The following is a 57671-nucleotide window of genomic DNA, read 5'->3' on the forward strand; positions in this document are numbered from 1 at the left end:
TATCCAGCGGCCAACTACGAGCACTCCGTCGGCTATCCCCATCCCAACTATGACTATTCCCATCCCAGTTATGGTCAGCCCTATCCACCCCAAGCCTACCAGCCCATTGATCCCAACATTCAGATGGCGCTGACGTATCTCCAATCCAGCTTGGCCTATCTGCTACAAGTTGAGCCAAAAAACGCCAATATCCATGCGGCCATTCGCGCTACCAGTATGGCGATTCAAAATCTCCTCACCCTTCTCAATGGTTAGCGGCTCTCGGCAAGGGGATGTAACCGAAATAGACTTTGGAGCATTGCCCAAGCGGTTTTTAACTCAGGGGCGCGTACCTCTTCCCACTGACTAGGTTGACAGTACAGGTAGGGAATCAAGCGGCGCTGCTGCACCAAAGAGAGTTCCGCAAAAAGCACTCCCACCGCTACAAATCCCCCTTTCTTCTGACCGGGCTTTTGAGACAAGGGGGCACACCAGCGAATGGTTACCGGCAGTGTTAAGCCAGCCAGCTCACTGGGAGCAGAAAAGCACAAATAACCTTCCGCTTTCTTCAAGCACTGAGCCATCTCTTGGCTGGAGAGATCCTCAGACCACAGGTGGAGGCGCGCACCGCCCTCGCTCATGTCGAGAGTATAGCCGCTGTAGGTTGAGCCACCCAGGGTTAGCTCACAGTTTTCCGAAGTCCTCAAGAAGTGGCAGCGTTCGTCGCGGTTAAATCGAGTAAAACGCCGTTGGGGCACATCAATAGCTACCATAATTGAGACCAGTAGCAACCCTAGATTATAGGTACTCCAAAAGAGATTGACTGTCAAGCTATCGGGATTGACAGTGGTGTCCTGGAGGGGGCGGCTGCGCCAGAGGATACCTAAAATTGTTAGGGCAGCAACAGCCAACAGCGGGCGAATCAGCGGCCAGTTGGGGTTAATACGGTGGGGATCAATGATTCCCTTGGGCGTGACCTTAAAAGTTTTGCCGCGAGGTTGGATTATCGTGCGCACAATGGTAATTGCCATGGGAAAAGCCAGAATTGTTTCATAGACATCAGACCAAAAGGCGGAGCGGCGCCCCTCAGTAAACCAAGCGAAACTCAAGGCATTCCCAATGTAGTAGGGTAAATAAAAGTAAAGAATCTCATTGATTGTGGCTCGCAGCGGGGCAGCTCCAAATAGCAGAAACGTCAGCGGAACTAGTAGGCAAATGACCCGCGACAGGGCCAAAAACCAATAGACAATGCTCAAGGCGTGGGAAAAACGCTGACTGAGCCGCAAATTAGGCACTGTAAAACAGTTGCCACCCACAAACAACATTTGCAGTGTGCCCTGTCCCCAGCGCAGGCGCTGGTTTACGTAAGCGCTAATGGTTTCGGGAGACATGCCAGCAGAGAGAGCTTCGTTGAGGTATTTCACCCGATAGCCTAAACTTTGGAGCTTCATGCTGGTCATGTAGTCTTCCGTGATTGTATCGGTGGGAATACCACCAATTTCGTCGAGGGCACTGCGGCGAATGACAAAACAGGTGCCACAGCAGACCACTGCATCCCACCAGTCACGACTGGGTTGGATAAAGCGGAAAAACAGGCTCTGCTCATTGTTGACAATTCCCTCCAACCCCAAATTGACGGTAATCGGATCCTCGTTAAAGAAGTGCTGAGGGGTCTGCACCATCGCGGTTTTGGGGTCTTGGAAAAAGCCAATGGTGCGGTTGAGGAAATTGCGACAGGGGGTAAAGTCGGCATCAAAGACGGCAATAAACTCGCCGCTGAGGGTGGGCAGGGCATGGTTGATATTGCCCGCTTTGGCGTGGCGGTTGTCGGGGCGATCGCGATATTCACAGCCCAATTCGGCAGCCAAGGCACGCACGTGGGGACGACGGGTATCGTCCAAAAGATAAATGCGTTTGTTGGGATAGTCCATTGCTTGGCAGGCAATGACCGAGCGGCGGAGAATGTCCACGCCCTCGTTGTATGTGGGCAGGATCACATCCACCCAAGGTTGGTACTTGCCACTAACGACATCCTGCTCGTAGCGATCGGCCTCTGGACTGCGGTTGATTGTAAAACTACAGTGAAAAAAGAACCCCAACGTGTTGAACACCATCAGGAGTTCTGCCAAAAAGAGACCGACGGAGAGCGTCCCGTTAATCGGATCATCAAGGTTGAGACTAAAGAAGACTCGCCAGAGTTCATAGCGCACCCCAAAGAAGAGTGTCCCGCCCACAACTAGGAGCCGAGCTAGGGTAGTGGGCTGCGGCCAGAGTTCTTTAATCAATAAAATTATTGCTGCCCACAGAACAGCGGGCAACAGCAGTGCCTCTAGGCTGGTGCCCTCTGTGCGAAAGAGGGCCTTGCCGGCATGCCAAGTGCCCACAAGGTTGGGGAGGAGATTTTGCCAGTTAAAAGTCCAGAGCTGAAGGGCTGCAAAGGCCAGGAGAGCCAACAGCAGCAGCGTTATTGTAGATTGTTGCTTTTTCATTAGCATGGGTTTCGGGAACTACACAATGATTGGGAACAGCTCAATTAGGAGCGAGCATCAAAAATAACTTCTACACTTTGACCCATCCCACAAAACCGCTGAGTACCTAATTCTGGTGGCAACTTGTTTAAGGCAACATCCACCGCCAGTTCATTGCGCACTAGATCTGGAGGGGGTACAGCGACAGTCTCTCCCACGACGACTTTTCCCGGACCACCGCGAATGGCGCGCACCCATCCCGACATCCGGCGATCGCTCCCATCCAGCAGGCGGACAATGGCCGGTTGACCGACTCGGAGGCGGGCATTCTCTCGTTCAGCCACAAGAGCCGTTGCCCAGACATCATCACAGTCTAGAACTTTGGCAATGGGATCACCGGCACTAATGGGAATACCTAAAGTACCGCTTTTGTGAATCACTGACCACACCACACCCCTAATTGGTGACTGAATGCGAGCTAAACGCTGCAGCGCCAACTGTTGCTTGATGTTGGCAATTTCTTTTTTTAATTCTGCAATGGTCGCCTCCACTTCGGCAATTTGCCCTTCAATGTTTACGACTTCAATTTGCAGGTCAATCACGCGAATTTGGGGAAAGCTAAACGTGCGAGCTGAATCCAGTTGTAAGCCCTTGCGAAAGGCTTCTAGGTTTGTTTGATAGCGGCGCAGCTCCGCCTGTTTGTTTTTAACCACTTGTTCTGCTTGACGAGCTTTGTAAACGGCTTCATCTGCTCGCTGCTGGGAAACAGCCCCTTGGCGCACCAACCAGCTGTAGCGCTCTGCCTCAAGGCGGGCAAGAGTAAACGCCTCTTGAGCTTCCCGCAGTTCCGCCAATGTCCGCTGGAGCGCCTCTTGGGCAAAACGAACCTCCAGACGAGTTTGCTCGCGCTGGTCATGACTCAGTTCAGCAATCAGCTGTTGGCGACTGCGGCGTTTTTGCAACAGTACCTGCCGCTGGCGTTGGGCGACGGCGAGGCGGGTCTCCAAATTCTGGCGATCAGTCTCCAGTTGAGGATTACGCTCATTTTCAATTCGACCTATTTCCTGACCTTTGCTTAGAAGCTGGCCGGGCTGCAGCGGATATAAAACAAGGGTGCCAGGAATTCGGGCATAGATGTTGAGGAGGGTGCCGTTGAGGTACCCTACGCGGCTAAAAACTCGTGTCTGTCGCTGCCAAAGGAACCAAGCTGATGCTGCCACTAAGGAAAAGATAAACAACAGGCGCAGTGCGCGGAAGAGTTGCTGTCGCTGAATGGAAATCTCCTTGAGCAAGAGTGCGGAATAGACCCTCTGGGGCAGCTTCACAGGACTTTCTGAGGCAAAAAACAACTCTAGCCTATAAAAAATATTGGGCTGCGGCAACTGTTCTCAATCTTGTGGAGGTGAGCACTAAGTAACTGAGGAACGGTACTTTGCCTCGTTTAGGTTAGAGAATGGCGATGAGAGGAAAATAATTGGCGATAGACTTCCATTAGGGCGATCGCCACCGAAGCCGAGAGATTCAAACTGCGCACCGCCGGCTGCCACATGGGAATTTTCAAAAAGGCGTCACAGGTCGCTAAGACATCGGCGGGGATGCCATCGGGTTCGCTGCCAAAGACGAGCCAATCACTCTCAGCAAAGCTAAAGTTCCAGTAAATCTGCTGGGCTGAAGGCTCAAAGGCAATCAGGCGCCCCCCGCTATGGGTGGTTTTAAGGAACGTCGGCCAGTCGGGGTGACAGTGCAAGGTGACATAGGGCCAGTAATCAAGACCGGCTCGCTTGAGGTAGCGATCGCTGAGTTCAAACCCCAAGGGTTCAATCAGGTGCAGCGGTGTGTGGGTGGCAGCACAGGTGCGGGCAATGTTGCCTGTATTGGGGGGAATTTGGGGATGGACAAGCACCACAGCAGGCATGGCATTGGGCAAGAGACTTAATCCGTTGCCCCCCGGCCACTGGGGGTTAAGCCGCGCCGTCCCTCTTCACGAGCATAGGTCAAAAACCGCTGTAGATGCTCTAAGTACTCAGAAGGGGGTAGGGTCGCCAATTGGGCGATCGCCTGAGCAAGGGGCAGCTCACGACGATAGAGAATCCGAAACGCCTCCTTGAGGTCGCGCATTTCTGTCTCTGTCACGCCCGCCCGCCGCAGTCCCACCTGATTGAGGGCACGAACCCGCGCCGGATGACCTTCCACCAGCATATAGGGGGGCACATCCCGATCTACCCGTGCCATTGCCCCCACCATTGCCAAGCGACCAATATGGACAAACTGGTGAATGCCCACCATACCCCCAATGCGTGCCTTTGATTCAATGCAAACATGGCCAGCGATCGAGGCTGCATTCGTAATTACCACCTGATCCTCAATCACACAATCATGGGCCACGTGGACATAGGCCAGCAGTAGATTATGGTTACCAATGATCGTGGCATCTCCTTCGCCATTGGCGCGGTTAATCGTCACAAACTCGCGAATCGTGTTGTAGTCACCGATGCGCAGAGCACTATTGGCACCCGTATATTTTTGATCCTGAGAAGCCGTGCCGATGATCGCTCCCGGAAAGATACGATTGCCTACCCCCACCTCCGTTGGCCCTTCTATAATTACGTGGGCCCCAATTTCAGTATGGGCACCGACGCGTACCTGTTCACCAATCACTGCATAGGGACCAACCCGAACTGTGGGATGTAGCTCGGCACTGGGATGGATGACGGCAGTGGGATGGATCAGTGTTTGCATCATTGATTGTGACTAGTCCACCAGCGAGAACATCATCTCGCCCTCACAGACCAATTGACCATTCACCTCAGCCCGTCCTTGCATTTTGCCAATGCGCTGTTGCTTGACAACAAGAAGCTCAGCCCGCAGGATTAATTGATCCCCAGGCACGACGGGACGGCGAAAGCGCACCTTATCAATACCCGCAAACACAGAAAGCTTATCCTTGGCCCAGCTCATCTGCATCAGGACAACCCCTCCCACTTGGGCAAGGGCTTCCACAATGAGCACCCCTGGCATAATTGGGCGACCGGGAAAGTGCCCTTGGAAAAAGGGTTCGTTGATCGTGACGTTTTTCAGCCCCACAGCATACTTTTCTGGCACGTAGTCAATGATCCGATCCACCAGCAAAAAGGGGTAGCGGTGGGGAAGCAACTGCTGAAGATCAGTAACCGTCAGCACAGTGGTTGGTGGGGCGTCAGTCAACGTTGGCATAGGGGTAGGTGTCGGCTGCAAATCAAAGATATAAACAAATCATAGGGGAGAATGGTTTCCTACTAAACCATCTGTTGGGCGATCGCCCGTGCCAATTGGGTATGCAGATGATGACTCGCGCGATAGGCGACATAATGCGCGATGGGGGGTGTCCCCAGTAGGGCCAAATCTCCCCAGAGATCGAGTAACTTGTGGCGAACCGGTTCATCGGCAAAGCGTAACGGCGGGTTGACCCAACCACTGGCACTGCACACCAGAGCATTCTCTAAACTGCCCCCCTGAATCAAGCCTTGGCTGCGCAGATACTCCACTTGTTCAGCAAAACCAAAGGTGCGAGCAGGTGCAACGGCTAGCGCCAGTTCTGAAGGGGTAAAGCTACACCACTGGCGACCAATCGCCGCATAGGGAAAGTCAATGCCATAGGTAAGGCGCAGCTCAGGAGCAGGAATGGCACTGACAAAGGCTTCTCCTTCGTAAATGGTGACCGGTTCCTTCAAGATCACTGCTGGTCGAGGAACCCCCTGAGGGACAACACCTACCGTTTGAATGCCTTCCAGCCAAGGTTGCGCCGAGCCATCGAGCACTGGCACCTCAGCCCCCGTCATCTCAATCATGACATTATCAATCCCAGCGATCGCCAGCGCTGCCAAGAGATGTTCAACCGTGCGCACACTGGCGCCATTGGCCACCAACTCCGTTGCCAACTGCGTGGATTTCACGGCCTCAATCTGAGCCGGAATCACGGGCTGTCCCTCCAGATCAAGGCGCACAAACTGCCGTCCTGTATTGGCGGGTGCCGGCTGAAGGGTGACCTCAACCCGTTGGCCTGAATGCAAGCCCACCCCTGACCATTGGGCAGCTCCAGCAAGGGTCTGTTGAGTCGTTGCCGCCAATGCTGTCGGTACAGAGGCCGTGATCATCCATCTGTCTCCTAGAAGCGTTCACCAATACCAAAACTAAAGGCGCTGCCCCCTTCATTATTCCAGCCAAAGTCAATGCGGATATTGCCTAGGGGCGTATTTACCCGCAGGCCGCCGCCATAGCCTAGCCCCTCTCCGGGTTTACCGCGCACAATCCCCGGCTGACCGGGTACGCTGCCTTGGGTACCGAGCAAACTGGCCCCATCCACAAAGAGGGCGCCACCAACAATATTAAAAATAGGGAACCGGTACTCTATTGTCCCTTGCACAAAGGCACGCCCGGAGCCGATCGCCCCCTCTTCCCAACCACGTACTGAGTTGGCACCCCCAATCGTAAAGGATTCATAGGGCGGCAAATCGCCAAAAATGTTGCCCGCTTGGATATTGAAGGCAACGGTTTGCGGGCCCTCAAGGCGCAGAAACTTCACTGGGATATAGAAGCTATAGCTACCCCGCACCCGGTTCATCAAGATATTCCCGGTGCCAATAGGGATGGATTGATCCACGCCTAGGCGAATCACTTGACCCCTGGTCGGCCGCAGGGGATCATTACGCAAGTCCCGCAGAATCGCCGCTTGCACCGTAAACAGGTCATTGAAACCCCGGCACACACCATTATCAGGGAAGGTCAAACAGTTGCCCAGAAAATCCGTCGGTGTTCGATTAAAGGAGCCATCCATGGACGTCACCCGCTGATATTGCAGACCAAGGGAGCCGGTCCAAGCGGTGCGAATCAAATCCCGATCTTTGGTAAATGGACGGGTAAAGAAGACAGCGGATCCCAAACGATTAATGCGGGGCAAATCGCCATTGGCTAAGGGCACATTGATCGGACCATTACTGAAGGTGAAAGGTACATTTAAGCGGTTAAAAGCACTGACGGTATAGGAGGTGCGGTAGGGATCTCCCTTAATCCAAGGATCGGTAAAGTTAATGTCAAAGAGAAACTCTCCTTCAGTCCCTCCCTGGGCTTCAACACCAAATTTCCAGTTGCGGCCAAAGAGGTTATTTTGCTGGAATGCCACCGTCCCAAACAGACCTGAGGCCGAGCTATAACCCGCCCCAGCGGAAATACTGCCGGTATTGCGCTCTTTGATATTGAGAATCAAGTTCACTTTGCGCGGGTCTCGACCCGGTTCAAGGCTAACTTGCACATCCTCAAAGAGTCCCAGTTCAAAGAGGCGGCGCAAATCTGCTTGCACGGTATTTTGGTTGAGGACAACGCCGGGTTGGGTGTCTATTTCACGGCTAATCACAAAGTCGCGGGTACGCTGTTTGGTCGGCTCCCCTTCTTTATTGAGGAAGCGATAGGTGACCTCTTCAACCACTCCTTCAGCCACCTGCAACGTCACGACGCCATCGGGATCCACTTGGGGGGTGCCGACCACTTGCCCCAAGATGTAGCCATTATCTTTATAAAACGTGTTGATTTTCTCAATGCCAGACTGTAGCTCGCGGAGGTTCAGCGTCCGACCAATTTGCGGTGCAAAGATTTCATTGACTTTTTCTTGGGTGAGCACCTGGTTACCAGCCACTTGAACGGCTCGCAGTACCGGATAGGGGCGCACGACAAAGGTAATCCGTACCCCGAGGGGGGTATCGCTAGGGACGGCATTGACATCGGCAAAAAAGCCCGTGGCAAAAATGGCATTGGTATCCTGTTGCAGTTGCGTGCGGGTGGTGGTACTGCCGGGTCGAGTGTTAATGACCTGATACACCAATTGCTCCAGCTCAGGAGTGGCTCCTTCAACCACCACTTCCGCAATCAGCACTTGGGGTTCATCGGCGGGGGGCTGACTCACAGGCGGAGGGGTGGGGGTGGCCGCTGGGGGAGTTTCAGGGGGTGCGGGGGCTTGTTGACCACGGCTGGGACTCACAGGACCGAGGGCGATCGCCACGGTTGCCATTGCCACTGCTACCGTTTTTAGGGCAGCCCCCATTGGCTGCAGTTGCACTGGCGAAAAAAGTTGGTTATTCACTGCTCACCCCTAAAAAACAAATCGCGTCAATACAGCCAAACCCATTGGCATTGATATAACAGTAGGTTAACGACTCAAAAGCGGCAATAAAAGTGCCCCTCTCGTTGCCTTTCTAACATTAGCCGTAATAGGCGGGTTCATTCCCCGGTTTCCACTTAATATTGCAGCCGAGACTCGGTTTTTGATCCTCGCTGGGGGTTTGACCAGCTAACACGGCATCAATGGCTGCACGCAAGTCTTTCCCAGTGACTGGTAAGCCATTCTGGGGGCGGCTGTCATCAAGTTGTCCGCGATACACGAGCTTGCGATCGCCATCAAAGAGGAAAAAGTCGGGTGTACAGGCTGCCGTGTAAGCCTTGGCCGTTTCTTGGCTCTCGTCGTAACAAAGCGGAAATGTAAAGCCCAGGTCGGTGGCCATCGCCTTCAGGGACTCTGGGGCATCATCGGGATAGTTGGCGGCGTCATTGGCACTAATGGCAACAATTCCTAGGCCGGTGTCTTTGTAGTCGCGCCCCAGCTTCGCTAGTTCCTCTTGGACGTGTTTCACGTAGGGGCAGTGGCGACAGATAAACATCACCAGTAGGGCTTTCTTGTCGGCAAAGGTGCTGAGGGAAATCGTTTGCCCACTCACCACATCGGGCAGTTGAAAATCGGGAGCAACAGTACCAAGGGCAAGCATCGTGGACTCTGTCCGCGCCATAAAACCTCCTGAGAACGCTGGCAAGAGTGTTACAAATGGTAATATCGTCCCTAGTGTACTCTGTTGCGATCGTTCCTCAAAGGGGTGAGAGGAGCGACTGCCCTAATGAACGCAAAAAGCAGCAAGATGACTGCTGCTGATGTATCATAGCTTTTGATGTTTGAGCACAGAGAAAAATTACTTTAGCCAATATAACTTTGACGGGAAACGTGCTTCTCGAAGTTGGCTTGGGTTTGATGGAGAAGTTGCTCGCGGCTGTCGCCCGTGTGTTTCAGGGCAGGCACTAAATTGCGCGCTTGGAGTGCCATGTGCAGTTGCAAATGGGCAACGTACTCGCTGAGGTCTTCACGGAGTAACGGATGACTTTGATGCACAGACACAATGTTCTCCTTCAACTGATGGTTCAGTAGGCGTTTCATGGCTCCTGTCAATCCCCAACAGTGGTCAGGTCAGGAATGGTACCTTCAAACTGTTTAGCAGGGCGGGTCATGCAGTGCGCCACTTGACCCTTTTAGAGGTTAACATTTCTCAGGGAGTGTGCTGCAATTTGCAATCAACTGTAATGTTTGGCCAACATTTCACGATTCAGGGGGCAGGAAATGCGGTTACTCATTGCCAATGATGATGGGGTTTTTGCCCCCGGTATTCGGGCGTTGGCAGACACGCTGGCGATCGCTGGCCATGAAGTCGTGGTTGTGTGTCCGGATCGCGAACGCTCCGCTACAGGGCATAGCCTCACTGTTTTTGATCCGATTCGCGCCGAAGTCGTTAGCGATCGCTTTCACCCCGGTATTAAGGCGTGGGCCTGCTCCGGTACCCCCTCTGACTGTGTAAAACTCGCCCTTGGTGCCCTCCTAGAGGAACCCCCAGATTTTGTGGTTTCTGGGATTAACCAAGGCTCCAACCTCGGCACGGATATTCTCTACTCCGGCACGGTGTCTGCTGCGATGGAGGGGGTGATTGAGGGAATTCCTAGTATTGCCATTAGCCTCACCAGTTTCACGGTTCATGACTTTCAACCGGCCGCTGACTTTGCCAGTCGTCTCCTTAAGGCGCTGGAAACCGCCCCCCTGCCCCCAAAGATGCTCCTCAATGTGAATGTACCTGCTCTGCCTGCCAGTGAAATTGCTGGCGTTGTCATTACACGACAGGGGATTCGGCGCTACCATGACCTGTTCCAAAAACGCATTGACCCTCGCGGCAAAACCTACTACTGGCTCGCCGGTGAAGTGGTTGAAGAATATCCCCAAGACCCCAATCAAGCACCCACGGATGTGGAAGCCATTGCCCAAAATCTGATTAGTATTACGCCGCTGACCTTTGATCTCACCTACGGCCAAGGGGTTCAGAGTTTAACCGAGTGGCTGCGCCAACCCACCGTACAGCCCCTATTCAATCTCTAGGATCACGGGTGCATGATCACTGGGCTTGGGTAAGCGCCGAGGGGCAATATCAATGTGACAGTTGCAGGCCCGGGCTTTGACAGCGGGGGTAATGTAGAGGTGATCAATACGCCAGCCATGATTGCGGCGAAAGGCACCCGCCCGATAGTCCCACCAAGAGTAGTGCCCGGGCTCCTCGGTAAAGTGGCGAAAGGCATCGTGGAAGCCAAGGTCGCGAATGGCTGCTAAAAGGTTGCGTTCAGCATCGGTGGCTCCTACTTTTGTGGCGCGATCGCTGGCATCAAAAAGGTCTTTATCTTCAGGAGCAATATTAAAATCACCACAGAGAATCACCTCTCCTTGGGCAGTGAGCTGCTCGAGATAGACATGGAGGGTTTTTAACCAGTGCAGCTTGTAGTGGTATTTCTCACTGTCGTACTCTCCGCCGTTGGGAATATAGACATTCACCAAGATCACATCAGGGGCTAATTGGGCGCGAATCAGTCGTTTTTGCGTATCCAACTCACGGTGGCTGGGTAATTGGGGGGCAAAGCCTGCTTCTACGCCCGCAAGGGGCTGACGACTGAGAATGGCCACCCCGTTGTAGGCCTTTTGGCCACTACAATAAACTTGATACCCACGATCCAGAAAGGGTTGACGCGGAAACTCAGCATCGGTGACTTTGGTCTCCTGAAGACAGAGATAATCCACCCCAGTGTGATCCAACCATTGGCACACATGGTCAAGACGGGTGCGAATTGAGTTGACGTTCCAAGTCGCAATTTTTGGCATCGGTTGATTTCAGTCAAAGTGATTTGCCCAAACCGCTATAGGGGGCAGCATCGGCACATACTGTAGAAAGTATAGTTGGGGAGTGGCAGCAGTACCCGAAATATGGCTGGGTATGTTCTGGTTTTGGCTGTGATTGTTCTTGGGGGCGCGATCGCGACAGTGGGCGATCGCCTTGGCTCAAAAGTGGGCAAAGCCCGATTGAGTTGGTTTAATTTGCGGCCTCGACAGACGGCTGTCCTGATTACCATTCTCACAGGCAGCTTAATTTCTGCCTCCACCCTTGCCATCCTCTTTGCCCTCAGCCGTGAATTGCGCGATGGCGTGCTGCGCATTGATACGATTCGCCGTCAACAAGCGGCTGCTGAACAAGAACTGGCGGAAACCCGTGCCCAAAAGGATGAAATTGAAGCGGAACTCGCACAATCCCAAATTGAACTGGCCCACATTCGCCAACGCCTCAGTCAAACCAACCAAGTCCTAGAGCAGGCCGTCAATCGCCAAACTCTCACGGAAGCAGAACTCAAGCAACTTCAAGACCGCTACACCCAAGCCCAAAAAGACCTCGAAAACTTTGAAGTCCAAGGGGCACGCCTGCGGCAAGAAATTCAGCGTTTGCAACGGGAGCGACAAGCCATCCAAGGCCGCCTCGAGGATGTGGCGGGCCAAAAAGCGGCCCTAGAAACCGCCATTCGCAGTGCTCAACAGCGCCTTGCCGAAGTCGAAGGACAAAAGGATCGTCTCCAAGCAGAGATTGATCGCATTCAGGATCAACTGGCCGTTGCCAATCAGCAGCAGCAGGTGTTACGCAATCAACAGCGCACGCTCCAGCAGGAAATTGCTGCCCTTGAGGCCAGTCGCCAACGCCTTGAGGAAAACGTGAGCATCCTATTGCTGGGACTAAGGCGGGGGACGATCGCCATTCGCACAGGGCAGGTTTTGGCCTCTGCTGTGATCCAAAATATCAAAGATCCGGGTCAAGCCACCCAAGTGATCGAAGAACTGCTCCGAGAGGCACGTCGCAATGCCATTGTTCTCAATAACCCCCAAAATGTCAAACCGACAGATCAGGTGATTCAAATTACCACCGAAGACGTGAACCGCCTACGCAGCCAAATTAGTGATGGCCAGCCCTATGTGGTGCGCATTTTAGCAGCGGCCAATTATCTACAGGGGGAAAGCAATATTCTTGTGGTGCCCCAAGTGGCACGCAATCAGGAGGTGTTCCGCGAAGGTGAGAATTTAGCTACCATTTCCCTCGATCCCAGCCAGATGACCGATGAGCAAATTTTGCAACGCTTGGATCAGTTGTTTACGGTCAGTAACCAGCGGGCGATCGCCTCTGGAGTGCTCCCAGATCCGGTCACTGGCAGTGTTGGCTCCTTTCGCCAAATTGAGCTGGTGAAATTTGTCCTTGACCTCAAAGATCACCAAGGGACAATTGATATTAGTGCAGTTACTCCCACGTCCGTTTATACCGCTGGCCCTCTCACCCTCTCCCTTGTCGCCCGCCAAAATCAGCGAGTGATCCTGCGCAGTGGTTAGGCATCAGCCTCATTTCCCACGAATGGGGATGGATTCATAAAACCGCAGGCTAGGATAGAGGAGATTTTTCTCCGTTCACTACGTAAGGGGTGCCGCCATGAAGCGACTGGTTTCGATTGTTTTTTTGGTGTTTATTCCCCTCTCCATTGCTGCTGAAACCCTGGAATGGGGCGCCCTCACCGTCTTTATTTTGGCAGCACTGGCGATCGTACCCTTGGCGATTTGGTTGAGCACAGCAACAGAGGAGGTGGCACTCGCCACAGGGCCGACAATCGGTGGCCTATTGAATGCTCTTTTTGGGAATGCCACGGAACTGATTATTTCCATTGTGGCGCTGCGAGCAGGTTTAGTGGATATTGTCAAAGCCAGTATTACGGGAACCCTGATGGCGAACCTTTTGCTGGTGATGGGATTATCCATGCTGCTGGGGGGCATTCGCTACAAGGAGCAATCCTTTGCCCCAGTGGTGGCACGGGTGAATGCTTCCTCGATGACGGTGGCGATCGCCGCGATTCTCCTACCAGCAATGGTCATTTACACCTCCAGTAGTGTGCCGCCAGCCGCAATTTCCAAAATGTCAGTCGTAGCCGCAATCATTCTGATGCTGGTCTATGGGCTAACGTTACTCTTTTCTTTGAAAACCCACAGCTATCTTTACGATGTCAGTCAAGTGGAACTGGGGCACCATGAACAGCCGAACCTACCCTTGTGGATCACTGTTCTGATTATTGCCACGATTGGGGTGGCCTTTGAGTCGGAAATTTTTGTCGGCGCCGTTGAAGCAGCAACGGCGGGTTTGGGTCTGACGCCCCTATTTACTGGAGTCATCCTCTTGCCGTTGGTGGGCGGTGCAGCGGAATATGTGACTGCTGTGGGGGTTGCCCTGAAAAACAATATGGATTTGTCCGTGTCCATTGCTCTCGGTTCCTCCCTCTTGGTAGCGCTCTTGGTGGCACCTGTGCTTGTGCTCATTGGCCAGTTCATCGGTCAGCCGATGGATTTAAACTTTAGTCTTTTTGAAGTGGTGACGGTGATTATTGCGGTCGTAATTGCCAATGTGATTAGCCTAGATGGGCGCTCCAACTGGCTAGAAGGGGCACTGCTCTTGGCCACCTATGGGATTCTCGGCACCGCCTTTTTCTTCCATACCTAGGAGAGGCGCTGAATCTGTAGTTGGTAGGTCATGGTTGAAGTGACTCCCTGTCCCCATAGGGCACCTTGAATGGGGGCAGCATCCGCTGGATCAGCCGCAGCCACAAGGGTAATGTGGCGATCGCTCACCGCTAGGCCGTGGGTGGGATCGTAGCCACGCCAGCCTGCCCCCGGCAAATACACTTCTACCCAAGCATGGAGGTGCCGTTCAGGATTATCCAAGTCTCCTTCCTGATAGCCACTGACAAACCGCGCCGCTAAGCCTACAGCCCGACAGGCATGGATAAACAAGACTGCCGTATCGCGACAGGAACCCATTTGTTTTGCCCAAGTCACACAGGGGGGCCAAGGGGCACCGGTTTCGCGAATTTGGTGCTGACAAGTGCGATAAATTTTGTTATTGAGGTCACTGAGAAATGTGAGAACGCTGCCATTGCCACTGGCTAAAATTTGCCAAGCCAATTCATAGGCAACAGGATCCACTGGCGGTGATAGATAGGGATGCAAGCTAGTTGCCAGCCGCTGCGGATAGTTAAAAGGGAGTGTGATTGCCCACGAGTCAAGCAAATAGTTAAAGGGGTTGTTGCAATAGGTTTCCACTTCAGAGGTGACCTGAATCATCAGGGAGGTGGTGGGCTGTGGTGACCACCAGTAGCGCTGAATGTGATTGCCATGGACATCAAGGACGGTACTTTGGCCTTGGGGAGCGGGTAAAATTTGGAGGGAGAGCGATCGCAGGCGTTGGTGGCCATCACTGCGGGGGATCAAGCGCAAATCATGGGGGGCAAGGGCAACAGGGGCGCTGTAGGTGTAGGTAGTTTGATGATAAAGGCGGTATTCCATTTCATATTCATATCTAAAAGGAAGCCGCCCGAACCAATAACTGTCCAGGCGGGGTGTGGTGTGAGGAGTGAACGGAAACGTGCGTCTCCGCTATTTCTATTGTAGGGGACAGTTTCCCAATTGCCATAAGTAAATGGCGCAAAAACATCAAATCTCTAGACCACACCCTAAATCCTCTCACGAGGAAAGCAAAAGGAGTCAAGAGCAGATCCTGACTCCTCAATAAAACGGGTGTTTGTAAAAAAAAACAGCCTAACGAGTAGTGGCTGCCATTTTCTCTTCTGCCAGTTCCCTCAGGCTAGGGAATAAAAAGTGGTTTTCTTCAACGTACTGCGCACCAAACAAGCCCTTTTCTGCCCAGAAGTAGCGATCAGTGGTGTGCTCATTCCGCCTAACAAGAAGTAAAGCGGGCGGGGTGATCCCCTTGGCTTGAATAAATTTTCGTGCCGCTGTCACGGGTTTATCTTCGCCACTTTCGATGCTATATTGAGGTACGCACTCAAGGATTTTGCGTCCTTCGAGACGCCGCCGGCTCTTCCGCTTCCGTCTTCTGGCCAAGTTGCCTTACCTCCTTTGCCTTCAAAGAACTGTTATTGGGTTTACAAAAGTCGCCCTTTAGTATATCTGTTGTATTCTAGAATTTCAACTTTCCTTAATTTATCGAAACACGATTTATTGATGGCACAACGATCTCCAGCCTAGGATCAACGCTTTGCTGATCCCAGTGGCCCCACCATAGCAAATTGTGCCACTTGAGAAAGTGGTTCCTTCGAGGTGCCCCACAGCCAATGGGCTACTCTAGAGAACAACTGTCTAAGCTGCTGAACCCCTATGATGATCCAACGCTTAGTGCAACGGGTGCTCGAAACCCAAGTATTAACCTCAGCCATTGAAAACCAAATTTCCCAACTGCTGTGGAAGCGGGAATATGACGGTGATGATATGGCTGCCCTTGGGGAATTGCTCGATGCCCTAGAAGCTAAGAAAATTCAAACCCAACAGTAGGTGCTGCGGTCTCTCCTTCAAGTCCTGATTCTCGCCCTCAGCTACGGTGCTTTGGCTCTAGGGGGGGTGCCGGGGCTACGCATGAATCGAGCGACGATCGCCCTTGTGAGTGCCGCTCTTTTGATTGCCCTAGGGGCGATTGATCTACCTACTGCATGGCAAGCCATTGATCCCCAAACCATCGTGTTCTTGCTCAGCATGATGATTGTCAATGCTTATCTGGGCTTGAGCGGCTTTTTTCAAATAGCGATGGTGACTGTGGTGCGCTTTAGTGGTAGTCCCTTGGGATTACTGATCTTCCTCACGGTAGCGACGGGAATGTTGTCGGCGGTCTTTCTCAACGATACCCTTGCCCTTGTAACAACGCCTTTAACTTTGCGTATTACCCATGTCTTGGGCTTAAATCCAGTGCCCTATCTGCTGGCGATCGCAGCCGCAACGAATATCGGTTCTGTGGCCACCCTCAGCGGCAACCCCCAAAATATTCTCGTGGGCTCGTTTTCCGAGTTGGGGTATCTTCCATTTGCCCAAGTGATGATCCCCGTCGCCGTACTGGGGTTAGGTCTGCAAGTGGCTTGGTTGGGGTGGCTCTACTCGGAGGTGCGATCGCGCCAACCCTGTACATTAGCTACGCTCCAACCGGTAAAGGTGCAAAAAGGGGTACTCCACAAGACACTGATTGTCTCTGGGCTGATGTTTTTGGCCTTTCTCCTCGGCTTTCCCTTGGCAGAATCCTCTCTTTTGGCGGCAGCGGCTTTACTGGTCACCCGTCGTCTCAAGCCGGAGCGCGTCCTTGCTCAGGTGGATTGGTCACTCTTGGTTCTGTTTGCAGGTCTGTTTATTCTTACCCGCTGTATTCAAAACTTTGATTTATTAGCCGTTTTGCGCCCTTGGGTGAATCAGCCCTTGCCCTTGGTGGTGATTACAGCACTGCTGTCAAATTTAATTTCTAACGTGCCCACGGTGCTGCTGCTAGCGCAGTTTATCCCCAAAGGTGCCGATCAGCTCTGGTATCTACTGGCAGCCACAAGTACCCTCGCGGGCAACCTGACGCTTTTTGGTGCTGTGGCTAATTTAATTACAGTTGAGGCCGCTGCTAGCTCAGGACAGCGGTTTTCCTTTTGGCAGCACTTGCGCTTTGGTGCGCCGCTGACGGTGTTGACGCTCGCGATCGCCTACGTTTGGATCGTGAGTCAGACCTAGGGGCTTGGGGTGGTTGCTCCAGAGGCACCCTCAAAGTAGGCCACGTCAGACATGATGACAGGAGCATCGGATTCAGGAATGGGCTGCCCTTGACTGAGATAGCCGACACAGCCATTCATCAGGCTATAGACAAGAATCACGCCTCCCGCTGAGATGGCCACAAGGCCACTGGCCAGCAGTAAGGAAAAATCCCGGAGGCGATAGGCACCGTGGAGGAGTCGCACCGACCACAGCACCAATGCCAGTACCAGTAGAAGTAAGATAGCCATATGTAAACTATCTTAACAACTCTCAGGATTTTCCTCATCAATCTTTAGATTCTCCTAATGAATTCTTGCTAGCACAGAGCCCGTGTTCGCTCTATGGTGCAGGTGAGGTTGGCGCCATACTGACCCACATGGGTAATTTCAGGCGTGTAAGCCTCTAACACCCGTCCTGTGCGATCGCACATCGTTAGGACGTAATCACAGTGGGGACACTGGGTGTGACTCACGGAGCCATAGCGTTGGCGAAGGGCTAATTTACCACAGTGAGGACAGTGAATCGTTTGCATCGTAACCATAGTTAAATAATCCTTAAATTCTTTTTGATGGACATGAACTTGTGATAGAAAGCGCTGCGCAAACTTGCGTTTCAAAATAACAAGACCAAAGAAATAGTATTGCGCAACATTAAGGAAATTTATGAGAGAGGACACTTTTTATTATGGATGAATTTCCTAGAGATGGCAATGATCCCAATGTTAAAAAATATGCTAATCAAGTGGGGATCAACGAATTCAATAAGTAGCCTAAGAGAAAACTTTTTCTTTTTTTCTGAGAAGTGATTGACTTTTATAACACTCCTTTTCACAAGGATTCAACAGGATCACAATAGGCAAAACGGCATCATGGGCACCCCGCATTTTAGAAAAGGGCTGTAATCTGAAGAAAGGATTAAGAAATGTATGAGGGTTGGGGGTGAATTGGTTGAGTTTGAGTTTCTTGGGGGCACTCATGGTGAGTTCACTCCAGCCAGCAATGGCACAGGGTTCGCTACAAGTGGTTTATCCGCCGCGAGAGCACACCACCAGTGCCCCCCAAATTTTCTTTATTGGCACAGCACCGCCACAGGTCGTGGTGACGCTCAATGGTCAAGTGATTGGCGATCGCTCGCCAGCGGGACACTTTGCCCCTAGTCTTCCCCTGCAACCTGGATTCAATCGCATCACCCTCCGAGCGGGGGAGCAACGCCTTGACTTTGCCATTATCCGCACCGTGCCCCAAATACCGACCACCCTACAACCCCTAGAGCCAACAGCCGATTTAGTGCGCCTAGCCAATGAAATTGTTTGCTTTACCGCTGCTGCCCCCAGCGATCGCGCCGTTCAAGTCCAAGTGGGTCAGCGCATTCTGCCCCTAGAACCCCTGCCGCCCCAAGTGCAACTGCCCTCTAATCTGGCCGCGCTAATTCATCAAGCGGATGTGGTCACTGCTCGCCCCTCTCTCTATCGCAATTGCCTCCAGCTAAGCCAAGTGGGCGACTATGGCCCGATTCAATGGCAATTGGCAGGCCAGCGCCAACCCGGTGCCCGCATTCGTGTGGCTGAGCCAACGCAATTACCCGTTGTTGAAGTCACCCGCTCCCTTGGCGGGGTAGCACGCACTGGCCCTAGCACCGATTATTCACGGCTGACGCCCTTGCCAGTGGGAACGCGAGCACGGGTGCGAGGACAAACCGGGGACTGGTTGCATTTGGACTATGGGGGTTGGATCCGCGTCAATGAAGTGCGCTTCCTCTCCAGTGCTCTGCCGACAACCGCCACCATCCGCAGTATTACCAGCCGCCAACTTGCCGGTTGGACAGAAATCAGCTTTCCTTTGGATGTGCCCGTACCGATTTCGATTCAGCAGGGCGATCGCCAGTTCAGGCTGACGCTCCACAACACGATTCCCCAAACCGACATCATTCGCCTCGATGCCGATCTCGTGATCCAGCGCCTTGACTGGTACCCCCTTGATCAAGACCGGGTGGAGTATCGTTTTACGCTGCATCATCGCCAACAGTGGGGCTATCATGTGGCCTATGAGGGCAATCGGCTGCTGCTGCAACTGCGTCATCCACCACAACTCCAACGGGGGACACAACCCCTGCGGGGAATTAAAATTCTCCTTGATCCCGGCCATGGTGGGCCTGAGGACTTGGGAGCACGCGGCCCAGATGGTACCCCCGAGAAGGTTGTCACATTAGCACTAGCCAAAAAACTGGCACCCGAGCTAGAACGCCTTGGGGCAACGGTCATTTTGACGCGCACAGAGGATATTGATCTGGACTTGCCCGATCGCCTTCTCGCCATTGAATCAGCCCAACCCACCCTTGCCCTGAGCTTGCACTACAATGCTCTCCCCGATGCTGGTGATGCCCGCAATACTCAGGGGATTGGCACCTTTTGGTATCACCCCCAAAGCCATGACCTTGCCGTTTTCCTAGGGGGGTATTTGAGTCAGCGACTGCGGCGGCAGCAGTACGGTGTGTTTTGGAATAACCTTGCCCTGACGCGTCCGACAATTGCCCCTGCGGTGCTGCTGGAACTGGGCTTCATGATTCACCCCGAAGAGTTTGAGTGGATTGTTAACCACCAAGCCCAAGCTGAGCTGGCCCGCGCCCTTGCCGAAGGCATTCTTGAATGGTTGCAGCAAGCCACACGGGACTAGTCTTCCAGCAAATGGTGAAGGGCTGCCGCCATCTCGGTGGTGGAGGTGGTGGCTGTACCAAACTGGCGTACGACAATACTGGCAGCCAAATTGCCTAAAACTGCCGCCTCCCAAAGAGTGGCACCCGCCACAAGGCCAAGGGTTAAAGCAGCTACAACAGTATCGCCCGCTCCAGTCACATCAAAGACATCCGTGCGGTTAAAGGCGGGTAAATGGTAGGGCGCCGCCTCGCGACTAAAGAGACTCATACCAGCATCCCCCCGTGTAATCAGCATATATTTAGCCCCCGTCAACTGCAGCAGGTCTTCCCCAGCTCGCAGTACCTCGGCCTCCGTCCGAATCGGGTAGCCCACTGCTGCCTCTGCTTCTGGCAGGTTCGGTGTAAATAGGAAAGCACCGCGATAACGGGCTAAGTCCCGTTGGGTATCAACAATTGTCCGCTCATGCTCCAGAGCAGCCGCAATCACAGGGGGCGTAAAGACACCATCGCCATAGTCGGAGCAAACCACCGCATCGGCAGTCCCCATCTGCTGACGAATGAAGGCCGCTAGCGCCTCCTGAAGGGCTGGGGCAGGCAGGTCATCGGACTTGCGATCCACGCGCACAATTTGCTGTGTCACCGACTGGCGAGCATGGCCCGAAATGCGCGTTTTTGTCACTGTGGGGCGATCGCCATCCTGAAAGATGCCCCGCGTATCAATCCCCGCCCTTCGAAAAATGCCACAGAGTGCCTCTCCCTGCGGATCTGCGCCCACTAGACCAACCGCCTGCACCTGAGCACCCAACTTGGCCAGATTGTAGATGGCATTGGCACCGCCGCCGGGCACTTGGCGGGTAAACTCATGGCGCAAAATCAGAACAGGGGCTTCCCGCGAGAGGCGCTCCACCTGACCCGTGAGGAATTCATCGAGGGTGAGATCCCCCACCACCAGCACCCGTGCTGAGGAAAAGGACTCCAAAAGGTGTAGGAGTCGCCCTTGGGACGATTGCAATTGCTGGCGCAGGTCGGGTGGTAACATTTGGCTTTGCCTCAATTCCCGCTGATCCAGAATACTCCTGTGGGGGGACGTTGATGCGGCAGCAAAGGTTCACAGAGGTGCTATAGTCCAGAGATAATGAATAAATGTTAAAAATCGTCTCCTGCATAGCCAAGGGGATCGACTAGAAAATAGTGAGTATTGGTGTGGTGTGAGGAATCAACCATGATTGGGCAGCAGCCGATTCGGTTCGGAACCGATGGCATTCGCGGACGGGCAGGGGAGTTGCTAACCCCTAACTTGGCCTTGAGCTTGGGATATTGGGTAGGAGAAGTCCTGCGGCAAACGACGGATGGACCCCAGCGCCCCTTTATCATTGGTCAAGATTCCCGCAACTCCAGTGATATGTTGGCCACGGCCTTGGCCGCAGGGTTAACCGCCGCTGGTTTTGAAGTGTGGAATGTGGGCTTGTGTCCAACCCCCTGTATTGCCTACCTAACGGCCACCACAGAAGCCATGGGTGGCGCCATGATTTCCGCCAGCCACAATCCCCCCACTGATAACGGTATTAAAATTTTTGGCAGCGATGGCAGCAAGCTCAGTCCTGATCTGCAAAAAGAAATTGAAGCACACTTAAATACTGGCCTCTCCCTGCCCTATACGAAGCAATGGGGGCATTTACATCATCGCCCAGAACTACTCCAGCGCTATCGCCATGCGGTGCAAGCCCCCCTTGAGGATCGTCAGCCCCTACAGGGACTGCGAGTGGTGTTGGATTTGGCTTGGGGATCTGCAGTGGCGGTGGCACCGACGGTGTTCCATGCCCTAGGGGCTGAGGTGATTGCTCTTCACGATCGCGCCGATGGCGATCGCATTAATGTCAACTGCGGTTCCACCCATTTAGAACCATTACAACAGGCTGTCCGTGAAACCCATGCCGCTATGGGATTTGCCTTTGATGGCGATGCCGATCGCGTGCTGGCGGTGGATAGTCAAGGACGGGTGGTTGATGGCGATCACATTCTCTACTTCTGGGGACAACGGCTTCAGTCGCAGGCACAACTGCCCAAGGATTTGATTGTCGCCACTGTGATGTCGAATCTCGGTTTTGAGCGAGCTTGGCAAGCGCGGGGTGGACAACTGGTGCGGGCAGCAGTGGGCGATCAGTACGTCCATGCAGAGATGCTGCGCCACGGTGCCATGCTGGGGGGAGAACAGTCGGGACACATCCTCTGTCGTCACTATGGTGTGGGGGGGGATGGCTTGCTCACAGCGGTTCATTTAGCGACCCTAGTTCAGGATTCCCGTCTATCCTTGGCACAACTGCGAGACCAAAGTTTTACCGCCTACCCACAAATTCTCCGCAATGTCCGTGTTGAAGATCGGCAGCGGCGGCTCCACTGGCAGGAGTGTGAACCTCTGCAACAGATGATTGCCAAAGCTCAACTGGATATGGGCGATCGCGGGCGAGTCTTGGTACGTGCCTCTGGGACAGAACCCGTCATCCGCATCATGGTGGAGGCAGAGCAGCAAAGTGTTGCTGATTATTGGACAGAAACTTTGGTGCAGGCGGTGAGTGCCCATTTGGCCGCCTAGGAAGGGGTACCCTCAGGGTATGATAGTTGCCTAGTCGCGCTCTAACCATCTCCTTGTCAGTCTCCCGTTTTCAAGCTGCCTGTGAGCAGGGTGAGTTTCTCATCACCGCAGAGGTCTGCCCCCCCAAGGGAAGGGATGCCAGTACGATGTTGCGCCAAGCAGGCCATCTGAAGGGGCGAGTTCATGCTGTCAATGTCACTGATGGCAGTCGCGCTGTGCTGCGGATGAGTTCTTGGGCAGCCGCCTATTTGTTGCAACAGCAGGGGTTTGAACCCATTTGCCAGATAGCCTGTCGGGATCGCAACCGTATTGCCCTGCAAGCGGATCTCATGGGCATTGCCGCCCTTGGTTTACGCAATATTTTGGCACTCACGGGCGACCCCGTCAAAGCAGGCGATCATCCCCAAGCCAAACCCGTCTTTGATTTGGAGTCTGTGCGTCTATTGCGCGTCATTGGCCAACTGAATCAAGGGGTGGATAGTGAGGAGCGTCCCTTAGCCGATGGAGCGACGGAATTTTTTGCTGGGGCAGCGGTTGATCCTCAGTCTGCCAGTTGGTCGGGACTGCAGCAACGGTTTGAGCGCAAATTGGCAGCGGGTGCTCAATTTTTCCAAACGCAGTTAATCACAGATTTTGAGCGGCTAGCTAAGTTTATGGATCAGATTGCCACTGGCTGTGGACGGCCCATTCTTGCTGGAATTTTTCTCCTCAAGTCGGCCAAGAATGCTCTGTTTATCAATCGCGCCGTGCCGGGGGCTTCAATTCCCCAGCACATTATCGATCGCCTTGCCGCTGCCGCTGATCCCCTCGATGAAGGGATTACAATTGCAGCAGAACAAGTCCAGCAGGCACGGACACTTTGTCAGGGAGTGCATTTAATGGCGGTACGCCGTGAGGATTTGATTCCGGAAATTCTCAACCGTGCGGGGATTCCTCCCCTTAACGCGTCACCTGCACCCCGCGCCAAAACGCCACATAGCCCTTGATATTGGCTGCCGCCGGCTTGGGATCGGGATAGTACCACGCGGCATCACGATTTACCTCACCATTGACAACAACGTGGTAGTAGCTGGCTGTGCCTTTCCAACCACAAACGGTGTGGGTATCGCTGGGCTGAAAATAGGCCTGATTTAGGGCCTCTGGGGGAAAATAAACATTGCCTTCGACCACCTCATAGCGATCGCTCTCGGCCAAGGTCGCGCCTTTCCAAACTGCTTTTGCCATTGCTTTTTCTCAGTTGTTCCCCTTCTTAAGATAAAACAGGTGCTGTCAGCGGGGTAGGCAGGTTGGGGCGATCGGAAAGAATTTGACCGTCACGAAATTGAATAATGCGGTGCGTTACAGCCGCTACATCGGGTTCATGGGTAACCATAATTACTGTCATGCCCGCCCCATTGAGTTGCCCAAAGATGGCGAGAATTTCCGCAGTGGTGTGGCTATCGAGAGCACCGGTGGGTTCATCGGCGAGCAGGAGTAGGGGCTGATTGACAATGGCGCGGGCGATCGCCACCCGTTGTTGCTGGCCTCCCGAGAGTTGATTGGGACGATTCTCAAGGCGGTGACCCAACCCCACCTGTTCCAATGCAGCGATCGCGCGATCGCGCCGTTCCTTAGGAGGAACTTGGGCATAGACCATGGGTAGCATCACATTTTCCAGTGCCGTTAGCTGCCCCAGCAAGTAAAACTGTTGAAAGACAAAACCAATCTTGGCATTGCGAATATGGGCGAGTTCATCATCACTGAGGTGTGCCACATCCTGACCATCGAGAAAGTAGCGGCCAGAGGTCGGGCGATCCAAACAGCCAATAATATTCATCATTGTGGACTTACCTGACCCCGAAGCCCCCATAATGGCACAGTATTCTCCCCGCTGAATGTTGAGATTCACCTCCCTGAGGGCCTGAACTTCAGTTTCCCCTTGGCCATACACTTTAGAAATCTGTTCTAAGCAAATGAGTGGCTGATCCAGCATTACAATTAGGTGACAAGGCCATTTGCACTCATTCTAAAGCCTTTTTTCATGACCTTGGTTGCGAATAGATGGCGTATGGTAGAACAAACAAGTGAGTGAGGAGAATGAATCATGGGGTGCAAATCATTGCCAAAGCTACACAACACCGTGATCACGCTGGCGATCGCGAGTGGATTGACCCTTGGGTCAACACTGATGGTACCCCGCTTAGCCACTGCTCAACCCATGCCCCTCAGCCCAAGCTCTTATAGTTTTACCAGCATAAACCCCCTTCAAGACTATCTCTTGGGTGCCGGGGATGTGCTTTTCATTGAAGTGGTCAACTTACCGCCAACTGTCACCACTCAAAAAGAATTTTCCGTGAATCTTGATGGCTCAGTTTCTTTGCCGCTGGCAGGGCGTGTCATCGTGGGCGGATTAACCCTACCTCAAGCGGAACAGCTGATCCTGAATGCCTATAGTAAGGTTATGCGCTTTCCAGCTGTAACGGTTACGTTGCGGACTCCGCGCCCTATGAAAATTCTGGTGGCGGGTGAGGTTAGCCGTCCAGGATCTTATGTTGTTCCTTTTACATCTGTATCAGCTTCTGCAGCTGGTGTTGGCCTTTCCGGTGGCTTAACATGGCCTCGCTTGAGCCAAGTACTCGCTCAAAGCGGTGGCATTACCCAAGAAGCCGATATTCGCAATATTGAAGTGCGCCGCCAACTGGGGAATGGCCAAACTGCCGTAACCAGAATTAATCTTTGGGAGATGATTCAATCGGGGGATGCGAACCAAGATATTACACTGCGCAGTGATGATGTGATTGTGGTGCCCAAGGCAAAGGAAGTGAATGCGGCGGAAGCCATACGGGTGGCCTCTGCGACGTTTTCGCCACAGGTGATTCGGGTACAGGTTGTGGGCGAAGTGGTGCGACCGGGCTTGGTCGAAGTACCCGCCAATGCCACCCTCACTCAGGGAATTGGGGCGGCTGGCGGATTCAATGTGCAACGTGCCAATATGTCTCGGGTGACGCTGGTGCGGCTCAACCGCGATGGCACGGTCAGTCGGCGACGCATTCCCTTTAGCTTGGCGGCTCAACCCAATGCCAAGAACAATCCTGTGTTGCAACAGGGGGATGTGATTGTGGTAGAACGGTCAGGGCTAACGCAGGTGGGAGATACGATTGGCAATGCGCTGCGTCCTGTAGGTTCGTTGGGACCCTTGGGAATTTTGATTAATCTATTCGATTAAGGAGAATAAATATACTACTAATGTCGCTCCCACAAAAAATACCTAGCTTACGGCTTGTTGATCGTGAGGCGCACCTTTCGGGCGATCGCGCGCCAAATCCATCACGGTTCAGCACCAGAAGGAGTTCTAAAAAGGATGGACTGCAAGCTTTTAGCGATCGCTGTCGGCGACGGTGGCGACTGCTTTCAGGGACTGTTTTACTCTCATTCTTAGTCATGGGCGGGTATGTTCTCTGGCAACCCGAAATGTACGAGGCCTATTTTCGCCTCCTGATGGAACCGGTGAAGGAGCCACAGCCTGCGCCAACCCTGACACCACGTGATGGCATTGCCGAGACCCTCCCCTCTCCGCCGCCAACCACAACCCCTCCAGTGGATTTGGGGTCACAGATTCTCGTTCTAGAAAGTGACAAAGTACTGGCGCCCATTGCCCAGAAGCTACAGCAGCAGTATCCGCATCTGACCACACGGGTATTGGCCGAGCATCTGGAAATTCGACCAGTGGTTAGCTCAGCAACAGAGCAACTACCGACACAAACAAAAGTGCTAGAAGTGGCCTATCGCGATCGCCAGCCAGAAATCGTGACCGCAGTGTTAAAGGCCGTCGCAGAAGCGTTTGTTGACTACAGTCAGCGCGATCGCCAAGAACAACTCAATCGCACCCTAGAGCAACTTGACAAAGACATCAATCAGCACCTTGCAGAATTAGAGCAACTCCAGCAGCAACTCCAAGCCAGCCAACCGCGAGGTACGAGCCTGCAACCCTCAGAACAACTGCGCTTTTTGACGGAACAGTATCGCCAAATCCATAGCCTGCGCCAAGCGGCTCGCCTTAAGGCCGTGGAAGCCTACGGTCGTTTTCAAGGGTTCCAAGAACAACTCAAGATGACCCCCGCCGAAGCCCTAGCAGCAGCAAATTTGAGTACCTCCCCTGCTTATCAGCAACAACTGGCACGCATTCAAGAACTGGATCAAGAAATTGCCAAGAATTTAGCCATTTTTCGGGAAGGGACACCCGTTATCCAAGCCCTAGAGGAACAGCGGCGAGTTTTGGTGGAGCAATTGCAGGCGATTGCCAGCCAAGTAATTGGTGAGCAATATCAAGTGGACAACCCCACTGCCCTAGGCTTTCAGGGAACAGTGTCACAAACGCTGATTGCCAACTACATTACGGCGTGGATTGAATACGAAAACCAGCGGCGCTATGATGCTGAACTTGCAGCCCCCCAAGCGGCGATTGCCCAACAATTACAACAACTGAGTAGCCAACTCCCCGCCATTGATCGCCTTGAAAATCGGATTCGGACAGCCAATCTCTCCCTAGAGATGCTCAATCAAGCCCGACAGGCGGTACAACTACAACTAGCGCAGAATAACTTTGCTTGGCAGGTGTTGACGGATTTAGAGAATCCCGCTGTCCAACCCACTTTCCCGCGCTTGCTGCTGTTGGTGCTAGGGGCAATCACCAGCCTTGTGTTGGGGGTTCTGGCTATTTATGTGGCAGATGCCGCCGCTAATACGTTTGTCAGTCCAGCACAGGTAGAAGAGGCCCTAGGCTTGCCCCTCCTTGGCAAAATTCCCAAGGCAAGCCCCCAAACCAATCTCCGCTTAGAGCGCGTGGTGAAGGGCAATTCAGGGCTGTGGCAGGTGACCCAAGTCCTACCCTCTGTCGGGGAATGGGTGAAGTTTCAAGAAGCCTTTCACCATGGGTTTGCCAACCTCCAGGCCGTGGGTTTGGGGCATTCGTTAGCCGTGATTTCAGCCCTACCCGCCGATGGGCGTACCACCGTTGCTCTGCATCTTGCCCTTGCTGCCGCAGGCACGGGTCAGCGAGTTCTGCTCATTGATGGGGATTTGCGGCGACCCCAGATTCACCGCTATCTCGGACTGACAAATGAACAGGGCTTGGCGGATTGGTTAATTCATCGGCGGTACTGGTATAGCGTTGCTCAGGCGCGGCGTGGTCTTGCAATTTTAACCGCCGGGGAGTTGCGGCAACAGCCGATGCGGCTCCTCAGCCAGGACACCGTCAAGCAGTTCATGGCTCACCTCAAAAATTACTTTGATCTGGTGATTGTGGATACACCGCCCTTGGCCAACTTTGCTGATGCCAAACTCTGGTCGGGACTGGTGGATCAGACCCTTGTGGTGGTGAATCTGAAGGCACCCCAGCAGCCTGTGCGACTAGCCTTGGCAGATTACAGTTTGGGGAATGTCAGTGCTTTAGGCGTTGTGGTTAATCTCGCCTAAAGTTAAGCTATTCTTCAAAGAACCAGAGTTCCTTGTTGATACTCTCATCCAGCACTTGGGGGGGGCGCAGAACCAGCAGGAGTTGGCCAAGAATTGAGACTGTAGGCGGTTCAGGAAACCAAGCGAGTTGGACAGTATCACTAGCCGCAGGGGCAATCAGCAGGTAGCGATCGCGCTCCCATTCTGGAAGCCCGCGATCCACAATTAGGAGCACCTGTTCAATGGGGAATCCCTCTGGCGTTGGCGGTAATTCTGTGGGTAACTCTGCCACCGGCCAAAGCACCGCGACTGGATCAATGGCATTCAGGAGAACTTGCCAACTGGGGAGAGCCACTAGGGTCATGGGTTGGGGGATAGAGACTAATTGAAAAGCGCCCGTAGAAGTTAACTGGGGTACTTGCTTCAAGGCTGTGGCAGTGAGGGGGGCTGTTCCTGCTACGGGAACGAGGTAGGGCAGATCTTCAGCGGAATCCAAGCGGTAAAGGGGGAGTCGGGGTTGGCTAGCAGCGGGAACCACAGTAAAGTCCGTCAGCAGTTTTTCAAGCGCTTGGCGACCTGTAGCGGATTCAACAAAGCGAAAGCCCTGAGCAATGAGGCGCGATCGCTGGGCTAAATCGCGTTGCTGCCGCGCCAGTTGCCAATAGTAGCGACCAATGCGATCGCCGACGCTCTCACTAAAGCCTTCACTATCATCCTTTTGATAGCTCACCGCTTTGAGGGCACGGCAGACCTCATGAACCGCAGTGACATCCAGTTGTTTCTCGACAATAAGTGTGGCTGCTGCAAGGCGATCGCCCGCCGATAAGACCCGCAGTTCATAGAGCAGATCGCTGCCCCGCGTTTGAAAATAGGCACGCACAGATTCAGGGGCTTCCCGTAGGCTCTGACTCACTTGCAGGGCAATGATCAGTTGATTTTGGTGAATGGGTTCAATGCCCGTGGCCTCAAAAATTGCTTGGGGAGAGAGCCCCTGTTTTTGCAGTTGCTGGCATCCTGCCCCCCAATCCTGCCAAGTTCCCTCTTTGCGGCGTAGGCGTTGCAGCACTTCCGTTGTCAGGGCATCCTGTTCTTGACTCATCCAATCACCTCCTAGCAGCAGGGAAGCATTCTATTGATTGCTAGCGATCGCGCACCGTTGTCCCTTGGCGTTGAATTGCCAGTATTTCCACCCGTGCCTGCACATCAAACCTTGCCCAGGTCTCCTTGAGGGCGGTGGCAATGGCAGAAGCGGTAACGGGATCTCCGAGCGCTAAAAGAGTGGGGCCTGCTCCACTGATAACCAAACCGTGGGCACCCGCCTCAAGAGCCGCCCTGTGGAGATCGGCATAACCTTTGATCAGACTTTGGCGGTAGGGTTGATGCAGGCGATCGCCCAAGGCCAGTTGCAGCCACTCCCGTTGACCCGTTTCCAAACCCCGCAGCAGAGCACCAAGGTGACTGATATTAAAAACTGCATCACTGTAGGTACAGTGGGGGGGCAGCACTTGCCGCGCTGTTTCCGTGGCTAGCTCAAAGTCTGGAATCGCCACAATCGGCACCACATCCTGATCCCAAGGAATCTCTAGCCAATGCCATCCCCCTGCACTCTCTGGGACAGCAAGACGACAGCCCCCTAGCAAGGCAGGCACCACATTATCCGGGTGGCCTTCCATTTCAATGGCCAATTCTAGAACCTCGGTATGACTGAGGGGAAAGCCCGCCAGCCGATTTGCCCCCACCAATCCACCAATAATTGCTGTCGCTGAGCTGCCTAGGCCTCGTGCGAGGGGAACCCCCAGATCAATCTCTAAGTAAACGGGTGGGGCTTCACGCCCTAGGTATTGATAGAAACGGTGGTAGGCACGATAGGCCAAATTGTCGGAGCTACTGCTGACACCGGCTGCCTCAGTGCCCCGCACACTGACATGGGGGCGATCGCTCAAGGAAAAGGTAAACGTATTGGTGAGGGTCAAAGCCGCCCCCAGACAGTCAAACCCTGGCCCCAAGTTGGCCGTTGTTGCTGGCACAGTCACCACTGTCATCATGGGTTATGGTTCCTCCCCGGTACCAAAGGCGCGATCGCCCGCATCCCCCAAGCCAGGCACAATAAAGCCCTGCTCATTCAATGTCTCATCAATCGTTGCCGCATAGACTTGCACTGCGGGAAAATGAGCACCGAGTTTCTGCAACGCTGGCGGGGCAGTGACCACGGAAATAATTCGCACCAAGGCTGGGTCAATTCCCCGCTGCACCAACTCCTGCATTGCTGTCATGATCGAACCTCCTGTTGCCAGCATCGGCTCACTAATAAGGACACGGGTTTGCGGGTCAAACTGCGGGGGCAACTTATTGAGATAGCAACTGGGCTCAAGGGTGGCCTCATCCCGCACAATCCCTAAGTGGTACGTCTTTGCTGTGGGTAAGACCCCTTGGGCACCATCCAGCAAGGCCAAACCCGCCCGCAGAATCGGTACGACCACGACGGGTACTTGGGGATTCACCACCAGCGCTGCACAGGGGGCAAGGGGCGTTTCAACCACTGTTTCCACCGTTGGTAACCATTCCCGCGCCGCCTCATAGGCCAGCCATCGCCCCAGTTCTGTCATTGCCACCCGAAATAAGGGGGTGGGCGTGTTGCGATCGCGAGCAACTGCTAGCCAATGCTGAATGAGGGGATGAGGGGGGACATAAATGCGCAATTGGGGGGTCACAGTATTGCTCCAGTACGTACCCGGCGGGCTTTCCTATTGTCCACCGAAATCGTCCCCTTTAGACACGGCCAAATCGCCGCTGTCGCTGTTGGTAATCCCGTAGCGCCTCATGGAAAGCAGCGCGGTCAAAATCTGGCCAGAGGGTCTTGGTGACGTAAATTTCTGAATAGGCCACCTGCCACAGCAAAAAGTTACTGACGCGCATCTCGCCACTGGTGCGAATCAACAAATCGGGATCCGGTAGGCCACCCGTGTACAAATGGCGTTCAAAGAGCACTTCATCAATATCCGCAGGGTCAAGGCGTCCCGCTTTTACTTGGGCTGCAATCGAACGGCAAGCGTGGATGATTTCCCGTCGCCCACCATAGTTGGTTGCCACCACAAATTTAATTTTTTGGTTATTGGCCGTAGCGGTCATCGCTCGCTCAATTTCCGCTTGTAGGGAGTTCGGCAAACACGCCAAGTCACCCACAAAGTGAATTTGCACACCCTCGGCAACCATTTCCGCTAGCTCCTGCCGCAACACCCGCTCAAAGAGGGTCATCAGAAAATCCACCTCCGGCAGGGGGCGTCCCCAGTTTTCTGTGGAGAAGGCATAGGCGGTCAGGGCTGCAATGCCCCAATCTTTGCAACAGCGCAGCAGATCCTTGAGGGTATCCACCCCCCGTTGATGCCCCATAATGCGCGGTAAATTGCGTTGCTTCGCCCAGCGGCCATTCCCATCCATAATCACCGCCACATGGCGAGGCAGGCGATCGCGATCCAAATCATCGGGTAACTCAATGAGTGAATGGGGCTGTAGCGTCATGGACACATCCTATCGGCGGAAATTAGCGCAGTGGCCATACAGTCTTCCAAAATTTTAAGCTGTGTCGACGTTGACGGGGTTGTGAAGTTCCCGTCCCTTGATCCTGCACATATTGCCGCAACAGTTCCCCTAGTTTACTGCTTGTGAGGGGACGTTGAAGCTCCCCCTTAAAGGCAAGGGAAATTGACCCCGTTTCCTCAGAGACCACTACACAGACACAGTGGCTAATCCGTTCGGTAATCCCTAGGGCAGCGCGATGGCGAGTCCCCAACTGCCAAGGCCCCGTGCGATCCGAGAGCGGTAGGATCAACTTGGCAGCAATCACTTCAGCCCCCCGCACCCAAATTGCCCCATCGTGCAGGGGGGAACTCGCCTGAAAAATTGAGGTAATGAGTTCTGGTGAAAGGCGGGCATTGAGGGCGATTCCCGCATGGGTAAAATCTTGGGGGCTGAGCTTTGTATGGGTTTCTAAGAGAATGAGTGCCCCCGTACGATCTTGAGATAATCCCTTCACTGCTGTCACAATCAGATCAACAGCATCATTGGTAAGACTCGACTCGGCCACGGGCTGCACAAAGCCCAAAAACTGTCCTCGCCCCAATTGTTCCAGAAAAATGCGAATTTCCGACTGCAGAATGACGGCTAAGGCTACTGCAGAACCAATCACTAAGTTGTGAAGTACAAAGCTCAAAAACTGTAGCTCAATGGCACGACTGAGGGAGGTCGCCAACAGGAGGAAGATAAAGCCCCGTATCATCCAGAGGGTTCGCCGCTCGGCCACAACCCGCAAAATAGCGTAGGTCAAGGCCAAGACCAAAACCACATCCACGACTGTTCGCACCTTGGCCAGTGTCTCCGAAGACAGCAGCAGCCACGACAAGTTCCCTAGGAGGCTGATCATCCCATCGTGCTCGTCACCTCCTAAGGGGTGGGGGTGCTCAATCGCAGGGGCAAGACATCATGGGCCACCAAATCAGCGTAGGTTTCCCGTTGCAGGATCAGGTTGGCTTCCCCCTCACAGACGACCACCGCCGCCGGCCGGGGCACACGATTGTAGTTGGAGGCCATGCTGTAGTTATAGGCACCTGTACTGGCCACCACTAAAATATCATTGGCTTGCAGGGGGGGTAGGGTGACTTGGGGCAGCAGAATATCGCCCGATTCGCAGTGCTGACCGGCAATACGCACGGTTTCTGTGGCGGCAGTGGTCATGCGATTGGCACACAGGGCTGTATATTGCGCCTGATAGGTAATCGGTCGTGGATTATCGGACATGCCACCGTCCACAGCGATATAGGTGCGTAGCTCAGGAATTATCTTACGGCTGCCCACCGTGTAGGCAGTCACTGCCGCAGGCCCAACGATGGAGCGACCCGGCTCGCAGATGAGTTTGGGTAAGGGAAGGTGACGTTGCTCACAGGCTTGACTCAGTTGATGGCTAATTGCCTTTGTCCAGTGGGCGATCGCCGGTGGATTATCGGAGTCTACATAGCGAATGCCAAGCCCCCCTCCCACATTCAGTTCGCGCATGGGTAGCATGGCCTCACGGGCTTGAGCCAGCCAATCCACAAGGACATCACATAGGTCTAAATGGGGTTGCTCCTCAAAAATCTGTGAGCCAATGTGGGCGTGGAGTCCGACCCAGTCCAGTTCGGGATGCGCCTTGGCAAACTGAAGCAACTCTGGAAACTGTTGCGGGTCAAAGCCAAATTTGCTGTCTAGATGCCCAGTGCGGATATATTCGTGGGTGTGGCATTCAATCCCCGGTGTCAACCGCAACATGACGCGGGGTGGAGTCGAGAGATCATGCTCCTCAACGTAGGCAGCAAGGCGCTCTAGTTCCAGCCAGTTATCGGCAACAATCGTGCAATTGACCTCAAGGGCATAGAGGAGTTCTTGGGGGGACTTGTTATTACCGTGGAAGTAAATGTGGCTGGCAGGAACCCCCGCACTCAAGGCAGTGTAGAGTTCACCCCCGGAGGCCACATCAATCCCCAAGCCTTCACTGTGGGCAAGGGCGCAGGTGGCCAAGCAGTTCCAAGCCTTTGAGGCATAGAGCACCAAAAATTCACCGCCATAGGTCTGCTGAAGGGTGTCTTGATATTGACGGCAAGCGGTGCGAAAGGTGAATTCATCAAGGATGTAGAGGGGAGAGCCAAACTGTGCCACTAACTCCACCACATCACACCCACCAATGGTGAGATGGCCTCGGGCATTGGTTTGCGCAGTCAGGGGTAAAATTTGTTGATTGGCAGCAAGGGGGACGGGGGTGGAGATCATGGGTCAATATCGCGAGAAATCAAAGAATAATAAGGACAAATCGCTATTCTCAATTCTAGGGGGATTTGGGCGATCGCTCCCTTGCCTATTTTTGGGCACTCCAGTTCAGTAAAAAAGGGGGCAGCCCTTCCTGACCATTGAGCACAATCACTTGGGGCACTTGGGCCCCTCCTTCGCGCCATGCTTCGATCGCTTCCTTTTGCAGCACTAACTGACCACCCGGAGCTTTGAGGGTTTCGGCAAGGAGGCGCTGGGCTTCCGCTTTCCCTTGGGCACGGTTAATTTCCGCTTGCGCCTGTTGAGCCGCCTCTTGGGCAATATAGACCGCCCGTTGGGCCCGCTGCTCAGCAATTTGCTTATCCTCGACGGCCTTGGAAAATTCCTCCGAAAAGTCAAGGTTAACAACACTGGTATCCAGTACGAGAATGTGGTACTTGGCTAGGCGATCGCTAAGGGCATGATCAAAATCCTCCTTGAGTTCATCCCGCTTGGTAATGGCCTCCTCCGCCGTGCGACGGGCAGCGGCAATTTTGAAGGCCTCTTGGGTCTGGGGAGCAATGATTTTGGCTACGATATTTTCCAGCGTCCCTTGGGTGCGGCGCACATCCACGATGGCCATGGGGTCTAGGCGAAAGTTGATGGCAAAACTGGCGGTAATGTCCTGTAAATCTTTGGTGGCACTTTCCGCCGGCACTTCAAACTTCTGTACGGTTACGTCATACACATTCACACTGGCAATAAACGGCGGTTTCCAGTGAATGCCCTCAAGGAGGGGGGTATCCTGAGCTTTACCCAAAATACTCAGCACTCCTGCTTGGCCGGGATTAATAATCACTACTGCATTCAAAAGGACAACCAGCAAGACAATGGCGATCGCCACCACTGAGGAGGTAAGCCGCGAACTGAGGAGTTGATTCATGGCCAAAGAATTGGATTGCTGCTTTGATTATAGGGGGAGTGCTTCCCACCGATCCTGAAGGCAATTCCTTGCTAGAGTACAGATAGTCTGTCATTTGCTGAGCGTCCTATGCGGTTGCCCATTACTGCTGTCCAAGCAGCCTACTATGGTGATGCCTACTATCGCACCCCACCTCCAGACCTCCCTTCGCTGTTGTTGAAGGAGCGGATCGTCTATCTCGGCATGCCTTTGGTGCCAGCGGTTACGGAGCTGATCATTGCGGAACTGCTCTATCTGCAATACGACGATCCCGAAAAACCGATCCGCATTTACATCAACTCGACGGGAACCTCCCGCTACGATGGCGAACCCATTGGCTTTGAAACGGAAGCCTTTGCTATCTGCGACACCATGCGCTACATTAAGCCCCCTGTGCATACGATCTGCATTGGTCAAGCAATGGGGATGGCAGCCATGTTGCTCTCTGCCGGTACCAAGGGGTGTCGCGCCAGCTTACCCCACGCCACGATTGTCCTGCACCAAACCAAGAGCTATGCCCAAGGGCAAGCCACCGATATCCAAATTCGTGCCAAGGAGGTACTGGCCACTAAGGCGATGATGGTAGAAATTTTGGCGCAAAATACCGGTCAACCCCCCGAGCGCATTACCCGCGATATGGATCGGCTGCTCTATATGACGCCGCAAATGGCCAAGGAATACGGCATTATTGACCGCATCCTCGAACCCGAAGCAGTGACCAAGAAACTACCCGCCACTCTCACCTAGTGCAAGACGGCTGCCCAGTCGCGACCAATGCGAATCGTAATATCCGAAGACAGCACCCCTGTGGAGTTGGGGGATACTCGCCCCATGCCAAGGACGGAACGAATCATTTGCGCAGCTCCAATATCCCCTTGCTGTGCCACAATCTCTGTTTCAGGGGCTTGCTGATACCACTCTTCACTAATGATTACATTGGTATAGCCGTGGTGGGCGAGAAAATCCGCCATGTCTTGGGCAGCCTCACTGCTACCGGAGGCATTTTGCAGAGCAATGCGCAGCGTACTCGTTTCACGCCACGTATGGTCAATCAGCTTCGAGGGGTGATCGCTAAAGTGCTCAGCAACCACCCGATCAATGCGGTCATAGTCAGGAAGCCAGTAGCTCTCACTAAAGCGTCCCGGCAGCAGGATCAAACGGAGGTTATCTGGCTCAATGCGCAGACTAAATTGGGCGATCGCCATCAGTTCGGCAAAGGTTAAATCCGTATCCACATATTTTCGGAGAACACCGTAGATTTTCGGCAACTGGGTCAGCATGATGGGATTGGCCAGTTTCTTTTGCAGCGCCTTAATCAGCATTTGCTGCCGCTGGGCACGACCAATATCCCCCAGTTCATCGTAACGAAAGCGAACAAAGCCCTCTGCTTGCTCCCCGTTCAGGGTTTGCAGCCCTGGTTGAAGATCAATGTAGAGTTTTTGGGTGTGATCGGTGTAAACCATCCGCTTGGGCACGTTGACTTCGACCCCCCCCACCAAATCCACCAGTTCTCGAAATGCACCTGTATCAATGCGAATGTAGCGATCAATGGGGGTATAGTTGAGAGTTTTACTCACCACCCGCACCGTTAGATCGACCTCCCCATAAACATTGGCCGCATTAATTTTGTCGATGCCATAACCGGGAATCTCAATACGGGTGTCACGGGGAATACTGAGAACGGTTATCGTGCCATTTTCAGGGTTAAACCGCGCCAGTAGGAGGGTGTCGGTGCGACCACGGAAGCGTTCCGCAGAACCTTCAGGGGCATCCAAGACCTTATCTACCCCCAGCACTAGGAGGTTCACTGGCCGACCCATGCCATACTGCAACCCCCGCGTTATCATTTCCAGCCAAGAGGGATCGCCTTGTCCCCGATGGTTAGTGCCCTGAAAGGGTGACATCAAGACAAACGTCATGCCCGCAAAGGCAGAGACCAAGGACACACCACTAAAGGCAGCAATCCAGCCTAGGGTACGCCACACTGAAGGGCGCGATCGCTGACTCCTGCTCTTTTGAGACCCTCTTTGACTTCCCCGACCACCCACAGTAGAACTCACCAGTTTACGTTGTTTGACGCCTCGTGCCACAAATTCACTCCCGAAATAAAAACGAATTGCGGGCTAGTCGGGTGGACGCAACCCCTGTCCCTAGTGTAGGGGATTGATTACTGATCCCACACTTATACCTATTGGACTGCCCAGGCTTGTTTCTATTTTTCGGCCAGTTCCTGAGATTTATGCGCTGGGCATTGGACACCGTTCCGCTGGCAGCTTAGTAGAGCCGCTCAAGGACATACTCTGTCAACTGGCTGAGGGCCTGACGCGGTTCTGACGGTGGCAGCACTTCAAGGGCCGGTAGAGCCGCCTGGGCATATTCCTTGGCTAAATTGCGAGCATCTTCGATGGCACCACTTTGGCGCACTAGGTTGAGGGCGGTTTCTAGATCCCCTTCTTCACTGAACTCGCGCTCGATGAGGGTGTGCAGATAGGGGGCTTTGGGTAGGGCAAAAAGGACGGGGGCCGTTAGGTTGCCATCCCGCAAATCTGAGCCAGCGGGTTTCCCTAGTTCTGCGGTGGAGCGAGTGAAGTCGAGGATGTCATCCACGATTTGAAAGGCCAAGCCCAAGTTTTTGCCGTAGGTGTACATGGCTTCGATGGTTTCTGGGGGCGCTTCACTGAGAACCGCTGCCGCCTTGGCACTGTTGGCAATGAGGGAAGCTGTCTTGTAGTAGGTTTTCAGTAGATAGTCCTCTAGGGTAATGCTGGTGTCAAAGCGGTTAAAGCCTTGGCGAATTTCCCCTTCAGCAAAGTCTTTGATCACTTGTGAGAGGAGTTTCACCACTTGCAGGTTATCTAAATCTGCTAAGTACCAAGAGGCTTGGGCAAACAGAAAGTCTCCCGCTTGAATGGCCACCCGATTGCCAAAGACACTGTTGACGGTGGGCACACCGCGCCGCAGTTGCGCTTGATCCACCACATCATCGTGAAAGAGACTGGCGGTGTGAATCATTTCCGTAATTTCTGCTAGGCGGCAGTGCCGGGGAGTAATCCCCTGATCGGGCAGCGTGGCTCGCGACACTAAAAAAACAATGGCGGGTCGAATGCGCTTACCACTGGCAGCAAAAAGATGTTCGGCGGCAGCAGAGAGTACGGTGTGTTGTGCTCCAATCAGTGCCTTCAGGTTCTCTGTCAGCACACAGAGATCTGCTTCGACAGGTGAAAAAAGAGAGGTTACCGAAGTCATGGACGGGCTGGCCGCATAAGTTACGAAATTTTACAGAATCCTAGTTGTATTCTAAGCGAACCCTCCAGTCTTGGGTAAGGGTTCCGATGAATTTTCAGGAAGGCTGAGAATTGAGAGCCACTCCGGTCATGGGATCAAACAGATAAAGATGGCGAGCCTGCAACTGGAGAGGGTCACCCATTTGAGGGATTTGCTGACTCGGGGCTAGCCACAGCAGTTCTTGGGAGCTATTCATCAGGCGACAGCGGACAATGGCTTCGCGGCCTAGGGGTTCAACGAGGGTGGCGATCGCCCCCAAGCCCTGCTCACTGATATACAAATGTTCTGGGCGAATGCCCACGGTGAGGGGCTGTTCACTTTCCAACGGCCAATGGGGGGTGTCCGAACAGGGCAAGGGCTGCTGCGCTATCCACAGGCGGCTACCATCCCAGCGAGCGGGCAGTAAATTCATCGGTGGGGTGCCCAAAAATCGCGCCACTATGGTATTGGCGGGTTTGTTATAGAGATCAGCAGGACTGCCAATTTGCTGAATTTGACCACGATCCAGCACCACAATGCGATCGCCAAGGGTCATGGCCTCCACCTGATCGTGGGTGACATAGAGGGTAGTAATGCCCAGTTGTTGATGCAATTGTTTCAGTTCAGCACGGGTTTGCTCCCGCAATTGGGCATCAAGGTTGGAGAGGGGTTCATCAAGGAGAAACACTTGGGGCGATCGCACCAAGGCCCTTCCCAAGGCCACCCGCTGCTGCTGACCACCGGAGAGTTGACGCGGTTTGCGCTGCAGTAGGGACTCAATCCCCAGTAGCTTAGCCACTTGAAGAATCCGTTGCTGTCGTGTGGCCGGATCAACACCGCGCATTTTCAGACCAAAGCCAAGGTTTTCGGCCACGGTCATGTGGGGATAAAGGGCATAGTTCTGAAAGACCATTGCCACATCGCGATCGCGCCCACTGCGGCCATTGACACAGGTCTCCCCAATATAAATCTCACCACTGGTGGGTTGCTCCAAGCCAGCAATGAGCCGCAATAGGGTGGATTTACCACAACCAGAAGGCCCGACAATTACCCAAAGCTCCCCTGCGGGTACCGTCAAAGACAGGGGGCCAATCCCCACTCCCGGTGCAAATCGTCGTGTGACGCCCTCTAGGCGCAGTGCTGCCGTCACAACCTATCGCCAGCCCACCCACGTAAAGAAATCTTGGCCAGTCACCCACTCGAGCACCAGCAGGGCAATAAAGCCAATCATGGCAAAGCGGCCGTTGATCAGCTCCGCATAGCGGGACCAACCAAATTGAGGGGTCAAATCATCGGACGTCGGTTCACCCATGGCGTTAGGAATGCAAAACAACTTCTTTAGCTTGGCATAGGACCTTTAGCATTTCATGCCCTTTTTGTATCTCATATTTTAGAAGAGGGCTGTTTCTGCTGTAGGGCTGTAATCACTGCCTTAATTTGGGCTTGACCGGCAGACTTTTCAAATCGCAGGGGAAACTTGCCGCGCCGCAATAACCGCCAGCCTAAGGGAGCCAGGCTCACAACCCCGCCAACGTCTCGAAAGCGATTGCCCACCACCCGTAGGCCAAATTGCCGCTCATCCACCCAGCCACCTTCTTTCACTAGTTCCAAGAGCACTTGCCGATGGCGCAAAGGACGGTCTTGATTGCGGGTTGCTGTTGTTGAGCGTGCTAGGATCGCCTGCTTGATCTCACTAATGCGATCGAGGGGTTGCACGCCCACAGGACACACCGTATTGCAATTAAAACAACGGGTACAGCCCCACACGCCACTGGTGGCAGTGTTGTATTGGGCTAGGCGTTGGTCAGTTTCGCTATCGCGGCTATCGGCCACAAGGCGAGCCGCTTTGGCAAGGGCATGAGGACCGACAAAGTTGGGATTCACGTCCACGGCATTGCAGGCACCGTAGCAGGCACCACAGAGAATACAGTTACCCGAAGCATTGAGTTTGGCGCGATCGCTGGGGGATTGGAGAAACTCCCGCTCCGGCACTTGCCGTGCCGCTGTACTCACATAAGGATTGACAGCTGAAAGTTTTTGCCAAAAATCACTCATGTCCACGACAAGGTCTTTGAGGACAGGCAAATTCCCCAAGGGGGCGATCGCAATTTGGTTGGGCACAGGACTATTGGCTAACTCGGTGCGAATACTTTGCTGACAGGCAAGCGCAGAACGACCATTGATCGTCATCGCGCAACTGCCGCAAATGGTGTTTCGACAATTTTTGCGAAAGCTAAGACTACCGTCTTGGTATCCCTTGATTTGAATGAGGGCATCAAGGATCGTCAGGGAAGGATCAATCTCTAGTTCAAAGGTTTGCCAATAGGCGCTCTTGTTGGGTGCTTGGCGGCGAATCGTCAACTGAATTGTCATATGCTGGCGTCAGCCCAATGTAGTTTCCAGTGTATAGCAAGCACTGCGGCGATGATGAAAGTTGCAACATCCCTACTTTACTTCCTCATCACAGCCCTCCTAGGGCTTGGGGGAGGCTATCTTGTCTGACTACGGGGGCATAACAGCATTTGGTATGTCTTAGCGGGGGCGATCGTCCTTATTTATGTATGGCATGGTACCGACCGCATTTCGGTCGTGTTCAGGCTGCCTATAGTCGCATTTTCCTGCTGGTGGTTGGGGATACACCCCAATAAGTTTGATCTGCTCGGTGCCGGAGCGCTGATTATCATGTACGCGCCAAGAAGCCATTGACAGCGGGGCGATCGCCCCAAGGTCATTTTATAAGCTGGGCTTATCTAATCTATTTGAAAGTAATGTTTATTAAATGTGTGTTTTGCTGAAGAATTTGCTATAGACTAAGGCAAGCAAATCAAAAAGCTTGCATAGATAAAAGACTATATTTGTGCTGTTGACCGACGGATGCAACGCCGGCGATTGCCCAATAGTCTTCTATCAACTTCAACGTCTACAGCCCCATGGATAGCCCCTGATAATTAAGGAGGAGTAGTACTGTGGATTTTCTCGGTCAGTTTTTGCAGGATTTTGTCAAGCAATTACAGTCGCCCACCCTTGGTTTCTTGCTGGGGGGCATGGTCATTGCGGCTCTGGGCAGTCAACTTCAGATTCCCGATGCCATCTATAAGTTCATTACTTTTATGTTGCTAATGAAAGTGGGCCTCAGCGGTGGTATTGCGATTCGCAGTTCCAACCTACAGGAGATGCTCTTGCCGGCACTCTTTGCTGTGGCGATGGGAATTCTCATTGTATTTATTGGCCGTTATACCTTAGCAAAGCTTCCGAAGGTCAGAACCGTTGACGCGATCGCCACCGCAGGCTTATTTGGGGCTGTGAGTGGTTCGACTATGGCAGCGGCACTGACGGCTCTGGAGACGCAGAAAATTAGCTATGAACCTTGGGCAGCCGCACTGTATCCCTTCATGGATATTCCTGCTCTGGTGACAGCCATTGTCGTGGCCAGCATTTACCTCAAGAAAAAACAGGAGAAAAAGGCGCCAGCTTCCCTCAGTGCCGTTGGTGCCTATGCAGGTTCAGGGAGTGCCACAGGTTATGCTGGTAGCACGAGTGAGTACCGCAGTCAACACAGCAAACGAGTCAGAATCTGGCCGATTGTCAAAGAAAGTCTGCAAGGGGCAGCTCTTTCCGCACTGCTGCTGGGTGTTGCCTTAGGCATCTTTACCCGTCCCGACGGTGTCTATGAGAGTTTTTACAACCCTCTGTTTCGTGGTTTACTCTCGGTGTTGATGCTCGTCATGGGGATGGAGGCTTGGTCACGCTTGGGTGAATTGCGCAAAGTGGCTCAGTGGTATGTGGTTTATGCCGTCGTGGCACCGCTGGTGCATGGCCTGATTGCCTTTGGTTTGGGAATGATTGCCCACTATGTTACTGGCTTTAGCCTTGGGGGTGTGGTGATTCTAGCCGTAATTGCCTGCTCTAGTTCCGATATTTCTGGGCCGCCAACACTGCGGGCAGGTATTCCCTCCGCCAACCCTTCCGCCTATATTGGTGCTTCCACCGCGATCGGGACTCCCATTGCCATTGGTCTCGGAATTCCGCTTTACCTTGGCCTTGCCCAAGCAATCATGGGCGGCAGCTAGTGACCCAAACGCGCCAATTTCACTCAAGGAGGTACTTAGAATGGCCAAGCCAGCCAAGAAGCTCGTGATTGTGACCGAGAAGATTCTCTTGAAAAAAATTGCCCAAATCATTGATGAGGCGGGGGCAACGGGCTACACTGTGATGGAAACCGGCGGCAAAGGGAGTCGCAATGTGCGCTCCTCTGGTCAACCCAGCGTTTCCGATACCCAAGCCAACATCAAGTTTGAGGTACTCACCCAAACACGGGAAATGGCGGAAAAAATTGTGGATCGGGTTGCAGTTGAGTTTTTCAACGATTATGCGGGCATTGCTTATATCTACGATGCCGAAGTGCTGTACGCCCACAGTTTTTGTGGCCCAGGGGGCTGCTGAAATTTCTGGGGCTTGACAGTGCACTCCCTGATTTTCTAAACTAGAGTTCTGTCGCGGGTATAGCTCAGTGGTAGAGCGCAACCTTGCCAAGGTTGATGTCGCGCGTTCGAATCGCGTTACCCGCTTTTGAAGGAGTGAGCGATCGCCCGCCTTTTTCGAAAAACGCCTAGATCGGTCCTAATCGGTATCAGCATGAAAATAGCGGTAAATTTTTTCCGCTAGGCGGGGGCCAACCCCATGCACCTGCGCTAACTGTTCGGGCGTAGCCATGCGAATGTAGTCGATGGAGCGAAAGGTGGCAAGGAGTTCCTTTTGGCGTTGATAGCCCAAGCCGGGAATTTGGTCGAGGTGCGATCGCCGTTGGCGTTGGGCACGTTTTTGACGGTGGAAGTTCAGGGCAAAGCGGTGAGCCTCATCGCGGACGCGGCGTAGCAATTGCACCCCCGGTTGCTCTGGATCGGTCAGGAGAGGCTGGCGGTGGTGGGGTAGGAAAATCTCCTCCCGCTGTTTGGCTAAGCTGAGAAGGGTGAGATCGCCCAGGAGTGGCTCCAAGACCTGAACCACGGCGGACAGTTGCCCCTTGCCGCCATCGATGAGGATCACATCGGGCCAATCATCAGCCTCTAGGGGGTCACCCTTGCCCTCAAGGTAGGGTGCAAAGCGGCGGCGGAGAATCTCGGCAAGACTGGCAAAGTCGTCGGAGTGGCCAAGTTTAACCTCGGGGTTGTGGATGTTGTAGTGGCGATAGTGCTGCTTGGCGGGTAAGCCATCAATAAAGACAACTCGTGAGGCCACCGCGTCAGACCCTTGAATGTGAGAAATGTCGTAGCCTTCAATGCGGTGGGGAAGGGTGTCAAGGCCAAGGAGTTGGGCTAAATCTTCAAGAGCCGTTTGGGTGCGATCGCTGGCCTGTTGAATACGTGCGAGTTCCAGTTCGGCATTTCGCTGCACCATGGCAATCAGTTCGGCCTTTGCCTGCCGCTGGGGGACGGTGAGGGTAACGGCGCGACCTTTCTTTTCGCTCAGGTATGTGCGCAGCAGAGCTGCCTCGGGTAGGGGATGTTGCAGCAAAATTTCACTGGGAATTTCTACATCGTCCACTTGGGCATAGTGTTCTTCAAGCACCCGTTGTAAAATCGTGCCCACACTGCCACTTTGGGCATCGGCGACAAAGGCCAAACGTCCCACTAAGCGACCAGCGCGAATTTGAAAGAGTTGAATGGCTGCATGGCGATCGCCGAGGGCAAGGGCAATGGCATCCCGTGACACTGTATCATCCGGCAAGGACACCTTTTGATCCACCCCTAAATGCTCAAGGCCGCGAATTTGATCCCGCAGTCGTGCCGCCAGTTCAAAATTGAGATCCGCCGCCGCTTGCGCCATTTGTGCCTGCAACTGCGCTACCAGTTCCCCCGTGCGCCCCTGAAAGATCATCGCCACCCTATGGAGCGTTTGCCGATATTCCTGCGGTGAAATCAGGGCTTGGCAGACCCCCGGACAACGACCCATATCGTAGTTGAGGCAAGGGCGATCCTTGAAGAGGGGGCGGGGACGTTGCCGCAGCGGAAAAAGCCGCTTCACAAGGGCAAGGGTTTGGCGCAGGCGAAAGCTATCCACATAGGGGCCATAGTAGCGATCCTTGGGGGAATCACTGCGAGTATCGCCGATATTACCCAATTGGCGTTTGCGGGTAATGAAAATACGAGGGTAGGGTTCTGACCACGTAATACAGACGTAGGGATATTTCTTGTCATCCTTGAGAAGAACGTTGAAGTGGGGCTGATGCTGCTTGATTAGATTGGCTTCGAGGGCGAGGGCCTCGGCTTCCGTATCGGTGACGATGAATTCAATGTCCGCCACCTGATAGACCATTAATTCAAGGCGCGGCCCCAGTTGGGCTGGCTCACGAAAATAGGAGCGCACCCGCGATCGCAGGCGTTTGGACTTGCCAATGTAGAGAATTTGATCGGTCTTGTCCTTGAGGAAATAGACCCCCGGTGCCAAGGGCAGTTGGCGCAGAACCTGTTCCAAGCGATCGCGATCCTGAATCAAGGGCTGCAGCATTCTGCCACCTCCCCTAAAGCTGCGCCGCTGTGGCTCCCAACCAGGCTTCCAAATGTGCCCGCTGGCGCGGTGTGGCATCAGCTCGACACTGCAACCGATAGTGGGGTTGCGGTTGTCCTAAAATCAACGCCCCAGTGTGCACTTGCTGATCATGGAACCATGTCAGGTGAATCGTCTCTCCCACTGGGTATTCCCGCAATCGCTCTGACCAGTCCTCTGCCTTGACGCGCCAACCATTGAGGGCAATGATTTCATCCCCAGCCACCAAGCCTGCCTGTTCAGCAGGGGAGTCCCGCAGCACTGCCTTGATTTGAAGAGAACCATGTTCCTGCTTGAACTCAAGTCCCGTATAGGGCAGCGCGTCTTGAGGCACGAGTTCCAAACCGATTTTGGCCAGCCATTCTTGGAGAGGCAGTTCCACCGTTCCTTCAATGAATTGCTCGCGCCATGTGCCAAGGTTTTCATCGGCAACGGTTTCAATCGTTTCCCACAGCTCATCGGGGGTATAGCCCTGACCCGTCTCACAAGACTGCTGCCACAACCGCCGCAGGACATCGAGGAGCGATCGCTGGTGATTAAAATTAAGGCGAATCCGCAAATCCAGCAGCAGTGCCACCAACTCCCCCTTGAGGTAGTAGGACATCTGGGAATTAATGCTATTTTCGTCAGGGCGATAGAGCTTAATCCAAGCATCAAAACTAGCGGCACTCAGGGATTGCACCCAACGACCGGGGGTATGTAGGTAGCGATTGAGGCTTTCGCTCAGTAGTTTGAGATAGGCCTCTGCATCAAAGCATCCTGCCCATAGGGGAATCAGTTGATCGAAATAACTAGTCACCCCCTCGGCAAACCAAAGGCTGGTGGTGTAATTCTCACTGTCGTAGTCAAAGACCTCGAAAGCTTGGGGACGAATCCGCTTGACATTCCAGAGATGGAAAAACTCATGGGCCACTAAACAGAGAAAGCGGCGATACTGCTCCGGCTGCTGAAAGCCAAAGCGATGGAAGATCAACGAGCAACTATTCAGATGCTCCAAACCGCCGTAGCCCTTGTGGGTAAGGTGCACAATAAAGACATAGCGATCGTAGGGCAGGCCGCCAAAGAGACTTGCCTCGGTGGCAATAATTCGCTGCATATCAGCGATCGCCCGCTTGGGATTAAAATTCCCCTTGCCCCACACTGCCAATTCATGGGGTTTCCCCGCTACTTCAAAAGTGTAAACCGCATGGGTGCCCACCTCAAAGGGGCTATCCACCAGCAGATCGTAATTTGCCGCCCAAAAGGTACAGCCATCCTCACCCAAGGGTTCAAGGGGAGTGGTCACCCGCCAATCGGGGGGCGCTTCAATAGTTACTGTGAGAGGCTGGTCGCGATACTCTGGCACATAGAGGCATACCGCTGCGGGATTGAAATAGGCATGGCTACCATCAAAGTGGTTGGTGCGTACCGAAAGTTCATGGGCATAGATGGCATAGCGCACTTCCAGTTCTAGACCGGGCGTGCAGGCCACTTGCCACTGGTTCTTAGCACACTTCCACCACTCAAGGGGGGTGCCATCGGCGGCCGTGACCGTAAAGTCCTGAAGATGCCGCGCATATTCGCGCACGAGGTAGGAGCCGGGCGTCCACACCGGTAAGTGCAGATCAAGAACATCGGTTGGCGGTGCCGTTAGCCGCAGCGTTACCCATAAAAGATGCGTATGCCCCTGCTGGCAGTTAATCCGATAGGCCATGGCAGGGGACTGAAGCGAAGACTCAGAGGGGGAAGGATGAATGATCGTATGCGTCATACCCCTCAGTGTAGTGAACTTTGGCGACGCTTACAATTTCACTTCAATATCTACGCCCGCCGGCAAGTCCAACTTCATCAGAGCATCAATCGTTTTCGGTGAAGGTTGGTAAATGTCGAGGATGCGACGGTGGGTACGGGTTTCAAAATGCTCCCGCGAGTCCTTGTCCACGTGGGGCGATCGCAGGACGCAGTAAATTCGACGGCGAGTGGGTAGGGGAATGGGACCCACAGGGGAAGCGCCGGTTCTTTTCGCGGTATCGACAATGCGATCGCAGGAAGTATCGAGCAAGCGATGATCAAAGGCCTTAAGGCGAATACGAATTTTCTGTTGTAAAACAGCCATAGCAATCTTCCTTACTTGTCAAGGTTCAGAGACAATCCGACAAAATTTAGACAAAAAAAGGCCGCCAACACGACAAAAGGCTAGCGGCCATCAGATCAACTACTTCAGGATTTTGGAGACAACGCCCGCACCAATCGTCCGGCCGCCTTCACGGATGGCAAAGCGCATCCCCTGCTCAATAGCAATGGGCTGGATCAATTCCACAGTCATTTTGATACGGTCACCCGGCATCACCATTTCAGCAGGGCTACCATCATCAGCGGTGAAGGAAGTAATCGTACCCGTCACATCGGTGGTACGCACATAGAACTGCGGACGGTAACCCGCAAAGAAAGGGGTTTTACGGCCACCCTCTTTTTCAGTGAGCACGTACACTTCACCCTCAAATTGGATGTGAGGCGTAATGGAGCCGGGTTTGGCAATCACCATTCCCCGTTCCACATCCTCTTTTTTCAGACCCCGCAGGAGTAGACCAGCATTGTCACCGGCAATCCCCTCTTCGAGGCTCTTCTTAAACATTTCAATACCGGTAACCGTCGTTGTGCGAGTTTCCCGCAGACCCACAAGTTCAACGGTTTCGTTGAGTTTAATGCGACCCCGCTCAATCCGACCCGTGGCCACCGTACCACGACCGGTGATGGAGAACACGTCTTCTACAGCCATCAGGAAGGGCTTGTCCACATCCCGCTCAGGGGTGGGAATGTAGTTATCCACGGCATCCATTAGCTCGTAGATTTTATCTACCCACTCATTTTCACCCCGTTGGGTCTTCGGGTTGGCGGTCATGGCTTCAAGGGCTTTCAGACCCGAACCACGGATGATGGGCACTTCGTCACCGGGGAATTCATATCCACTGAGGAGTTCCCGCAGTTCCAGTTCCACCAGCTCCAGCAGTTCCTCGTCATCCACCATATCCACTTTGTTCAGGAAGACAACAATGCTGGGCACCCCCACCTGACGAGCCAAGAGAATGTGCTCTTTGGTTTGGGGCATGGCACCATCGGTAGCGGCCACCACCAGAATGGCACCGTCCATTTGAGCGGCACCGGTGATCATGTTTTTCACATAGTCAGCGTGGCCGGGGCAATCTACGTGGGCATAGTGACGTTTCTCGGTCTCATACTCCACGTGAGCCGTGTTGATGGTAATCCCACGGGCTTTTTCCTCAGGGGCAGCATCAATTTCATCGTATTTGCGAGCTTGAGCTTTCCCTTGGGCAGCCAGTGTCATGGTGATGGCTGAAGTCAGTGTGGTTTTACCGTGGTCAACGTGACCAATCGTACCAATGTTAACGTGGGGTTTGGTTCGTTCAAATTTAGCGCGTGCCATGTTGTTCCTCGTATAGACTATGCGTTCCCTTTATTTTTGGCAATGATCGCCTCAGCCACATTCCGGGGGACTTCCTCGTAATGGCTAAATTCCATCGAGAAAATTCCCCGACCTTGGGTATTCGAGCGAATGTCAGTGGCATAACCAAACATCCGTTCGAGAGGAACTTTTGCCGTCACTTTGGCAATGCCATTTTCCACGGTTTGTCCCTCAATTTGACCGCGACGGGAAATTAAGTCTCCCATCACTGTCCCAAGGAATTCTTCTGGAACCTCGACCTCGACTTTCATCATTGGCTCTAGCAGCACCGGATTGGCTTTCATCACTGCCTCTTTAATGGCCATGGAGCCAGCAATTTTGAAGGCCATCTCTGAGGAGTCAACCTCGTGGTAGGAGCCGTCCACTAATGTGACCTTGAGGTCAATCACTGGGTACCCTGCCAAAATCCCCGATTCACAGGCTTCCTTCATCCCCTGCTCAGCGGGTGGAATGTACTCTTTGGGTACGACACCACCGACAATTTTGGAGACAAATTCAAACCCCGTACCGGGTTCGGCGGGCTCTACTTCAATCACAACGTGACCATACTGGCCTTTACCGCCACTTTGACGGATAAACTTGCCTTCGGCACGGACAGGTTTGCGAATCGTTTCGCGGTAGGCCACTTGGGGTTGGCCAACATTGGCTTCCACTTTGAACTCCCGCTGCATCCGATCCACAAGGATCTCGAGGTGCAGTTCCCCCATCCCCGCAATCACAGTTTGGTTGGTTTCGGGATCAACGCTGACGCGGAACGTGGGGTCTTCCTCAGAAAGGGCTTGCAGGGCTTTGGAGAGTTTTTCCATGTCCTGCTTGGTTTTGGGTTCCACAGCCACGGAAATCACTGGCTCGGGAATGTACAGGGATTCAAGGATCACGGGCGAGCTTTCATCGCAGAGGGTATCCCCCGTGAAGGTTTCCTTCAGACCTAAGGCAGCTCCTAAATCGCCGGCCCGCAGCTCATCCACCTCAATCCGCTCATCGGCTTTGAGCACAATCAGACGAGAAATGCGCTCCTTCTTGCCCTTGGTGGCATTGAGTACATAGCTGCCTTTTTTGAGAACACCGGAATAAACGCGCACGAAGGTCAGGCGGCCATAGGGATCGGACATGATTTTGAAGGCCAGTGCTGCCAGTGGTTGATCGTCATCGGCAGCCCGCTCTACCTCTGTGCCATCCGGAAGATGACCTTTAATGGCAGGAATGTCAATGGGAGCTGGTAGATAGTCCACCACAGCATCAAGGAGCAATTGCACGCCTTTGTTTTTGAAGGCGGAGCCGCAAAGCATCGGCACAATGGTGCCAGCGATCGTCCCTTTACGTAGGGCGGCACGGATTTCCTCTTCTGTGAGTTCTTCCCCCTCAAAGTATTTTTCCATGAGGGCATCATCGGTTTCAGCAACCGCCTCGATGAGCTTGGTACGATACTCTTCCGCCAGTTCACTCATCTCGGCAGGAATTTCAGTATCTTCGATTTCCTTGCCCAGGTCGTCTTTGTAGATTTTGGCGCGCATCCGCACCAGATCAACGATGCCTTTGAACTGATCTTCAGCACCAATGGGTAACTGAATCGGCACAGCATTTGCCCGCAGGCGATCGCGAATCTGGTCATAGACTTTGTAGAAGTTTGCCCCAGTGCGATCCATTTTGTTGACAAAGACGATGCGTGGGACGCTGTAGCGATCAGCCTGCCGCCACACGGTTTCTGACTGGGGTTGCACACCACCGACGGAGCAGAATACCGCAATCACCCCATCGAGAACTCGCATGGAGCGCTCCACTTCAATCGTGAAGTCCACGTGGCCGGGGGTGTCAATAATGTTGATCTGGTGGTCTTTCCAAGAGGTGCTAATGGCGGCGGCTGTAATGGTGATGCCCCGCTCCCGCTCCTGTTCCATCCAGTCGGTAACCGTGGTACCCTCGTGCACTTCGCCAATTTTGTGCACCACACCGGAATAGAAGAGAATACGTTCAGTTGTGGTTGTTTTACCCGCATCAATGTGAGCGGCAATCCCGATATTTCGCACTCGCTCTAGCGGGGTCGTCCGTGCCACAGCTACCTCCTTGTTTGTTGCATTACGTTAGAATTCTTAAATAATTGTATCCAACTCTTGAACCGTGTGACGGTTTAGTAGCGATAGTGGGCAAAGGCTTTGTTGGCCTCTGCCATTTTGTGGGTTTCTTCCCGTTTACGGATGGTGCTCCCGGTTTCGTTGGCGGCATCCATTAATTCATTGGCCAGCTTGGCTGACATCGAACGACCGGCTCGTTTGCGGGAAAATTGCACTAACCAGCGCAAAGCCAAGGCGACTCCGCGATCGGGACGGACTTCCATGGGCACTTGGTAGGTGGCACCCCCCACACGGCGGGCTTTCACTTCCACTAGGGGCGTTGCATTTTTCACTGCACGCTCAAAAATCTGCAGAGCATCTTCGCCGGTGCGCTCCTGTACGGTTTTCATCGCATCATAGACAATGCGGCTGGCAAGGGATTTTTTGCCATTGAGCATAACCCGCTGGATCAACATATTCACCAGCACGTTGTTATAGACCGGATCAGGGGCAGTAGGCCGTTTTTGAGCGCGAGTGCGACGAGACATAGGTGTTTGCTGTTTGCTCTAGTGAAGTTTAAGCTTTCAAGGGTGGACTCAAGGAGATAAGAGAACGGAAATCATTTTTTCTTGCCGGTAGCAGCAGCCTCACCGGGTTTGGGACGCTTTGCACCGTATTTGGAGCGACCTTGCTTACGGTCTTTGACACCAGCGGTATCCAGCGTGCCACGGATAATGTGGTAGCGCACACCGGGCAAATCTTTAACCCGACCGCCGCGAATCATCACCACGGAGTGCTCCTGCAAATTGTGGCCAATTCCCGGAATATAGGCGGTGACCTCAAAGCCAGAGGTGAGACGTACCCGTGCCACTTTCCGCAGGGCTGAATTGGGCTTTTTGGGGGTTGTGGTATAGACCCGTGTGCACACCCCACGCCGTTGGGGGCAGCTTTTGAGGGCAGGAGATTTTGTTTTCTTTTTCAACAGTTCCCGCTCTTGGCGGATCAGTTGCTGGATGGTGGGCATTGCTGCTTACGTTAATTTCACCGAACTTCTAGTGTATCGAGGTAGCCGTCGCGTTGTCAATGCTGTTGTGCTGTTGCGCAGTGCCTCTCAGTGTAATGGCTCACTAAGGTCAGGCTTGCGATCGCGGCGGTGACAGCTCTCAGGGTACGCTGTCCCAAGGAAAATGCTTGCCAACCAGTGGCTAAGACCTGCTCTAGCTCCGAGGCTGTCCATCCCCCTTCTGGCCCGATCGCTAGATAAATGGGCTGCGATAAATCCATCTGGGGCAAGCAGTCCCACAGGAGTTGTGAGGCATTCAAACTGGCAATGTAGCCCTTGGGGGTGAGGCTGACCATTTCGGCAACCGAGAGGGGATCACTGAGGGTAGGGACGTAAAGACGCTCACTTTGTTCGGCGGCCTCTTGGAGAATGCGCTGCCAGCGCTGGTATTTATTGGTACTGGGTTGCAGGAGTGATCGCGCTGTTTGAATAGGAATGATACGCTTGACCCCCAATTCCGTTGCCTGTTGCAACACTTGCTCAAAGTTCGCTGCCTTGAGTAGAGCCAGACAGAGAATAATTTCTACACTTAGCTCCGTCTCTTGCTTTTCAGCTTCCAATAATTCGACAGTCTGCCCATTCACACCAAGTGTGCCTCGCCATCGCTGGCCTTGGCCATCCAAGATCGAGATGATATCGTTATCTTTTAAGCGCAGGACATGACAGAGATAGTGGACTTGCTCAGGGGTGAGCCACACCTGTCGGTCTTGAATTTGTGAGGGTGAGACGACTAACCGCTGGGGCGATCGCATTCAGTTTCTATCTAACTGAGACTGCATAACCACTCCACCAAGGTGCGCACGGGATAGCCCGTCCCACAGGGATTATTGTAGCCATCTTCTTTTTCCGTCCAGACAGGGCCAGCAATGTCAAGGTGTGCCCAAGGGGTGTGATCGACAAATTGCTGAAGGAATAGGGCGGCGGTGATTGATCCGGCCGATCGCGGACCCGTGTTTTTCATATCGGCCACTTGGGACTTCATACCCTCAAAGTATTTATTTTCAAGGGGCATTTGCCAGAATTTTTCACCGGAGCGATCGCTGGCCTGTTGCAGGGCTTGCGCCAATTCTGAATTGTTGCTCCAAAGACCGGCAATGTTATCTCCCAAGGCCACAATACAGGCTCCGGTCAGCGTGGCCAAATCCACAATGGCATCGACGCCCAGTTTTTCAGCATAGACCAGGGCATCAGCAAGGGTGAGGCGACCCTCCGCATCAGTGTTATTGACCTCAATGGTTTTACCGTTGGAGGCGGTGAGAATATCCCCCGGATGCATGGCATGGCCACTGATCATGTTTTCGGTGGCAGCAATGATAAAGTGAACTTCAATGCCAGCGGGTTTGAGTTGACCAATGACCTTGGCCGTTCCCAAAACGGCTGCGGCTCCCCCCATGTCCATTTTCATCGTTTCAATCCCCCCTTGGGTCTTGAGGTTGAGACCACCCGAATCAAACGTTAACCCCTTGCCAACGAGGGCAATTTTCTTCTGTACGTTTCCAGGGGGAGTGTACGTAAGGTGAATAAATTTCGGCGGTAGATCAGACGCCTGAGCCACCCCCAAAAAGGCACCCATACCCAAGGCGGCACACTCATCGCGCTCCAAAATTTTTGCCGTTAAGCCGTAGGTAGCCGCCAATTGCTGAGCCGTTTCCGCAAGGGTGACAGGCGTCACTTGATTGGCCGGGGCATTCACCAGTTCGCGCGCCAAAATCACCCCATCGCAAATCTGCTGGGCACGGGTCAAGGCCGCTGTTTGCTCCCCTAAACCCAACAGGCTGACGGATTCTGGATAGGGCAGGAGTTGACGAGCTTCGGGATCCGACTTAAAACGCACATCACTGTGGAGGGCAAGGAGAACCCCTTCGGCAATGGCTTGGGCAGCATCCGCTGCCTCTAAAGTCTCATGGGGCAGTGCCATGCCTAGTGTTTTTGCGCGTTCACGGCGAGCCATACGGGCAATGGTTGCGGCAGTGCGGCGCAGGGTCTCTAGGTTAAAGTCATCGCGATTGCCTAAGCCCACAAGGAGAAGCTTTTTAATGGGGAAGTTGGGCAATAGGCGCATCAGGAGGGAGGTACCGGACTTGCCTTGAAATTCCCCTTCGTTGATCAGTTCCTGCAATAGGCCGTTGAGGTGTTGGTCAAGGGTCGTGTAGGGGTCGGTGAGGGTGAGGGTGCCTTCCGTTTGAAAGACGGCGATCGCCAGTAAGTCCCCCGACCAGTCGGGAATGGTTGTAGTAACTGTTTGCAGTTGCATGCCTCTCTACGACCCAAAAATCTCTCAACCCTCTTATTTTATCGGCGTTTAGGCCTCAGCAGGAACCCAGACACTGCAAAAATTCAAGGGGCAAGCCATCGCAGTCACGTATAAAGGCGACGTGATAGAGGTGCGACCCAATCACTTGCTGGGTGGGCTTCAGCAATAGCTCAAAGGGTAAACCCTGTGCCTTCAACGTTTGCGCTACTTGATTGAGCCATGTTTCGAGGGGGTCGGGATGGTCACTGAGATCAAAGGAAAGATGGTAGTAGCCGACGTAGTGCTCATCGTGAAAAGGATCGGCAGCCGGCTGGGGGTCAGGGACTTGCAGAAGTTCGAGGCGGGTGTGCCAGCCCTTGAGCCAACAGGCGAGGGTATAACCCGTGGTAAAGCGGACCTCCATTGTAAAGCCTAGGCCTTCATAGAAGGCGATCGCCCGCTGAATATTGGCTGTGCGGATGGAAACGTGATGCAAGCCCATAACTACTCTTGTTTTGGCCGCAGCCGCTCAGGAAAGTCAATAAAGACGCGCTCACCGACACTAACACCGCTGATAATTTGGGTTTGATCTTGCCAACTACTGCCAATGGTGACAGGGCGAAATTTGGGGCGATTGTCTTCACCCACAACATAAACACCCGTTTGACCGCGTTCAACGGCAATGGCCACCGTCGGCACCAAGAGGGCATTGTGAATTTTTTGTCCCAGAAAATCTAAATCTACATTCATCCCAGAACGTAGTTTCTCTAGCCCTGTTACTAAGGAAACCCGCACCTGAAAGAAGGTGACATTTTGTTCGACAACCGCTTCGGGTGCCACTAAGCGCACTCGTCCTTCAAAGGTTTCCCCTGGATAGGCATCGGCACGGATTTCAACGGGTTGCCCCACGAGCACTTGGCCAATATCCACTTCTGGGACTTCGGCAAGAATTTCTAAGCCCTCAGCGATCGCCACAATTGAGGTGGAAGTGGCAGAGGTCGTTGCAGAGGCGGTGGTGGTCGGTGTCACAAAGGCTCCCGGATTGGCGTACTTCTGGGTAATAATCCCCGTAAAAGGAGCGCGAATCACTGTATCTTCGAGGGCAGCACGGGCAGCTTGGACTTGGGCTTGGGCAGCGGCGACGGTTGCTTCTGCTTGGCGGATTTCTTCACTGCGGGAGCCACGCTGTAATAGTTGCAGGCGCTTTTGAGCTTCATTCAGGTTGGCGATCGCGCTATCCCGATTTGCTTTTAGTTCATCAAGGGTATCGCGGGGAATCGCACCCTCAGCGGCGAGCAATTCGTTGCGTTTCAGGCGCTCTTCTGCCAATTGAGCACGAGTGGCAGCTGCTCGCACTTGGGCTTCGGCTTGGGCAATTTCCTCAGCACGGTTGCCGGCAACCACGCGATCGCGACGGGCAATGGCCTCGGCTAGATTGGCTTGGGCTTGGGCGAGTTGCGCCTGCTCATCGCGGTTGTCCATACGGGCGATGATTTGACCGGCCTTGACCTGATCTCCCTGCTCAACGTAGAGTTCGGCGAGAAGACCTGCCCGTTTCGGACTGACATTGACAGTTTGTACCGGTACCACTTTGCCCGTGGCAGCAATCCGAGCCACCAAATCGCGACTGTCTTGAACCGGTACGGTGTAGCGATCCAAATCAAGGGGCGTTTGCCGCGATCGCCACCACAACAGTCCACCGCTGCCAATCACACCGGTAGCAATCACCCCAATCACGAGCGATCGCCAAGGGGAATGAAACTTACCGACAAAAGGGATAAACGCTGCCATGAATGCTTTAGAGTTCTTGCCCTATTTTAACGTTATGTTACAGTTGCTCAGTCGAGTGACTCTATTGGCGGTGTCTATGGGTTCCATCTCTCCCTCAATCGAAGAGCAGATGCTATCCTAACCAATACTGTCTATGTCCTTTGCCTATGAATCCTGCACTCTCCCAGATTGGCCAGCAAATGTCCCAACTGACGGGAGTTCGGGCAATCATGAAGGATATTATCGAGACGTTGCGCCTGAATCGCGGTCAAGACCTGATTAACCTGAGTGCAGGTAATCCTCTCATTCTTCCTGAGGTGGAGCAACTGTGGCGCGACTGTACCCAGGAGCTAATGGCCAGCCCAGAATTTGGCCAAGTGGTCTGCCGCTACGGCACAAGCCAAGGGTATGAACCGCTAATTGCTGCTGTTGTCGATGATTTTAATCGCCGCTATGGTTTGAACCTGACGGAGCGCAATGTCCTGGTCACCCCCGGCAGTCAGGCCATCTACTTCTTTGCCGCCAATGCTTTTGGGGGCTTTAGCGCCAACGGTGAATTAAAGAAAGTTGTTCTCCCCTTGAGTCCAGAATATACCGGCTACGGTGGCGTCAGCCTCACCCCTGGTACCGTTGTTGCCTATCGTCCGCGCCTTGAGATGTTTGAAGCGGATCACACCTTTAAGTATCGTCCCGACTTTCAACAACTCCACATTGATGAGACGACTGGATGCGTCATCTTCTCCCGCCCCTGCAATCCGACGGGGAATGTGCTCACGGATGTTGAGGTGCGGCAAATTGCTGATCTCGCTGTCCCCTATGGCGTTCCAGTTTTGATTGATGCTGCCTATGGGCCACCCTATCCCAGTTTGAACTTTACGGAACTCGCACCCGTTTTTGGCGGCAATATTGTCCACTGCCTCAGCCTCTCAAAGGCAGGACTACCAGGGGAACGGGTGGGGATTGCCATTGGCGATCGCGAGATCTTGAGTGTTCTCGAAGCCTTTCAAACCAATGCCTGTATTCATGCCTCCCGCTACGGTCAGGCGATCGCGGCATTAGCCATTGCCAATGGTGCCCTAGCCGAAGTATCCGTCAATGTCATTCGTCCCTTCTATCAGCGCAAGTTTACAGTTCTCGAAGAAACCTTGCGAACTGCTTTGCCCAATGACCTTCCTTGGTTTTTGCATCGCGGTGAGGGGGCGATTTTCGCGTGGCTGTGGCTACGGGACTTACCCATGACAGACTGGGAATTATATCAACACCTGAAGCGAGCAGGGGTGATTGTGGTTCCCGGCAGTTCCTTTTTCCCCGGCTTGACCGAGCCGTGGCGCCACAAACAGGAGTGCCTGCGTATTAGCCTCACTGCCAGTGATGAGGAAATTGCCCTTGGTATGCAACGACTGGCTGCCACTATTACACAGGTCTATCAAGAATCCCCTAGCCGCTCCTATTCAGATGTCCTTGCTTAGGTGCTAACCGGTCTCCCCTTTTTCAATGCGTCGTGACTCCCTGTTTGCGCAGTTACCCGAAGCGCTCTTTGACCTATTGGGAATAGACTATCCCATGGGTTACCGCTTTGACTCTGTGGACCTCAAACAAACCGCCTTTCGCATTGATGGCGTCTTGAGACTTTGGCGGCGGCACTCCTGCGACCCTTGAAGACCTGAGGAGTTGGCTCAGGAATCTCGAGAATCCTCCTTTAGTAAAGACTTGCAAACAAGCGTGAAGGAAGCTCAAGAATCCTGATACAACAATTGATGGAGTTGCAGCCGAACGTCAACCGATTCCTATGAATATTGCTGTCATTGGCTTGAGTCACAAAACCGCCCCTGTGGATGTGCGCGAAAAATTGAGTGTGCCAGAGGATGTGCGGGAGCGGGCACTGCAACATCTGTGCGGCTACGCCCATATTCAGGAAGCGACCATCCTTAGCACCTGTAACCGCTTAGAAATTTACATTGTTACCAGTGACACTGAGGTGGGCGTGCGGGAAGTGCATCAGTTTCTCAGTGAATGGAGTCATATTCCCCTGCCCCAACTGCGTCCCTACCTCTTTATCCTGCTACATCAGGATGCGGTGATGCACCTCATGCGGGTGGCCTCGGGTCTGGATAGCTTGGTGATTGGCGAGGGGCAAATTCTCTCCCAAGTGAAACGCTGTCATCAGTTGGGACAGCAGTACAAGTCCATTGGTTCCATTCTCAATCGCCTCTTTACGGGGGCGATCGCTGCCGGTAAACGGGTACGCACAGAAACGAGTATTGGGACAGGAGCGGTCTCCATTAGCTCAGCGGCGGTGGAACTCGCCGACCTGCGGCTGCAAAATCTCCAGAACTGCCGCATTGCCATTGTCGGTGCGGGAAAAATGTCCCGCTTGGTGGTGCAACACCTGATTGCCCGCGGGGTGAAGGAGATGAGCATTATCAACCGCTCCTTAGAACGGGCACAGGAACTGGCGCAGCAGTTTCCCGAAGTACGCTTTGAACTCTTTACGATGACGGATCTACTGCCGATTGTTGCAGCAATGGATTTGGTCTTTACCGGCACAGCAGCGACACAACCCCTCTTGGATCGGGAGAATTTAGGGTCGGTGCTCACCGGCGATCGCCCCCTATCAATCATTGATATTTCCGTGCCTCGCAATGTCCATGCGAATGTGACGGAATTG

General features: G+C 53.6%; 55 protein-coding genes, 1 tRNA gene and 2 pseudogenes (1 of these 58 running past the window's edge). 18 read left to right on the forward strand and 40 right to left on the reverse strand.

Translation table 11 applies throughout. The features are described from left to right. A pseudogene (locus IGQ15_RS02550) lies at nt 1-255 on the forward strand (hypothetical protein); the annotation flags it as partial. Here the strand turns inward: IGQ15_RS02550 and IGQ15_RS02555 are convergent. The 9 genes from IGQ15_RS02555 to IGQ15_RS02595 form a co-directional block, all read right to left on the reverse strand. Beyond that, on the reverse strand, nt 252-2468 hold the full coding sequence (locus IGQ15_RS02555; protein ID WP_297048368.1) for a glycosyltransferase: 2217 nt from the start codon (nt 2466-2468) through the stop codon (nt 252-254). The pseudogene IGQ15_RS02550 and the gene IGQ15_RS02555 overlap by 4 nt on opposite strands. A gap of 44 nt (nt 2469-2512) precedes the next feature. Further along, on the reverse strand, nt 2513-3772 hold the full coding sequence (locus IGQ15_RS02560; RefSeq protein WP_297048370.1) for an HlyD family efflux transporter periplasmic adaptor subunit: 1260 nt from the start codon (nt 3770-3772) through the stop codon (nt 2513-2515). Between the two features lie 116 nt (nt 3773-3888). Continuing rightward, nucleotides 3889-4362 (reverse strand): tRNA (cytidine(34)-2'-O)-methyltransferase, encoded by a 474-nt coding sequence (locus IGQ15_RS02565; protein WP_297048491.1) that lies wholly within the window; start codon nt 4360-4362, stop codon nt 3889-3891. Nucleotides 4363-4379: 17 nt separating this feature from the next. Beyond that, nucleotides 4380-5186, reverse strand: coding sequence for an acyl-ACP--UDP-N-acetylglucosamine O-acyltransferase (gene lpxA / locus IGQ15_RS02570; protein ID WP_363315767.1), 807 nt, complete (start codon nt 5184-5186; stop codon nt 4380-4382). A gap of 12 nt (nt 5187-5198) precedes the next feature. After that, nucleotides 5199-5660: a 3-hydroxyacyl-ACP dehydratase FabZ gene (gene fabZ / locus IGQ15_RS02575; protein ID WP_297048374.1), complete on the reverse strand. Its 462-nt coding sequence runs from the start codon at nt 5658-5660 to the stop codon at nt 5199-5201. 62 nt (nt 5661-5722) lie between these two features. Beyond that, nucleotides 5723-6580, reverse strand: a complete 858-nt coding sequence (gene lpxC / locus IGQ15_RS02580; RefSeq protein WP_297048376.1) for a UDP-3-O-acyl-N-acetylglucosamine deacetylase — start codon at nt 6578-6580, stop codon at nt 5723-5725. Nucleotides 6581-6591: 11 nt separating this feature from the next. Then, nucleotides 6592-8559: a BamA/TamA family outer membrane protein gene (locus tag IGQ15_RS02585; protein WP_297048377.1), complete on the reverse strand. Its 1968-nt coding sequence runs from the start codon at nt 8557-8559 to the stop codon at nt 6592-6594. 118 nt (nt 8560-8677) lie between these two features. Beyond that, nucleotides 8678-9259 carry a thioredoxin family protein gene (locus IGQ15_RS02590; protein WP_297048379.1) on the reverse strand — a complete coding sequence of 194 codons (582 nt, stop codon included), beginning with the start codon at nt 9257-9259 and terminating at the stop codon, nt 8678-8680. A 182-nt stretch (nt 9260-9441) separates the two neighbouring features. Then, nucleotides 9442-9678, reverse strand: a complete 237-nt coding sequence (locus IGQ15_RS02595) for a hypothetical protein (protein WP_297048381.1) — start codon at nt 9676-9678, stop codon at nt 9442-9444. 180 nt (nt 9679-9858) lie between these two features. Between IGQ15_RS02595 and surE the strand changes: the two genes are divergently transcribed. After that, a complete protein-coding gene (gene surE, locus IGQ15_RS02600; protein ID WP_297048383.1) occupies nt 9859-10662 on the forward strand; it encodes a 5'/3'-nucleotidase SurE in 804 nt (267 codons plus the stop codon). Here surE and xth read toward each other — a convergent pair. Beyond that, nucleotides 10648-11433 (reverse strand): exodeoxyribonuclease III, encoded by a 786-nt coding sequence (gene xth / locus IGQ15_RS02605; protein WP_297048385.1) that lies wholly within the window; start codon nt 11431-11433, stop codon nt 10648-10650. The genes surE and xth overlap by 15 nt on opposite strands. 102 nt (nt 11434-11535) lie before the next feature. Between xth and IGQ15_RS02610 the strand changes: the two genes are divergently transcribed. Next, a complete protein-coding gene (locus tag IGQ15_RS02610; protein ID WP_297048387.1) occupies nt 11536-12975 on the forward strand; it encodes a DUF3084 domain-containing protein in 1440 nt (479 codons plus the stop codon). A gap of 97 nt (nt 12976-13072) precedes the next feature. Further along, the gene (gene cax / locus IGQ15_RS02615) at nt 13073-14128 is read left to right on the forward strand and encodes a calcium/proton exchanger (RefSeq protein ID WP_297048389.1); all 1056 of its coding nucleotides are present in this window, start codon (nt 13073-13075) and stop codon (nt 14126-14128) included. On the opposite strand, the gene IGQ15_RS02620 is transcribed toward cax, so the two are convergent. Together IGQ15_RS02620 and IGQ15_RS02625 are read right to left on the reverse strand one after the other, a co-directional pair. Then, complete coding sequence (locus IGQ15_RS02620) at nt 14125-14970, reverse strand: transglutaminase family protein (protein WP_297048391.1); 846 nt, start codon at nt 14968-14970, stop codon at nt 14125-14127. The two genes, cax and IGQ15_RS02620, sit on opposite strands and share 4 nt — an antisense overlap. 252 nt (nt 14971-15222) lie before the next feature. Then, a complete protein-coding gene (locus IGQ15_RS02625) occupies nt 15223-15528 on the reverse strand; it encodes a DUF3155 domain-containing protein (RefSeq protein ID WP_297048393.1) in 306 nt (101 codons plus the stop codon). 273 nt (nt 15529-15801) lie between these two features. Between IGQ15_RS02625 and IGQ15_RS02630 the strand changes: the two genes are divergently transcribed. Continuing rightward, on the forward strand, nt 15802-15975 hold the full coding sequence (locus IGQ15_RS02630) for a hypothetical protein (protein WP_149819585.1): 174 nt from the start codon (nt 15802-15804) through the stop codon (nt 15973-15975). Next, nucleotides 15976-17178: an anion transporter gene (locus IGQ15_RS02635; protein WP_297048396.1), complete on the forward strand. Its 1203-nt coding sequence runs from the start codon at nt 15976-15978 to the stop codon at nt 17176-17178. Here the strand turns inward: IGQ15_RS02635 and IGQ15_RS02640 are convergent. Next, a complete protein-coding gene (locus tag IGQ15_RS02640) occupies nt 17175-17447 on the reverse strand; it encodes a hypothetical protein (RefSeq protein ID WP_297048398.1) in 273 nt (90 codons plus the stop codon). The genes IGQ15_RS02635 and IGQ15_RS02640 overlap by 4 nt on opposite strands. A gap of 68 nt (nt 17448-17515) precedes the next feature. Next, the gene (locus IGQ15_RS02645; RefSeq protein ID WP_149819579.1) at nt 17516-17740 is read right to left on the reverse strand and encodes a replication restart DNA helicase PriA; all 225 of its coding nucleotides are present in this window, start codon (nt 17738-17740) and stop codon (nt 17516-17518) included. A 433-nt stretch (nt 17741-18173) separates the two neighbouring features. On the opposite strand from IGQ15_RS02645, the gene IGQ15_RS02650 reads away from it, so the two are divergent. Next, nucleotides 18174-19871, forward strand: a complete 1698-nt coding sequence (locus tag IGQ15_RS02650; protein WP_297048400.1) for an N-acetylmuramoyl-L-alanine amidase — start codon at nt 18174-18176, stop codon at nt 19869-19871. Here IGQ15_RS02650 and rfaE1 read toward each other — a convergent pair. After that, complete coding sequence (gene rfaE1 / locus IGQ15_RS02655; RefSeq protein ID WP_297048402.1) at nt 19868-20890, reverse strand: D-glycero-beta-D-manno-heptose-7-phosphate kinase; 1023 nt, start codon at nt 20888-20890, stop codon at nt 19868-19870. The genes IGQ15_RS02650 and rfaE1 overlap by 4 nt on opposite strands. Before the next feature lie 183 nt (nt 20891-21073). On the opposite strand from rfaE1, the gene glmM reads away from it, so the two are divergent. Next, nucleotides 21074-22444, forward strand: a complete 1371-nt coding sequence (gene glmM, locus IGQ15_RS02660; RefSeq protein WP_297048405.1) for a phosphoglucosamine mutase — start codon at nt 21074-21076, stop codon at nt 22442-22444. Between the two features lie 26 nt (nt 22445-22470). Then, complete coding sequence (locus IGQ15_RS02665) at nt 22471-23430, forward strand: methylenetetrahydrofolate reductase (protein WP_297048407.1); 960 nt, start codon at nt 22471-22473, stop codon at nt 23428-23430. Here the strand turns inward: IGQ15_RS02665 and IGQ15_RS02670 are convergent. Together IGQ15_RS02670 and IGQ15_RS02675 are read right to left on the reverse strand one after the other, a co-directional pair. Further along, nucleotides 23384-23668: a DUF427 domain-containing protein gene (locus IGQ15_RS02670; protein WP_297048409.1), complete on the reverse strand. Its 285-nt coding sequence runs from the start codon at nt 23666-23668 to the stop codon at nt 23384-23386. The two genes, IGQ15_RS02665 and IGQ15_RS02670, sit on opposite strands and share 47 nt — an antisense overlap. Nucleotides 23669-23693: 25 nt before the next feature. Beyond that, nucleotides 23694-24416: an ABC transporter ATP-binding protein gene (locus IGQ15_RS02675; protein ID WP_297048411.1), complete on the reverse strand. Its 723-nt coding sequence runs from the start codon at nt 24414-24416 to the stop codon at nt 23694-23696. Nucleotides 24417-24527: 111 nt separating this feature from the next. Between IGQ15_RS02675 and IGQ15_RS02680 the strand changes: the two genes are divergently transcribed. Both IGQ15_RS02680 and IGQ15_RS02685 read left to right on the forward strand, forming a co-directional pair. After that, on the forward strand, nt 24528-25649 hold the full coding sequence (locus tag IGQ15_RS02680; RefSeq protein ID WP_297048413.1) for an SLBB domain-containing protein: 1122 nt from the start codon (nt 24528-24530) through the stop codon (nt 25647-25649). 215 nt (nt 25650-25864) lie between these two features. After that, complete coding sequence (locus IGQ15_RS02685) at nt 25865-27898, forward strand: polysaccharide biosynthesis tyrosine autokinase (RefSeq protein ID WP_297048415.1); 2034 nt, start codon at nt 25865-25867, stop codon at nt 27896-27898. Between the two features lie 7 nt (nt 27899-27905). Here the strand turns inward: IGQ15_RS02685 and IGQ15_RS02690 are convergent, their stop codons facing one another. From IGQ15_RS02690 to IGQ15_RS02720, 7 genes are all read right to left on the reverse strand, one after another. After that, the gene (locus IGQ15_RS02690) at nt 27906-28976 is read right to left on the reverse strand and encodes a RuBisCO accumulation factor 1 (protein WP_297048417.1); all 1071 of its coding nucleotides are present in this window, start codon (nt 28974-28976) and stop codon (nt 27906-27908) included. Nucleotides 28977-29016: 40 nt separating this feature from the next. Beyond that, complete coding sequence (gene thrB, locus IGQ15_RS02695; RefSeq protein ID WP_297048419.1) at nt 29017-29922, reverse strand: homoserine kinase; 906 nt, start codon at nt 29920-29922, stop codon at nt 29017-29019. Between the two features lie 3 nt (nt 29923-29925). After that, nucleotides 29926-30588: a uracil phosphoribosyltransferase gene (gene upp / locus IGQ15_RS02700; RefSeq protein WP_297048420.1), complete on the reverse strand. Its 663-nt coding sequence runs from the start codon at nt 30586-30588 to the stop codon at nt 29926-29928. A 58-nt stretch (nt 30589-30646) separates the two neighbouring features. Next, nucleotides 30647-31396, reverse strand: coding sequence for a polyprenyl diphosphate synthase (uppS, locus tag IGQ15_RS02705; RefSeq protein ID WP_297048422.1), 750 nt, complete (start codon nt 31394-31396; stop codon nt 30647-30649). A gap of 22 nt (nt 31397-31418) precedes the next feature. Next, the gene (gene cdaA, locus IGQ15_RS02710; RefSeq protein ID WP_297048424.1) at nt 31419-32297 is read right to left on the reverse strand and encodes a diadenylate cyclase CdaA; all 879 of its coding nucleotides are present in this window, start codon (nt 32295-32297) and stop codon (nt 31419-31421) included. Nucleotides 32298-32317: 20 nt separating this feature from the next. After that, nucleotides 32318-33676 carry a diaminopimelate decarboxylase gene (gene lysA / locus IGQ15_RS02715; protein ID WP_297048427.1) on the reverse strand — a complete coding sequence of 453 codons (1359 nt, stop codon included), beginning with the start codon at nt 33674-33676 and terminating at the stop codon, nt 32318-32320. 85 nt (nt 33677-33761) lie between these two features. Then, entirely contained in the window at nt 33762-34595 is an 834-nt protein-coding gene (locus IGQ15_RS02720) for a prohibitin family protein (protein WP_297048493.1), read from the reverse strand. A 108-nt stretch (nt 34596-34703) separates the two neighbouring features. On the opposite strand from IGQ15_RS02720, the gene IGQ15_RS02725 reads away from it, so the two are divergent. After that, entirely contained in the window at nt 34704-35360 is a 657-nt protein-coding gene (locus IGQ15_RS02725) for an ATP-dependent Clp protease proteolytic subunit (protein WP_297048429.1), read from the forward strand. On the opposite strand, the gene IGQ15_RS02730 is transcribed toward IGQ15_RS02725, so the two are convergent. The 5 genes from IGQ15_RS02730 to IGQ15_RS02750 all read right to left on the reverse strand — a co-directional run bounded on the left by IGQ15_RS02730 (nt 35357) and on the right by IGQ15_RS02750 (nt 40250). Continuing rightward, nucleotides 35357-36703 carry an LCP family protein gene (locus tag IGQ15_RS02730; protein WP_297048431.1) on the reverse strand — a complete coding sequence of 449 codons (1347 nt, stop codon included), beginning with the start codon at nt 36701-36703 and terminating at the stop codon, nt 35357-35359. The genes IGQ15_RS02725 and IGQ15_RS02730 overlap by 4 nt on opposite strands. 184 nt (nt 36704-36887) lie before the next feature. Continuing rightward, nucleotides 36888-37859, reverse strand: a complete 972-nt coding sequence (gene sds, locus IGQ15_RS02735; RefSeq protein WP_297048434.1) for a solanesyl diphosphate synthase — start codon at nt 37857-37859, stop codon at nt 36888-36890. A 94-nt stretch (nt 37860-37953) separates the two neighbouring features. Beyond that, nucleotides 37954-39027 carry an ATP-binding cassette domain-containing protein gene (locus IGQ15_RS02740; protein ID WP_297048436.1) on the reverse strand — a complete coding sequence of 358 codons (1074 nt, stop codon included), beginning with the start codon at nt 39025-39027 and terminating at the stop codon, nt 37954-37956. Between the two features lie 3 nt (nt 39028-39030). Then, nucleotides 39031-39189, reverse strand: a complete 159-nt coding sequence (locus IGQ15_RS02745; protein ID WP_297048438.1) for a chlorophyll a/b-binding protein — start codon at nt 39187-39189, stop codon at nt 39031-39033. A gap of 71 nt (nt 39190-39260) precedes the next feature. Then, nucleotides 39261-40250, reverse strand: coding sequence for a succinate dehydrogenase/fumarate reductase iron-sulfur subunit (locus tag IGQ15_RS02750; RefSeq protein WP_297048439.1), 990 nt, complete (start codon nt 40248-40250; stop codon nt 39261-39263). Nucleotides 40251-40843: 593 nt separating this feature from the next. Here IGQ15_RS02750 and IGQ15_RS02755 point away from each other — a divergent pair. From IGQ15_RS02755 to IGQ15_RS02765, 3 genes are all read left to right on the forward strand, one after another. After that, nucleotides 40844-41947, forward strand: coding sequence for a sodium-dependent bicarbonate transport family permease (locus IGQ15_RS02755; RefSeq protein ID WP_297048441.1), 1104 nt, complete (start codon nt 40844-40846; stop codon nt 41945-41947). A gap of 40 nt (nt 41948-41987) precedes the next feature. Then, nucleotides 41988-42320, forward strand: a complete 333-nt coding sequence (locus IGQ15_RS02760; protein ID WP_297048443.1) for a hypothetical protein — start codon at nt 41988-41990, stop codon at nt 42318-42320. A 53-nt stretch (nt 42321-42373) separates the two neighbouring features. Beyond that, a tRNA-Gly gene (locus IGQ15_RS02765) sits at nt 42374-42445 on the forward strand. Between the two features lie 52 nt (nt 42446-42497). Here the strand turns inward: IGQ15_RS02765 and uvrC are convergent. From uvrC to IGQ15_RS02820, 11 genes are all read right to left on the reverse strand, one after another. Then, the gene (gene uvrC / locus IGQ15_RS02770; RefSeq protein ID WP_297048445.1) at nt 42498-44384 is read right to left on the reverse strand and encodes an excinuclease ABC subunit UvrC; all 1887 of its coding nucleotides are present in this window, start codon (nt 44382-44384) and stop codon (nt 42498-42500) included. 13 nt (nt 44385-44397) lie between these two features. Further along, a complete protein-coding gene (locus tag IGQ15_RS02775; RefSeq protein WP_297048447.1) occupies nt 44398-46173 on the reverse strand; it encodes a PDZ domain-containing protein in 1776 nt (591 codons plus the stop codon). A gap of 30 nt (nt 46174-46203) precedes the next feature. Beyond that, nucleotides 46204-46518 carry a 30S ribosomal protein S10 gene (gene rpsJ, locus IGQ15_RS02780; protein ID WP_297048449.1) on the reverse strand — a complete coding sequence of 105 codons (315 nt, stop codon included), beginning with the start codon at nt 46516-46518 and terminating at the stop codon, nt 46204-46206. Between the two features lie 99 nt (nt 46519-46617). Next, complete coding sequence (gene tuf, locus IGQ15_RS02785; RefSeq protein WP_297048451.1) at nt 46618-47847, reverse strand: elongation factor Tu; 1230 nt, start codon at nt 47845-47847, stop codon at nt 46618-46620. Nucleotides 47848-47864: 17 nt separating this feature from the next. Then, entirely contained in the window at nt 47865-49940 is a 2076-nt protein-coding gene (fusA, locus tag IGQ15_RS02790; RefSeq protein WP_297048453.1) for an elongation factor G, read from the reverse strand. Nucleotides 49941-50014: 74 nt separating this feature from the next. After that, complete coding sequence (gene rpsG / locus IGQ15_RS02795) at nt 50015-50485, reverse strand: 30S ribosomal protein S7 (protein ID WP_297048455.1); 471 nt, start codon at nt 50483-50485, stop codon at nt 50015-50017. 71 nt (nt 50486-50556) lie between these two features. Then, nucleotides 50557-50961, reverse strand: a complete 405-nt coding sequence (gene rpsL / locus IGQ15_RS02800; protein ID WP_149819523.1) for a 30S ribosomal protein S12 — start codon at nt 50959-50961, stop codon at nt 50557-50559. Nucleotides 50962-51017: 56 nt separating this feature from the next. Then, complete coding sequence (locus tag IGQ15_RS02805) at nt 51018-51752, reverse strand: 16S rRNA (uracil(1498)-N(3))-methyltransferase (RefSeq protein ID WP_297048459.1); 735 nt, start codon at nt 51750-51752, stop codon at nt 51018-51020. Nucleotides 51753-51763: 11 nt separating this feature from the next. Beyond that, a complete protein-coding gene (locus IGQ15_RS02810; RefSeq protein WP_297048461.1) occupies nt 51764-53254 on the reverse strand; it encodes a leucyl aminopeptidase in 1491 nt (496 codons plus the stop codon). 55 nt (nt 53255-53309) lie between these two features. After that, on the reverse strand, nt 53310-53729 hold the full coding sequence (locus IGQ15_RS02815; protein ID WP_363315768.1) for a VOC family protein: 420 nt from the start codon (nt 53727-53729) through the stop codon (nt 53310-53312). Between the two features lie 8 nt (nt 53730-53737). Beyond that, complete coding sequence (locus IGQ15_RS02820) at nt 53738-55024, reverse strand: efflux RND transporter periplasmic adaptor subunit (protein ID WP_297048465.1); 1287 nt, start codon at nt 55022-55024, stop codon at nt 53738-53740. A gap of 146 nt (nt 55025-55170) precedes the next feature. On the opposite strand from IGQ15_RS02820, the gene IGQ15_RS02825 reads away from it, so the two are divergent. The 3 genes and pseudogenes from IGQ15_RS02825 to IGQ15_RS02835 all read left to right on the forward strand — a co-directional run. Next, entirely contained in the window at nt 55171-56472 is a 1302-nt protein-coding gene (locus tag IGQ15_RS02825) for a valine--pyruvate transaminase (protein WP_297048467.1), read from the forward strand. A 25-nt stretch (nt 56473-56497) separates the two neighbouring features. Beyond that, nucleotides 56498-56626, forward strand: a pseudogene (locus IGQ15_RS02830) (DUF2887 domain-containing protein); the annotation flags it as partial. 166 nt (nt 56627-56792) lie between these two features. Then, on the forward strand, nt 56793-57671 hold the 5' portion of the coding sequence (locus IGQ15_RS02835; RefSeq protein ID WP_149819508.1) for a glutamyl-tRNA reductase. It continues 402 nt past the right edge of the window; 879 of the gene's 1281 nt are visible here — the first part of the coding sequence; its start codon is at nt 56793-56795; its stop codon lies beyond the right edge, outside the window.

Origin of the sequence: Thermosynechococcus sp. M98_K2018_005 (genome assembly GCF_015295825.1) — a bacterium.
In the GTDB taxonomy this organism is placed as follows: domain Bacteria; phylum Cyanobacteriota; class Cyanobacteriia; order Thermosynechococcales; family Thermosynechococcaceae; genus Thermosynechococcus.

Coding starts and splice junctions, on each gene's coding strand:
- IGQ15_RS02775 (WP_297048447.1), bottom strand. CDS start 46,173: ATGACGCATACGATCATTCATCCTTCCCCCTCTGAGTCTTCGCTTCAG.
- IGQ15_RS02650 (WP_297048400.1), top strand. CDS start 18,174: ATGGTGAGTTCACTCCAGCCAGCAATGGCACAGGGTTCGCTACAAGTG.
- IGQ15_RS02725 (WP_297048429.1), top strand. CDS start 34,704: ATGCGGTTGCCCATTACTGCTGTCCAAGCAGCCTACTATGGTGATGCC.
- cdaA (WP_297048424.1), bottom strand. CDS start 32,297: ATGATCAGCCTCCTAGGGAACTTGTCGTGGCTGCTGCTGTCTTCGGAG.
- IGQ15_RS02680 (WP_297048413.1), top strand. CDS start 24,528: ATGGGGTGCAAATCATTGCCAAAGCTACACAACACCGTGATCACGCTG.
- IGQ15_RS02720 (WP_297048493.1), bottom strand. CDS start 34,595: ATGAATCAACTCCTCAGTTCGCGGCTTACCTCCTCAGTGGTGGCGATC.
- IGQ15_RS02630 (WP_149819585.1), top strand. CDS start 15,802: ATGATGATCCAACGCTTAGTGCAACGGGTGCTCGAAACCCAAGTATTA.
- IGQ15_RS02675 (WP_297048411.1), bottom strand. CDS start 24,416: ATGCTGGATCAGCCACTCATTTGCTTAGAACAGATTTCTAAAGTGTAT.
- glmM (WP_297048405.1), top strand. CDS start 21,074: ATGATTGGGCAGCAGCCGATTCGGTTCGGAACCGATGGCATTCGCGGA.
- IGQ15_RS02620 (WP_297048391.1), bottom strand. CDS start 14,970: ATGGAATACCGCCTTTATCATCAAACTACCTACACCTACAGCGCCCCT.
- IGQ15_RS02825 (WP_297048467.1), top strand. CDS start 55,171: ATGAATCCTGCACTCTCCCAGATTGGCCAGCAAATGTCCCAACTGACG.
- lysA (WP_297048427.1), bottom strand. CDS start 33,676: ATGATCTCCACCCCCGTCCCCCTTGCTGCCAATCAACAAATTTTACCC.
- rpsG (WP_297048455.1), bottom strand. CDS start 50,485: ATGTCTCGTCGCACTCGCGCTCAAAAACGGCCTACTGCCCCTGATCCG.
- fabZ (WP_297048374.1), bottom strand. CDS start 5,660: ATGCCAACGTTGACTGACGCCCCACCAACCACTGTGCTGACGGTTACT.
- rpsL (WP_149819523.1), bottom strand. CDS start 50,961: ATGCCCACCATCCAGCAACTGATCCGCCAAGAGCGGGAACTGTTGAAA.
- IGQ15_RS02670 (WP_297048409.1), bottom strand. CDS start 23,668: ATGGCAAAAGCAGTTTGGAAAGGCGCGACCTTGGCCGAGAGCGATCGC.
- IGQ15_RS02640 (WP_297048398.1), bottom strand. CDS start 17,447: ATGGCTATCTTACTTCTACTGGTACTGGCATTGGTGCTGTGGTCGGTG.
- IGQ15_RS02595 (WP_297048381.1), bottom strand. CDS start 9,678: ATGAAACGCCTACTGAACCATCAGTTGAAGGAGAACATTGTGTCTGTG.
- IGQ15_RS02805 (WP_297048459.1), bottom strand. CDS start 51,752: ATGCGATCGCCCCAGCGGTTAGTCGTCTCACCCTCACAAATTCAAGAC.
- lpxC (WP_297048376.1), bottom strand. CDS start 6,580: ATGATCACGGCCTCTGTACCGACAGCATTGGCGGCAACGACTCAACAG.
- surE (WP_297048383.1), top strand. CDS start 9,859: ATGCGGTTACTCATTGCCAATGATGATGGGGTTTTTGCCCCCGGTATT.
- IGQ15_RS02610 (WP_297048387.1), top strand. CDS start 11,536: ATGGCTGGGTATGTTCTGGTTTTGGCTGTGATTGTTCTTGGGGGCGCG.
- IGQ15_RS02750 (WP_297048439.1), bottom strand. CDS start 40,250: ATGACAATTCAGTTGACGATTCGCCGCCAAGCACCCAACAAGAGCGCC.
- IGQ15_RS02685 (WP_297048415.1), top strand. CDS start 25,865: ATGGGCGGGTATGTTCTCTGGCAACCCGAAATGTACGAGGCCTATTTT.
- rpsJ (WP_297048449.1), bottom strand. CDS start 46,518: ATGGCTGTTTTACAACAGAAAATTCGTATTCGCCTTAAGGCCTTTGAT.
- IGQ15_RS02565 (WP_297048491.1), bottom strand. CDS start 4,362: ATGCCTGCTGTGGTGCTTGTCCATCCCCAAATTCCCCCCAATACAGGC.
- IGQ15_RS02760 (WP_297048443.1), top strand. CDS start 41,988: ATGGCCAAGCCAGCCAAGAAGCTCGTGATTGTGACCGAGAAGATTCTC.
- IGQ15_RS02820 (WP_297048465.1), bottom strand. CDS start 55,024: ATGGCAGCGTTTATCCCTTTTGTCGGTAAGTTTCATTCCCCTTGGCGA.
- IGQ15_RS02745 (WP_297048438.1), bottom strand. CDS start 39,189: ATGGGTGAACCGACGTCCGATGATTTGACCCCTCAATTTGGTTGGTCC.
- tuf (WP_297048451.1), bottom strand. CDS start 47,847: ATGGCACGCGCTAAATTTGAACGAACCAAACCCCACGTTAACATTGGT.
- IGQ15_RS02590 (WP_297048379.1), bottom strand. CDS start 9,259: ATGGCGCGGACAGAGTCCACGATGCTTGCCCTTGGTACTGTTGCTCCC.
- lpxA (WP_363315767.1), bottom strand. CDS start 5,186: ATGCAAACACTGATCCATCCCACTGCCGTCATCCATCCCAGTGCCGAG.
- sds (WP_297048434.1), bottom strand. CDS start 37,859: ATGACTTCGGTAACCTCTCTTTTTTCACCTGTCGAAGCAGATCTCTGT.
- uppS (WP_297048422.1), bottom strand. CDS start 31,396: ATGACGCTACAGCCCCATTCACTCATTGAGTTACCCGATGATTTGGAT.
- xth (WP_297048385.1), bottom strand. CDS start 11,433: ATGCCAAAAATTGCGACTTGGAACGTCAACTCAATTCGCACCCGTCTT.
- cax (WP_297048389.1), top strand. CDS start 13,073: ATGAAGCGACTGGTTTCGATTGTTTTTTTGGTGTTTATTCCCCTCTCC.
- IGQ15_RS02690 (WP_297048417.1), bottom strand. CDS start 28,976: ATGAGTCAAGAACAGGATGCCCTGACAACGGAAGTGCTGCAACGCCTA.
- uvrC (WP_297048445.1), bottom strand. CDS start 44,384: ATGCTGCAGCCCTTGATTCAGGATCGCGATCGCTTGGAACAGGTTCTG.
- IGQ15_RS02555 (WP_297048368.1), bottom strand. CDS start 2,468: ATGAAAAAGCAACAATCTACAATAACGCTGCTGCTGTTGGCTCTCCTG.
- IGQ15_RS02645 (WP_149819579.1), bottom strand. CDS start 17,740: ATGGTTACGATGCAAACGATTCACTGTCCTCACTGTGGTAAATTAGCC.
- thrB (WP_297048419.1), bottom strand. CDS start 29,922: ATGATGACAGTGGTGACTGTGCCAGCAACAACGGCCAACTTGGGGCCA.
- IGQ15_RS02810 (WP_297048461.1), bottom strand. CDS start 53,254: ATGCAACTGCAAACAGTTACTACAACCATTCCCGACTGGTCGGGGGAC.
- rfaE1 (WP_297048402.1), bottom strand. CDS start 20,890: ATGTTACCACCCGACCTGCGCCAGCAATTGCAATCGTCCCAAGGGCGA.